Origin of the sequence: Mucilaginibacter pankratovii, from assembly GCF_014773265.1 — a bacterium.
GTDB lineage: Bacteria > Bacteroidota > Bacteroidia > Sphingobacteriales > Sphingobacteriaceae > Mucilaginibacter > Mucilaginibacter pankratovii.
In genome coordinates, this window is sequence record NZ_JACWMY010000017.1 from 57,672 (window position 1) to 109,811 (window position 52,140).

Annotated in this window: 29 protein-coding genes (1 of these 29 cut by a window edge); 24 read left to right on the plus strand and 5 right to left on the minus strand. The window is 43.8% G+C overall.

Features of this window, described 5'->3' with window-relative positions:
* The 6 genes from IDJ77_RS25605 to IDJ77_RS25630 all read left to right on the plus strand — a co-directional run.
* A protein-coding gene (locus IDJ77_RS25605; RefSeq protein WP_191191847.1) for an SGNH/GDSL hydrolase family protein crosses the window boundary here: on the plus strand, positions 1-208 show its 3' end. 455 nt of this gene lie to the left of the window's left edge; the window shows 208 of its 663 coding nt (coding positions 456-663); the start codon falls outside the window, past its left edge; the stop codon is at positions 206-208.
* A gap of 118 nt (positions 209-326) precedes the next feature.
* A complete protein-coding gene (locus IDJ77_RS25610; RefSeq protein ID WP_191191848.1) occupies positions 327-2,609 on the plus strand; it encodes a GH92 family glycosyl hydrolase in 2,283 nt (760 codons plus the stop codon).
* A gap of 102 nt (positions 2,610-2,711) precedes the next feature.
* Positions 2,712-3,941 (plus strand): sugar MFS transporter, encoded by a 1,230-nt coding sequence (locus IDJ77_RS25615; protein WP_191191849.1) that lies wholly within the window; start codon positions 2,712-2,714, stop codon positions 3,939-3,941.
* A gap of 128 nt (positions 3,942-4,069) precedes the next feature.
* Positions 4,070-5,086, plus strand: coding sequence for a substrate-binding domain-containing protein (locus IDJ77_RS25620; protein WP_191191850.1), 1,017 nt, complete (start codon positions 4,070-4,072; stop codon positions 5,084-5,086).
* 145 nt (positions 5,087-5,231) lie between these two features.
* Positions 5,232-6,077: a phosphatidylinositol-specific phospholipase C/glycerophosphodiester phosphodiesterase family protein gene (locus tag IDJ77_RS25625; protein WP_191191851.1), complete on the plus strand. Its 846-nt coding sequence runs from the start codon at positions 5,232-5,234 to the stop codon at positions 6,075-6,077.
* 166 nt (positions 6,078-6,243) lie between these two features.
* Positions 6,244-7,878, plus strand: a complete 1,635-nt coding sequence (locus IDJ77_RS25630) for an alpha-amylase family protein (protein WP_191191852.1) — start codon at positions 6,244-6,246, stop codon at positions 7,876-7,878.
* Positions 7,879-8,095: 217 nt separating this feature from the next.
* Here IDJ77_RS25630 and IDJ77_RS25635 read toward each other — a convergent pair whose 3' ends face one another.
* The 4 genes from IDJ77_RS25635 to IDJ77_RS25650 all read right to left on the minus strand — a co-directional run bounded on the left by IDJ77_RS25635 (position 8,096) and on the right by IDJ77_RS25650 (position 13,946).
* The gene (locus IDJ77_RS25635; RefSeq protein ID WP_317174374.1) at positions 8,096-8,452 is read right to left on the minus strand and encodes a VOC family protein; all 357 of its coding nucleotides are present in this window, start codon (positions 8,450-8,452) and stop codon (positions 8,096-8,098) included.
* A 45-nt stretch (positions 8,453-8,497) separates the two neighbouring features.
* The gene (locus IDJ77_RS25640; protein WP_191191853.1) at positions 8,498-8,989 is read right to left on the minus strand and encodes an SRPBCC family protein; all 492 of its coding nucleotides are present in this window, start codon (positions 8,987-8,989) and stop codon (positions 8,498-8,500) included.
* 41 nt (positions 8,990-9,030) lie between these two features.
* Positions 9,031-9,354 (minus strand): ArsR/SmtB family transcription factor, encoded by a 324-nt coding sequence (locus IDJ77_RS25645; protein WP_191191854.1) that lies wholly within the window; start codon positions 9,352-9,354, stop codon positions 9,031-9,033.
* Positions 9,355-9,794: 440 nt separating this feature from the next.
* The gene (locus IDJ77_RS25650) at positions 9,795-13,946 is read right to left on the minus strand and encodes a hybrid sensor histidine kinase/response regulator transcription factor (protein WP_191191855.1); all 4,152 of its coding nucleotides are present in this window, start codon (positions 13,944-13,946) and stop codon (positions 9,795-9,797) included.
* Positions 13,947-14,961: 1,015 nt separating this feature from the next.
* On the opposite strand from IDJ77_RS25650, the gene IDJ77_RS25655 reads away from it, so the two are divergent.
* The 17 genes from IDJ77_RS25655 (at position 14,962) to IDJ77_RS25735 (ending at position 49,807) form a co-directional block, all read left to right on the plus strand.
* Complete coding sequence (locus tag IDJ77_RS25655; RefSeq protein WP_191191856.1) at positions 14,962-18,084, plus strand: SusC/RagA family TonB-linked outer membrane protein; 3,123 nt, start codon at positions 14,962-14,964, stop codon at positions 18,082-18,084.
* Between the two features lie 18 nt (positions 18,085-18,102).
* Positions 18,103-19,926 (plus strand): RagB/SusD family nutrient uptake outer membrane protein, encoded by a 1,824-nt coding sequence (locus tag IDJ77_RS25660; RefSeq protein ID WP_191191857.1) that lies wholly within the window; start codon positions 18,103-18,105, stop codon positions 19,924-19,926.
* 281 nt (positions 19,927-20,207) lie between these two features.
* Entirely contained in the window at positions 20,208-24,320 is a 4,113-nt protein-coding gene (locus tag IDJ77_RS25665) for a hybrid sensor histidine kinase/response regulator transcription factor (protein ID WP_191191858.1), read from the plus strand.
* A gap of 572 nt (positions 24,321-24,892) precedes the next feature.
* Entirely contained in the window at positions 24,893-28,084 is a 3,192-nt protein-coding gene (locus IDJ77_RS25670; RefSeq protein WP_191191859.1) for a SusC/RagA family TonB-linked outer membrane protein, read from the plus strand.
* A 31-nt stretch (positions 28,085-28,115) separates the two neighbouring features.
* Complete coding sequence (locus IDJ77_RS25675) at positions 28,116-29,705, plus strand: RagB/SusD family nutrient uptake outer membrane protein (protein WP_191191860.1); 1,590 nt, start codon at positions 28,116-28,118, stop codon at positions 29,703-29,705.
* Between the two features lie 25 nt (positions 29,706-29,730).
* The gene (locus IDJ77_RS25680; protein WP_191191861.1) at positions 29,731-31,227 is read left to right on the plus strand and encodes a glycan-binding surface protein; all 1,497 of its coding nucleotides are present in this window, start codon (positions 29,731-29,733) and stop codon (positions 31,225-31,227) included.
* A gap of 63 nt (positions 31,228-31,290) precedes the next feature.
* Positions 31,291-32,763 carry a cellulase family glycosylhydrolase gene (locus IDJ77_RS25685; RefSeq protein WP_191191862.1) on the plus strand — a complete coding sequence of 491 codons (1,473 nt, stop codon included), beginning with the start codon at positions 31,291-31,293 and terminating at the stop codon, positions 32,761-32,763.
* A gap of 169 nt (positions 32,764-32,932) precedes the next feature.
* Positions 32,933-34,468: a glycoside hydrolase family 43 protein gene (locus IDJ77_RS25690; protein ID WP_191191863.1), complete on the plus strand. Its 1,536-nt coding sequence runs from the start codon at positions 32,933-32,935 to the stop codon at positions 34,466-34,468.
* Positions 34,469-34,690: 222 nt separating this feature from the next.
* Positions 34,691-34,921 carry a hypothetical protein gene (locus tag IDJ77_RS25695; RefSeq protein ID WP_191191864.1) on the plus strand — a complete coding sequence of 77 codons (231 nt, stop codon included), beginning with the start codon at positions 34,691-34,693 and terminating at the stop codon, positions 34,919-34,921.
* A 324-nt stretch (positions 34,922-35,245) separates the two neighbouring features.
* Positions 35,246-37,357 (plus strand): alpha-L-arabinofuranosidase C-terminal domain-containing protein, encoded by a 2,112-nt coding sequence (locus IDJ77_RS25700; RefSeq protein ID WP_191191865.1) that lies wholly within the window; start codon positions 35,246-35,248, stop codon positions 37,355-37,357.
* A 42-nt stretch (positions 37,358-37,399) separates the two neighbouring features.
* Complete coding sequence (locus IDJ77_RS25705) at positions 37,400-37,780, plus strand: family 43 glycosylhydrolase (RefSeq protein ID WP_191191866.1); 381 nt, start codon at positions 37,400-37,402, stop codon at positions 37,778-37,780.
* A gap of 285 nt (positions 37,781-38,065) precedes the next feature.
* Positions 38,066-38,992, plus strand: a complete 927-nt coding sequence (locus IDJ77_RS25710; RefSeq protein ID WP_191191867.1) for a hydroxypyruvate isomerase family protein — start codon at positions 38,066-38,068, stop codon at positions 38,990-38,992.
* Positions 38,993-39,054: 62 nt separating this feature from the next.
* Positions 39,055-42,180 (plus strand): PVC-type heme-binding CxxCH protein, encoded by a 3,126-nt coding sequence (locus tag IDJ77_RS25715; protein WP_191191868.1) that lies wholly within the window; start codon positions 39,055-39,057, stop codon positions 42,178-42,180.
* 723 nt (positions 42,181-42,903) lie between these two features.
* Entirely contained in the window at positions 42,904-43,518 is a 615-nt protein-coding gene (locus tag IDJ77_RS25720) for an RNA polymerase sigma factor (RefSeq protein ID WP_191191869.1), read from the plus strand.
* A gap of 78 nt (positions 43,519-43,596) precedes the next feature.
* Positions 43,597-44,571 (plus strand): FecR family protein, encoded by a 975-nt coding sequence (locus IDJ77_RS25725; RefSeq protein ID WP_191191870.1) that lies wholly within the window; start codon positions 43,597-43,599, stop codon positions 44,569-44,571.
* Positions 44,572-44,883: 312 nt separating this feature from the next.
* On the plus strand, positions 44,884-48,165 hold the full coding sequence (locus IDJ77_RS25730) for a SusC/RagA family TonB-linked outer membrane protein (protein WP_191191871.1): 3,282 nt from the start codon (positions 44,884-44,886) through the stop codon (positions 48,163-48,165).
* 37 nt (positions 48,166-48,202) lie between these two features.
* The gene (locus IDJ77_RS25735; RefSeq protein ID WP_191191872.1) at positions 48,203-49,807 is read left to right on the plus strand and encodes a RagB/SusD family nutrient uptake outer membrane protein; all 1,605 of its coding nucleotides are present in this window, start codon (positions 48,203-48,205) and stop codon (positions 49,805-49,807) included.
* 70 nt (positions 49,808-49,877) lie between these two features.
* On the opposite strand, the gene IDJ77_RS27740 is transcribed toward IDJ77_RS25735, so the two are convergent.
* Entirely contained in the window at positions 49,878-50,132 is a 255-nt protein-coding gene (locus IDJ77_RS27740) for a hypothetical protein (protein ID WP_224751237.1), read from the minus strand.
* Between the two features lie 16 nt (positions 50,133-50,148).
* Here IDJ77_RS27740 and IDJ77_RS25740 point away from each other — a divergent pair.
* Positions 50,149-52,140, plus strand: a 1,992-nt coding sequence (locus tag IDJ77_RS25740; protein ID WP_224751238.1) for a CRTAC1 family protein, incomplete at its 3' end; no start/stop codon positions are given.

Consider the following 52,140-nt stretch of genomic DNA (forward strand, 5'->3'; position numbering starts at 1 on the left):
CCTGAACAAATACTCGCAGATCATCCGCGATATAGCCGCGCAAAACAATTGCGGATTGATAGATTTCCGTAAGATCTTCCACGAATACGGTTTAAAGAACAACCCGGAGAATAAAGATAGGGGAATCCTTACCGGCGACGGTGTGCACCTGAATGCAGAGGGTAATAAACAAGTGGCCGATATCATGTATCAAACGCTGATTAAATAGTATTTTTTGGTTTATATTTTGGTTTGAAAGGGGGCGGTGACGCCTCCTTTTTTTAGACCCTTTGCTAAAACGATTTCGGTAGCTAATTCGATAGGTCATCGATAAATTACATTTACAAATGAAGAGAGCTTTACATATCTGCGCAATTTTAATGCTAATGGCGAATATACTCTCGGCACAGGAAGCCAATTTGGTGAAGTACGTAAACACCCGCCAGGGTACCAATACCAAATACGAGTTTTCGTACGGTAATACTTACCCGGCAACCTCGCTGCCTTTTGGCATGAACACCTGGACGCCCCAAACCGGCAAAAACGGCGACGGCTGGAAATACCAGTACTTTGAGAAAAAGATCCGTGGCTTTCAGCAATCGCACCAATGCAGCTCCTGGGTGAACGATTATGCGGTGTTTTCGCTGATGCCTGTAACCGGCGATTTGATAGTGAACGAGGATAAACGCGCTGCAAACTTTAGCCACGCTAACGAAATTGCCCAGCCCAGCTATTACAAAGTAAAGCTGGATAACAATATCACCACCGAGATGACGCCTACCGAGCGTGGCGCGCACCTGCGTTTTACGTTCCCGAAAGGTGCAGGTTCATACCTCGTGCTGGATGGCTACACCAAAATGAGCATGGTAAGCATCAACCCAAAAACAAAAACCATCACCGGCTATGTGAACAACTGCCGCTGGGCACCGCAGGGTTTTAAAAACTACTTCATCATTACTTTTGATAAATCTTTTACCGCTTTTGGTACCTGGGAGAATAAAAAGAACACCACTAAAGCCGGCGATAAAACCGCAGAAGGCGATGGCGTTGGTGCTTATATCAAATTTAAGGATGGCGAAACCGTGCAGGCTAAAGTGGCTTCATCCTATATCAACCCTGAGCAGGCAGCGCTTACTTTAAAAACAGAACTGGGCGGCTACAAATCATTTAACGATACCCGCAAAGCGGCAGATAAAGTTTGGAACACACTGCTCGGCCGTATGGCGGTAGAGGGCGGTACGGAAGAAGAAAAGGCAACTTTTTATTCTTGTTTGTACCATGCCAACCTGTTTTCGCACCAGTTTTTTGAGTATGGTAAGGATGGTAAACCATATTACTATAGTCCTTACGATGGCAAGGTACACGATGGCTATATGTATACCGATAACGGTTTTTGGGATACCTTCCGTGCCCAGTTTCCGCTGAATACGGTGTTGCATCCAAAAATGGAAGGGCAGTTGGTCCAAGCCCTTCTGGATGCACAAAAACAATGCGGCTGGCTGCCGTCATGGTCCTTCCCCGGCGAAACAGGGGGGATGCTGGGTAACCATTCTATATCCTTGCTTGCCGATGCCTGGATGAAGGGGATTCGCAGTTTCGACCCAAAACAAGCTCTTGAGGCTTATTACCACGAGGCCACCAACAAAGGCCCATGGGGTAGTGCAAACGGTCGCCCCGGATGGAAGGAATATTATGCAAATGGCTTTGTGCCCTACACTAAGCAAACCGAAGGCGCTACTGCCTGGACGCTTGAATTTGCTTACGATGATTTTTGCGCCTATCAACTGGCAAAGGCAACCGGTAATAAATTTTATGAAGATGTGTTTGCCCGCCAGATGTATAATTATAAAAACCTCTTCGACCCGAAAACGCGCTTTATGCGTGCAAAAGACGCCAAGGGGGATTGGATAGAACCCTTCGACCCGATGGATTGGGGCGGCCCGTATACGGAGGGTAACGCCTGGCACTGGACCTGGTCGGTTTTTCATGATACGCAGGGGTTGATTAACCTGATGGGCGGCGATAAAAATTTCACTGCGAAGATCGACTCGGTATTCAGCGAGCCGGGTACCATCAAAGTTGGCGGCTACGGGCAGGTTATCCACGAGATGACGGAGATGGCCGAATTTAAAATGGGCCAGTTTGCACAGGGGAACGAACCCATCCACCACATGCTGTACATGTACAACTATGCCGGCCAACCCTGGAAAGCCCAGCAGCACCTGCGCGAGGTGATGGACAAAATGTACAACGCAACGGAAAATGGTTATCCGGGCGACGAGGATGAGGGACAAATGTCGAGCTGGTTTGTACTGAGCGCGGCGGGCTTTTACAGCGTTTGCCCGGGAACGGATCAGTATGTTATTAGTAGCCCGCTGTTTAAGAAAATGACCATCGCGTTGGAGAACGGCAATAAATTCACCATTGAGGCCAATAATAATAACAAAACTAACGTGTATATCCAGTCCGCAACGCTAAATGGCAAGCCATACACCCATAATTTTATCACGCAAAGCGATATTATGAATGGCGGTGTGCTGCATTTGGAGATGGGCGCTCAACCGAATTTAACCCGGGGGCTGGCAGCGGAGGACAGGCCTTTCTCGCTATCAAAAGCGGATAAGCCGTAGAATTAAAATTGGCTTCCGCAGTAAAAATTAAGCGGCTGTTGGTACTTGCAAAACATTTGAGTTAATTTACAGCACCAATATAACCCAATTTAACTTTGCCGGATGGACGCCAAACCCAAGTTTACCGAACGGAAATACCTGTTAGTGCTGCTATTTGTTACCTCCCTGTTTTTAATGTGGGGTATCTCCATGACGCTGGGCGACGTGCTGAACCGCCATTTTCAAAACGTACTGCACGTGAGTAAGGCCCGGTCGGCCTATGTGCAGTTCTCCATTTTCGGGGCATACTTTGTAATGGGCATCCCTGCGGGGCTGTTCATGAAACGGTTTGGATATAAGAACGGTGTTTTGTTAGGGCTGCTGCTTTACTCTGTAGGGGCTTTCCTTTTCATCCCGGCAGCCGATGCCGAATCATTCACATTCTTCAGGATAGCATTGTTTATTTTAGCTTGCGGAATGGCTACTTTAGAAGCCGTAGCGCATCCCTTTGTCGCGTCGTTGGGCGACCAGCGTACCAGCGATCAGCGCATTAACTTTGCCCAGGCATTTAATGGGGTGGGTGGCATTATCGGCCCTATTATCGGCAGCTCGGTTATCTTCGCCGGCGAGCAGGACCTGGTTTCGGTAAAGCATCTTTACATCACTATAGGCGCGGTAATTGCTGCTATAGCCATCGCTTTTGCGTTTATCAAAGTTCCGCCATTAACAGATCCGCATACTGTTTCAACCGATTCCTATTCAACAGCCGAAGTGGCCCATGCCGATAAAAAACTGTTTCAGCATAAGCATTTTGTTTTTGCGGTGATAGCGCAGTTGTTCAACGTGGCCGCGCAGGGTGGTACCTGGGCCTATTTTATCAATTACGGCCACGAGGTAATGCATTTTAGCGATGGTAAGGCCAGCTATTTCTTTTCGCTGAGCATGGTAATGATGATGATAGGCCGCTTTGCCGGCACTTTCCTGATGCGCTTTATTGCCCCTTACAAATTGTTAGCTGCTTTTGCACTGGGTAATATTTTGATGTGCCTTATTGTAGCGCAGGGCTTTGGATGGGTATCGTTTGTGGCGCTTTTGTTCATCAATTTCTTCTTCAGCATTATGTTCCCAACCATATTTAGCCTTGGGCTGAAAAACATGGGCAAGCAAACCCAGCAGGCCTCATCGTTTATTGTAATGGGCGTTGTAGGCGGTGGTTTATTTCCGCTGCTGATGGGTTTGGTGGCCAACCATAACGTGGCGCAGGCTTATTATCTGCCTATTATTTGTTATGCGGTTATCTTTCTTTTTGGCTTTAACTACCGGCGCCTAAATAAAAACACGGCGGCCGTATAATTTTATGTCAAAATAGTATTAGGATGATTGAATTTTATTGGAAATCTTTACAATAAATCGATTTATCAGGCATTTCGTACCCTGCTTGTTTGTGATATTAATTATATTTGAATTTATTAAAATAGCACGTGAAAAAACTCTCGATAGTTGATATTGCCAACCACCTAAACGTTTCTAAAACTACCATCTCTTTTATCCTGAACGGGCGTGCGCAGGAGAAGCGAATTGGCAAAGAGTTGGTAGAGCGTGTAGAAAAATTTGTGGCCGAAGTAGGGTATAAGCCAAACTCGCTCGCCAAGAGTTTGCGCACCGGCAAATCAAATATCATTGGCCTGATGGTGGAAGATATCTCCAACCCTTTCTTCGCCGCTATTGCCAGGCTGATAGAAGACCGCGCTTACAAAAACGGCTACAAAATTATTTATTGCAGTACCGATAACGATACCTCTAAAACCAAGGACCTCATCAACATGTTTCGCGACAGGCATGTGGATGGCTATATCATTGCCCCACCCGAAGGCATAGAGGAAGACATCAGTTCGCTGATAAAGGACGGGATGCCGGTGGTATTGTTTGACAGGCACCTGCCAAATGTAAGTACCGATTATGTGGAGATAGATAACCTGTTCAGCACCTACAACGCAACCATGCATTTGGTGCAGCAGGGGTATAAAAATATAGCTTTTATCACCTTCGCATCGCATCAAACGCAAATGCAGGCGCGTTTGCAGGGATATAAAGACGCTATCAAAGCCAGCGGATTAAAACCCGTAGTGCAGGAGATCGTGTTCGATCAGAACGAGGAACTCATCATGGGGCCGATAAGTACCTTCCTCAAAAAAAATAAAAATCTCGATGCCGTGTTCTTTGGAACCAACCACGTGGGTACCTGTGGGTTAAAAGTGATCAATAACCTTGGCCTAAAAGTGCCGGACGACCTGGCCCTGATATCTTTTGATGATTATGATGTATTTAAACTGTTCTCGCCACCCGTTAGCGCAATTGCGCAGCCTATAGAAGCTATTGCTGATAGCGTAATAACGGTTTTGCTGAATAAATTGAACACTTCATCGCAGCATATCAGTTCGCAATCTATCGTACTGAAAACTGATTTTAACATCAGGGGATCGTCTAAAGCTAAATAAACAACGCTTGTGCTCCCGGCAAAATTCCAATTAAAGCGCTTTTCTCCCGAAGAAAAAAAATTAACAAAATTTAACGCAGAATTGTCATAGAATTATCATTTGGTATTGATTTATCTCCCTATATTAGGGCAAACCAAAATGACATATGCCAAGAGGAAACCAGCACCTGCGCTTTGTTAAATTATTTTTACCGTTATTGCTTTTAACAGCAAGTTTCAATGGTTTCGCTCAATCTATCCCTTTGGCAAATGCCTTTGCCCATAACGATTACTGGCACAAACGGCCGTTGTTTGATGCGCTTGATAACGGATTTACCCATGTGGAAGCTGATATTTACCTGCGCAACGGCAAACTGATAGTGGCCCATATTTTGCCGATGCTGGAAAAAAATCGCACATTGGAAAGCCTTTACCTGGCACCTTTGATGGAGTGTATCAGCGGTAAAAGCATGCAGGCGGCCCGCCCTGTGGCCCCCATCACCCTGATGATCGATATTAAATCAAACGCTAATAAAACTTATGCGGCATTAGAAGTACTGCTGAATAAATACAGATCAATAATCTCAGGGTATGAAAATGGTACTTACGTACAGCGCCAGATAAACGTAGTAATAACCGGCAACAAGCCCTTTAAAATGCTAAAGGCAGAGAAAAACCGCCTTGCCTTTATTGATGAGGACCTGCTGAAAACCTACCACGATACGCTTGCTGCCAACGTATACCAAACCGCCAGCTGCAAATACGGTAAAATACTTAAATGGAGCGGCAAAGGCGAAATGCCGGCCGCCCAAAAGCAACGCTTAACGGCGTTTGTAAACATGGCCCATAAATACGGTAAAAAGGTAAGGCTATGGGCATCACCCGAAAAGGAGGTGGTTTGGACGCAATTGCTAAACTGCGGCGTCGACCTGATAAACACCGATAAACTGGAAGAATTGAAAGGCTTTTTATTGGCAAGGCAGGGCACGTATGCAAATGCAAACCTGCCTTAAAGGATAATTTAACGCATAAAAGCCCGGTAAACGCTACGTATACCGGGCTTTTTTTTATTTTCGGCTATAGGTAAGTAAAGGCTCAATAAAGCGCAACGGGTCTTAAAAACACAAGGTATATGAAGTACCAGTTTATCAACTGAACGAAAGCATTACAAACTAAACTATGTTAAGACGTAATTTTATCAAACTATCGGCCGCCGGCTTTGCAGCGGTTATGTACAGCAGGTTAACCTATGCTGCCGGCAACGGTTCCTCGCTGATCAATCACCCGGATGAAGCCTGGGCACAGGTAGGCGACCAATGGATAAAACTGACAAGTAAAGGTGGCGCTGTTTTTACACACCAGGATATTAAGGTAGAAGTTAAAACAAACGGAAACGCGCGGGCCGTGTATGTGCAATCGCCCCTGGCAGAACTGCAAACGGTAAAATTTAAATGGAAATATCAAACTGCGGGAAACGCAAAGGTTTTGGGCGACCACTGGGAGCGTACCTACGGCGACCTTGCATGGAAAGCACCCGATGCCAATACCCGTAACCCATGGTATGTACTATTACATGATGATAAACAAACCGCGTGCTTCGGCGTAAAAACCGGTGGTAATACAATTTGCTGGTGGGAAGTTAAGCCTGATGTTGTAGAACTTTATTTGGATACTCATTCGGGTGGCGTAGGTGTAAAGCTTGGCCAGCGCGCCCTGCACGCAGCCGATATTGTAACGGGTATGAGTAAAGCGGGGCAAACGCCCTATGCAACCCATACCAATTTTTGCAAAGTAATGTGCGCTAAACCGCGTTTACCCAAACAGCCCGTTTACGGCATTAACGATTGGTACGTGGTTTACGGCAAAAACTCCTATCAAACCATCAAAGATCAAACCACGGCCATGGCCGAATTGGTTACTGATACCAGTAACCGGCCTTTTTCGGTAATTGATGACGGGTGGCAGCAGGCCGACGATTTTTCTATTGTGAACGATAAGTTTAAGGATATGCATAAAATGGCCAACGAGATAAAAAGCCATGGTATGCGGCCCGGCTTGTGGACACGCCCCTTAATTGCCCGTAAAGACGATAGTAAAACTTTACTAGCGCCCAAAATAGCCGGGCGCAGCCAGGAAGATGAACTGATACTCGACCCAACCATCCCCGAAAACTTAGCGCGGGTTAAGCGCAACATTGCCCTGTATAAACAATGGGGGTACCATATGGTAAAGCACGATTACAGCACCTGGGATATTTTTGGCAGGTGGGGCATGCAAATGAAGAATAGCTTCACGGCCCCGGGCTGGAAGTTTCAGGATCAAACCAAAACAAATGCCGAGATCATTAATAACCTGTATGGCACCATAAGGCGAGCGGCGGGGGATATGTATATCATAGGATGTAATACCTTAAGCCATTTATCCGCAGGTGTTTTCGAGCTTAACCGTATTGGTGATGATACCAGTGGAAAGGAGTGGGCACGAACCAAAAAGATGGGGGTGAATACATTAGGTTTCCGCCTGCCGCAAAACAATACTTTTTACGCAGCCGATGGCGATTGCGTTGGCCTTACCAAGGATGTTCCATGGGGTAAAAATAAGCAGTGGATGCAGTTACTGGCCGAAAGTGGTTCGCCGCTGTTTATATCGGCCGAGCTGGATATATTGGACGGCGAGAAAAAGGCTGCCATTAAACAAGCCTTTGCCAATGCCGCCAAAGTGCAGCCAAACGGCGAACCGCTTGATTGGCTCACCAACCCTTTCCCCGAAAAATGGAAACTGAATAATAAGGAAGTTACCTTTAACTGGGATTGATCTTTTGTAAGTGTATGGGTGTCCGTAGGATTTAAAGAAAAAGAGGCTGATCATGATTTATGATACAGCCTCTTTGAATAGTTTGATATATTCTTTGCGGAGTGGAAGGGATTCCAATCGAACACCTGATACCGTTTTCCTAAATTCAATAATTTGGGTCAAATTCCACTATCCATTCAATACCATATTTGTCTCTAAACATGCCGGCGTAGGTACCCTAGGGGCTGTCTCCAATGGGCCCTTCAATATCTCCACCTGCCGATAGGCCGTTAAATATCTGGTCTGCCTCTTCCTTACTTTCGGCACTAACTGCTATTTTAGACCGGTTTTCGGCTTCGTTTACCCGGCCCATAAATTCGGGAACGTCATTAGCTATTAACACATTGTTTTTGCCAATAGGTAAAGCAATGTGCATTACTTTGTTGGCTTCATTTTCCGGCACCTGAAATTCAGCGCTTGCCAGGTCTCTAAAGCGGACGACCTTTGCGAACTCGCCGCCAAAAACTGATTTGTAGAAAGTGAACGCTTCTTCGGCATTTCCGTTGAAGTTGATCCAGGGGTTAATTGTTCTCATAATTTTTATTTTTTAAATTGATTGTAAATTTTCTTTTTATGTTCTCTATGATAAAGAGGCTAACAGCTCTTCCAGGTTTTTCAAGGTGATGGTGAAGCCTATTTTGAAGCCCTCTAATAATTTCTCCAAGCGCTCAAACGACTCATTAAAAATGACGATGTTCACTTTGGTTATACCATTTTGTTCACTGAAATTGTAATCCCATTCAGAACCCGGCAGTTCACGATTTTCATCTTTATCTGCAAACGCGTTGTACATCTTAAAATTGGTTTTAGGGGTAATGGATGTAAATTCCTGCACTGCCCAACGCTCCTGCCCATCGGGGCTTATCATCGCGTAAAATCGCCGCCCGCCAACTTCAAAATTCATATACTTGGTTTTGGCGCGCATAGGTGCAGGTGCCCCCCATTGGTCCAGCAGTTCGGCTTTGGTAAAGGCATCCCATACTAAAGATTGCCCGGCATTAAATTCCCTGGTTATATAAACCGTTTTCGCTGTTTTGTCAACGTTAAAATCAAATAGCAAATCGTTGTTCATTATTTATTGATGATTAGTTAATAATTCTATTGGTATCAATGCTACTTCGTGGTCTGTGTTTTAATTGTTGTTAATAAATGGTCGAGCTGGTTAAATTGAGTTTCCCAGTTTTGCCTGAATTGGGCTAACCAATGGTCAAACTCCTGCATTTTTTTTGCGTTAAAGTGATAGTAAATTTCCCGGCCGCTTTGCTCAGGTTTAATCAATTCGCATTCGTGTAAAACTTTAATATGTTTTGATACTGCCTGCCGGGTCATATCAAATTTTTCGGCCATTACATTTGGCGTCAAAGCCTGGATGGCGAGTAAGGTTAAAATAGCCCTGCGTGTAGGGTCGGCAATGGCCTGGAATATATCTTGTTTCATTTTGCAATATCTAAATAAGCAACCTTCAGGTTGCAAATATATATGCAACTTTTGAGTTGCGCAAATATATCTGCATTTTTTTTGGCTGGTATAATGATGGGATGTTTAGTGGTAATTGTGGTATTCGATGCAATAACAAACCAAACCGCGTCTTACTTTACACGACGGGGATTAAGCTATTAAATCTTAGGCGGCGCAGACGACCACCGACGAAGGCGATCCGCTGTGCATGACCACGTTCGGCGAATCGGCACCGGCCGAAGATATGTTCAAGCACTTCGGTATTACAGTAGATAATGCAGTTAAAAAGGCGAAAGCGCTTTTGTAGATGTGAGATAAGAGATTTGAGATAAAAAGGCCGCTTCGGTCTCAAATCTAAAGCAATGAGTTTATTGTTGCGTAAATAAATAGCACCGTTATTTAATAATGGTACTTGATACCTAAAATTTGGAATTTGAGATTCTTTTATTACTTAAATATTCCGATGGTAGTAAGCCATATTTAGTTTTAAACGTTTTTGAGAAATAGCTTGGGGTGCCAAAGCCCGTGATATAAGCTATTTGGGCTACGTTATAGTCACTCGTTTCTAACAGTGCTGCTGCTTTTTCCAACTTCACCAAGCGGATATATTCAACAGGCGTATGCCCTGATAGTTCAAGCAATTTGTAGTACAGCGATCCCCGGCTCATGCCCACATATTTACTTAGTTTTTCAACAGATAGCTCAGGATCGTTTAAGCCGTTCTCTATACACTCCATTATTTTGTTCATCAATTTAACATCAGCCGATTCCGTTTCAATTTGACTGACCTGGAATTGAATATGTTTTGAGTACGTTTCTTTTAGGCTATTGCTCATAATAAGCAAATTGCAAATTTTTGTATATAAAATTTGAAAATTGAACGGCTTGGTGAGATAGTCGTTTGCTCCTGAGCGCAGGCCTTTAAGTTGCTCCTCCTCCTTTGCCATAGCCGTAAGCAAGATAACCGGAATGTGGCAAGTGCGCTTGTCCGATTTTATTTTTTTACTTAATTCTATGCCATTAACCAAAGGCATGCCCACATCGCTTACTATTAAATCGGGATGGGCGCTTAATGCTTTTTGCCAGCCCTGTTTGCCATCTGCAGCTTCCAAAATCTGGAAATATTGTTTCAAGTGATTAGCGAGATAATATCGGAATTCGTCGTTATCCTCTACTAATAACACAGTAGCTATATTTGAAGCGCTTTCTGTGAAGTCGTCTAATGGAAGTGCCGCAATAGTTTCATAGGCGGGGTTGTTATATTGTGCTAAATCTATTTCTGGTTCTTCTGCAAAAGCAATCGCAGGGAGCAATGGTAATGTTATAATGAAGTCGCTCCCTCTATCGCAGGCACTTTTAACGCATATACTACCTCCGTGTAGTTCTACAAATTCTTTAGTGATAGAAAGCCCGATCCCGGTTCCCTGGTTCATTATCGAACTTTTTTGCCCTGATTGATAAAACCGATCGAAGATTTTAACAAGGTCATTTTCAGCTACCCCTATTCCCGTATCCGAAATAGTTAAATATAAGGTAGGCTGCAACTCGTTGGCATTACAAATATTTATTTTGATGGTTACACAACCACCCCTGGGAGTAAACTTAAACGCGTTGGATAATAAATTAAGTATCACCCTTTCCATCTTGTCACTATCGAACTGCGTTGTCCAAACCTTTTGCGTACTTTCTATATTGAATGTAATTTGCTTGTTATCTGCTATATCGCGAAAAGATTCGGAGCACTCGATGATGAAACGGACGATATCTCCCGGCGCAAGATTTAGTTTTAGCTCCCGCTCCTCCATTTTGCGAAAATCTAACAACTCATTAACTAAATTAAGTAGTCGTTTTGCGTTTCTGTTGATCATTTTCAGCTGACCAAAGTCTTCGCCTTCAAAACCGCGGTTCATCAATCTATCAACGGGAGCAAGGATCAGCGAAATTGGTGTTCTGAATTCATGACTTAAATCGGTCAGTATTTTAATTTTTACCTGGTCGAGTTCATGTAACCGCTCCGCTTCGAGGCGTTCGCGTTCTATCAATTGTTTAGCCTGTAATTTTTCCTGGGTTGCTTCAAATTCGTTTCGCAATTTTCTAATGCCCTGCCTACGTATCAGTAATAAAATGGATACCGCAGCCAGCAGATATAAGGCGTAAGCGTAGGCTGTGCGCCAAAACGGGGGCAACACAATCACCTTTATTTGGCTTGGGGCGTTGTTCCAGCTATTTTCGCTTTTGCTGCACATTACCTGGAAAACATAGCTGCCCGGGTCAAGGTTGGTATAATTCGCGGTTCGGGCTTTATTAACAAAGTTCCACCCTTTATCAAACCCCGAAAGTTTATAGGCATAAAGGTTTTGCTTGGGGGAGGTGTAATCAACGGCCACATAGTTGATCGAGAAGTTTTCGCCATACGCAAGCGTAATCTCTTTGGCGTTGCCAATTTGCTCGGCAATGGCTGAGGTTGATGCCGGTATTACAGGCAAATTATTTACTTTGAGCCCGCTAAATATAACTTTTCCGGGTGTAGACGAAGGCGGTAATTTTTCGGGGGTGAAGTAGTTAAATCCATCTTGCCCTCCAAAAAACAACTCGCCGCGCGAGGTTTTAAGAACGGCCCCGGGTAAAAACGACCCTTGTTGAACACCATTCTCTGCTGTGAAGTTCCTGAAATTCTTTTTTGCCCGGTCAAAAGAGCCAATCCCCCGGTCGGTACTAAACCAAAGTAAGCCGGTATCATCTTCAACTATACTTTTAATAAAGCCGTTTGTCAGTCCTTCCGATTCTTTGAATGAAAAGAAGCGATTTGTTTTAGGGTCTAAATAACTTATACCATCATTTGTACCTACCCAAAGTGTACCATCTTTAGTAATTAATAAAGTAGAAACTACATCATTGGCCAACCCGCTATTTGCTTTGGTATAATGGCTTATACTTCCGTCCGACGGTTTATAAAGTGCAATTCCTGTCCCTGAAGAACCGATCCAAACGTTGCCGGTTTCAGCACAGGTTACCATGCAGGCAATAAAATCATTTAGTGGCAAATTGCCTTTGAAGCCAACGCTCGCTTTACGGCTTAATCTCGAAGATACACGCTTCTGAGGGTCATAAATATCAATGCCGTATCCCAGTGTGCCAAACCACATCCTTCCCTGCTTATCTTCGGTAATGGATGTGATATCATTTCTGCCGGGGCCTTTCGATGTTCCATCGTTTGTAAGCTGTCCGAGCGCTTTGCTCTGAGGATCAACATAAAAAACGCCATGATGGTAGGTGCCTGCCCATAATAACCCGTTCCGGTCTATATGGGTTGACAAAATTGTAGCTGCTGCAGTGCCGTCAAGTTTACTGATCAGCTTGTACGGTGTAAATAAGCCTGTTTTACTATTAAATAACTCGAGGCCGCCGCCATCTGTACCAACAAAGATGTTCCCGTTCTTGTACTCCGCAAACGAAGTTACAAAGGGCGCTTTAAGCCCATTCGGGTCAAATGGGTTGCTTTGTTTCAGGTTAAAAAGTGGTAAATGCTTATCGTATTTACTTACCCCGCCGCCAAACGTGCCAACCCAATAAATTCCTTCAGGATCTAAAAAGAAACTCCGGATCGATTTGCTTTTAAGGCTGAAGATGTTGCGGGGGTCGGGTGTTAATTGCTTAAATCGCGCGGTTGACACATCATATATGCTCACTCCGTCTTCTGTACCTATCCAAACGCTGCCGTCCTTGCCGGCTGTAACAGAAAACACGGCATTATTGCGTATGGAGTTTTTTATGCCCGGAGAATATTTGTAAACTATAAATTTACCGGGCGAAACCTGTTTGTTAATACCATCGAAAGTGCCAAACCAAATGTTTCCCTCAGAGTCTTCAGCGATCGACTTGATGATGTTATTACTCAGACTTGTTGGGTCAGCAGGATCATGAACAAATCTTGTGAACTTACGTTGCTTACTGTTATAAAGGTAGGCGCCATTATTGGTTCCAACCCATATGCTATGGCGGCTATCTTCTAATAGAGAGATTGCTACAAAGGTTCCTGCGTCGGTAATTTTAGGAAAGTTCATCGGCAGGCGGGTTGAACGGCCTGTTTTAAGATCAAACATTCTCAGATCCCCATAAGTTCCAACCCATAAGTTTCCGTCATGATCTTCCATTATGGCTCTGGCGGATATGGTGGACAGCTCCTTCCAGGCACCGTCGCCTTTGTATCGTTGAAATCTGTCGAGTTTTTGGTCATAATAACAAAGGCCGCCTGCTGCTGTGCCAACCCATAGTTTTCCGGAATGATCTACAAATAAAGTTAAAACTTCGTTAGAAGGAAGGCTGTTATTGTCGCCCTGGTGATGCCTGTAAATAGTAAAATTGCTACCATCATATTTGCTTAACCCGTTGGTAGTACCAAACCACATTAATCCGTTATGGTCTTTAATAATAGCGTTAACTGTATTTGACGATAATCCTTCTTTTACGGTGATAGATGTAAGATTGAGGTTGTCTTGACCAACACTTATCAATGGTGAAATATGTAATGTTAAGCATATTGCCAGGCTGCATTTAATTAATTTCCACATACAATGTTTTTGGCCCAAGTAAGTCGTATCCATTTAACAACAGATACAATAACAGTGGTGGTTAGTAAGAGAATAATTGGTTATAGTAACAAATATATTATTCTGACTTTAAAATTCTAAGAAAAGCATATAATAAAGTGCAAATATTACAATCGATTGTAACATCGTGCAACTGAATACCCTTTAGTTATCATTTTCCAAACTATAATCGCCACTGAATCGTCTCAGACAAAAAAGGACAGCCTCGCGCTGTCCTTAACCAATTTAACTAACCAAATGAAGGCAGAAGCCTAAAGAGGGAAGAAGTATTTTAAACAAAATTGTCAATTTTGAAAGTACCGGAGTAGCTGGTTTTACCATTTTTATATAACGTATGTCCGTTATAGGTTGAATAGCGAATGACCTTTAAGGCCATTGCTTTAACATTTCAATCACCCCGTAGCTTATTATATTATAATAATAGAAAGTGCGGGTGCCTGGTGGCATTTATGATACATGAAAGTTGTATGTAGTAGTAGTAAACGCTTGTTTGTTATAAAAATTCCTTCGCCACCCTGTAAATGCTGTGGAAAGCTGGCGATTGTACATTTGTAAGATGATTTTGACGATATGTGATATTAGAAACATATCAAACAGTGGAACTTAGCCGAAGCCAAGGTTGTAAAACCGCCGCAGTAACCAAATTATAAATCAATATCCAACTTTTTATTACAAACAGAGATCTATAGACTCTGCTCACGACTCATAATGCAATCGATTGTATTTAAATAGAACATCATTCTTTGTATTAGTGTAACAACCTGTAAACAACTAAACTGAAAAAATTATGAAGGTAACATAGGGGGATTTGAGGGCCGATCGTCGAGGACAGCCAGGCTCAGTTAAGCAACTAACCAATCAATATGAAAGATTAAACTTTATGATAGAAATAACAAAATGACGATTGTAAATGCGGAAAGTAAATGCGCTATCCACCATTTATCGGTTTAGTTATTTAATCCATAGTAAATAAATTATGAAAAAATCAATACTAAATATTTATAGCAAAGCGGCGCTCTTAGTGCTATTTAGCATTTTGATTTGCGCTACAGCTTTGGCGCAGAGCAAAAAAATTACCGGTATTGTGTTTGATGAAAACAATCAACCACTACCAGGGGCGACTATTAGGGCCCAATCCGGCAAAATAACCACCTCTACTAATGTAAACGGTAAGTTTACGATTGATGTACCTGATAGCGAGCGATCACTAATTGTACACTTCGTAGGATACGTAGATGAAGAGGTTGCAATTGGCAGCCTAACCAACTTTACTGTTCGCCTAACCCCAAGTTCCAAAAACCTGAATGAAGTTATCGTGGTTGGGTACGGAACTCAGCGTAAAAAAGATGTAACCGGTGCGGTTGCGTCAGTTTCCGGCAAAACGTTAAGCGAAGTTCCCGCGCCGAACTTAATAGACCAACTAAAAGGCCGTACAGCGGGGGTTGATGTAGTGAGTAATGGGTCTACACCCGGAAGCGGCGGCCAGATCCGTATAAGGGGTAACCGTACAATTACAACGGGTAATAACGACGGGCAGGACGGGCCGTTGGTGGTTTTAGATGGTATTCCTTATCCCGGCAGTATTAACGATTTTGCTCCCGAAGATATAGCATCCATTGATATATTAAAGGATGCATCCGCTACAGCTATATACGGGTCTCGCGGTGCTGGGGGCGTTATCCTGGTTACAACTAAAAGAGGGCGTACAGGCAAAACGGTTATTTCTTATGACGCGTATTATGCAAATGCCAGCGTATTGGGCAAATATGCCGTTTATGATGGTGCGGGCTACGCGCAATTAAAGCTTGATGCCGCTACTTATAATACAGCATCTCCGGGTACCACCGCTTATCCTATAACTCCGGCTGAGCAAGCGGCGCTGACAGCCGGCACGTCAACCGACTGGCAAAGCCTTATTTACCGTAACGCACCTACTCAAAGCCATCAGTTAAGCGTATCGGGCGGTAGCGATGCCACTCAATTTAATATTGCCGCAGGCTTTTACCGCCAGGACGGTATCATAGTAAACCAACACTTCGATCGTGCGGAGTTGCGTACAACAATTGATCATCGTATTAGCAGCCGTGTTAAGATAGGCTTAAACAGTATAAATACATTGCGTTACACCGCCCTGCCCGGTGGTGGCGGCGTACCCGGCGGCCTGGTGAGGACTACCCCGCTTGCGCCTCTTAAAAATGACGATGGCACTGTAAATCTTTTCCCGCAGATTGGAAGTATCGATGCAGCAGCAGTAAGCCCTTACACGCTTATTACCAAGGCAAGTTCTATTTATGATCGTACCCGCCGTTATTCTACATTCAATAGCTTATATGGCGAGGTGAATATTTTCGAGGGCCTTAGGTACCGTTTAAATGTTGGTTTGAATTTTATACAGGAGAACGGTAACTCTTACAATGGCACCCTTACCTATGTAAACGGCAACTCATCTTTAAATAACGCGGCCCTTAATAACAACGAGCAATGGAATTACAATATTCAGAATTTGCTGTACTATAACAAAACGTTTAACAAGCACAGAATTGATTTTACTGCACTTTATGAGATAACTAAAGATCATAATAAGAACAGCAATTTCAACACTACCGGTGTGCCCGCTGATTATATCCTAAACTCTAACTTTAACCTCGCAAGCGGAACCATAAGCAGCGGTGGTAGTTTTAGCGAGCAAGGCCTGCTCTCGTATATGGCACGCTTAGCTTACAGCTACGATGACCGTTACCTCTTAACCATTACCGGGAGGCGCGACGGGGCATCTTCTTTAGCACCAGGCCATCAGTGGTTTACTTACCCCGCCATAGGTTTGGGTTGGAATATCAGCAATGAGGCTTTTATGAAAAACGCTACCCTCATCAATAATTTGAAACTAAGGGGCGGTTTCGGTATATCCGGTAACCGAAATGTAGGTGCTTACGCCACATTAGGCGGTTTAACCTCAACTGCTTACAATTTCGGCAGCGCGGGGCAACTGGCTTATACAGTTACCAGTTTGCCGAACCCTAATTTAGGGTGGCAGTCAACAGCACAAGCAGATATTGGATTAGATATCACCTTTTTGAATAACCGCATAACGGCCAATATTGACGTTTATCAGCAAAAAACCAAGGATATCCTTTTACAGGTTAGCCTGCCACCAAGCACAGGTACCGGTAATACTTTCCAAAACCTTGGTAAAACCGAAAGCAAAGGTATAGAGATCAACTTATCTACTATTAACATTCAAACAAAAGGCGGCTTCACCTGGAGCACCGATTTTAGTTTTGCGGTTAACAGGGAAAAAATTACGCAATTGACAAATCCGGGGCAATTGAGCGATCCGGGAAATGGGTGGTTTGTGGGCCAACCGCTGAACGTTATATATGACGTAAAGAAAATTGGTATTTGGCAAACTGCCGATAAAACCAGTGGAACATTGGCAAAACAAACATCCCCTGTGCAGTTCCCGGGACAAATTAGGGTGGAGGATGTGAATAACGATGGTGTAATTAATTCAAATGACCGGCAGATACTTGGTAATTTCCAACCGAAATGGGTTGGAGGCTTTACTACCCGCTTCGCTTACAAATCGTTCGATCTTTCTGCCATTTTTTATGCACGTATGGGTATGAAGGTGCTACTGCCTTATTTTACTGCTGATGGCGGTGCGGCGGGCTTTCCCTTCTTTAACCAGGGCCGTGTTAACCAAATCAAAACAAATTATTGGACCACAACAAACCCAACTAATGATTTCCCTGCGCCCGATGCCAGTACAGATCGTTTGCTGTTTGGTTCAACGCTGGGCTATTACGATGGATCATTTATTAAATGCCGTAGTATTAACCTCGGCTATGTATTACCTACCAACTTAATCAAGAAAATAGGTTTAAGCAGTTTACGTGTTTACGCTAATGCAACCAATCCATTTATAGTTTATTCGCCAATAGTGAGAGACCATTTAGCGCTCGATCCGGAAGGCAATGGGTATGGCGGTTCGGTAAATAACAACGGCGGTAATGCAGCTGTAAATAACCGTGCTGTAAGCGTTAATCTTAACAACCCTTCTTACAGGCAATTTACTGTAGGTGTAAATGCTAAATTTTAAAATTAAAGAGATACTGATATGAAAACAAATAAAAAATTTGCGTGTGCTTTTTTAATTTTTACGGCACTTTTAGGCAATGGCTGCAAGAAAATATTGGAGGAACATCCGCAGTCGAGTATAGTTCCATCGTTTTTTAATACACCTTCGGGAGTTTTAGGCGGAATTGCAGGGGGGTATGCTGCTATACGTGAGGCTACCTATGGCACCGAAGGTTTCACCGCCGAAATGGACGCCGGTACCGATGATCATTTAGCCGGCGGTAGCGCCAGCGGGATCCAGCTATATACCTATAATGGTATTAACTCAAGTGTTGGTGGCGCTGGCTTTGCCGATGCTTACAGGGCCATTAATACCATGAATGGCGTATTGCAATATGGTCAAAGCATTGATCTGGATGCTGCAACACGTAAACAATACCTTGCCCAGGCTAAATTTATAAGGGCATTCTGGTATTTTTTATTGGTACAAAAACATGGCGATGTGCCATTGCATACCGAATTTATAACGGTGCCTACAAAAGCTGATACAAGGGCACCAGTAGCGGATGTTTACAAAGTAATTATCAAGGACTTAACAGAAGCAGCAGCAGATCTACCGAATGTTCCCACCGCTCCGTTTACGGGTAAAGCAGCTTGTAAACCGGTTGCTCAATTTTTGCTGGCACGTGTGTACCTTACAAGAGGATGGTTAACCAATACCCCGGCAGATTTTCAACAGGCATACAGCCTTTTTACCGATCTCATTGCCAATAAAGGCAGTTATGGCTGGGATTTGTGGCAAGATTATGGCGATGCTTTTAATCCTGCGAATGATAATGGGAAAGAAACCATTTTTGTGAGCGACCATAACATCGATACTAAATATGGCATTTATCCGCTTGGGCAAGCACAAGGTGGAGGGCCATACAACCTTTTGCCTTGGTTCACCAATTTTAACTACCCAAATCTAAGTGGCATAAATTCATATGAAAGCACCTCCGGCAGTTTGGTTACTACGGGGGCAGGAGCCATGATACGCGATGTTCAGTACGGCCGTCCATACACCAGGACAAGGCCAAATTCGGACCCTGTTAAAACTGGTGTTAACGCCGGAAAACGCTACATATTAGACCAGGCCTTTGTTAAGCGTGATGTTGATTCGCGCTACGAGAACACATTCTACACCGCATGGATCTCTAACGTAGCCACAGCCAACACTGCTGCTGCCGCAAATAACAAACGCGGAATATCTTACACAATGGTACCCGGGGTAGATACCGGCATCTACATGCCGCCTTTTGATGTTGCCGGTGCGCCGCAATTTGTGGGTGCCCGCCCTTTTAAAGGTATTGTAATACCACCTAAGTACTGGAATAACAATATATTCCCATCTGTAAAGAAATTTATGGACCCGAGCCGGGCCGCCGCCAATTTTAACGACCCGTCGACCAGGCCGGTTGTCATATGGCGTTTCTCGGATGTTTACTTGCTGGCTGGCGAGGCTGCCTTTAAACTTGGAGATTTAGCTAATGCGGCTAAGTGGATAAACGTGGTTAGGCAACGTGCGGCGTACCGTAAAACAAATACTGCTGCTCAGAATTTGGCAGCGGTTGCCGACATGACTATTCAACCATCTGATGTTACACTCGACTTTATTTTGGACGAACGAAGCCGCGAGTTTTTTGCTGAATGCCAAAGGTGGCTCGATCTGGTGCGTACACGTACCTTAACTGCAAGGGTAAAAGCCTGGAACAACGAAGCAGCGGCTTATGTAAAGGATGAGTTTATGCTGAGGGCAATCCCGCAATCGGAAATTGATTTGGTAACGGAAGGGCCTAAGATGCCGCAAAACCCTGGTTATTAATCTTGGTTGTGTAATTTTATTGCCTATGTGAATCATTAAGAGGCCGTTCCGTTACGAACGGCCTCTTTTTTTGCATAATACGATTGGTGTTGCGATGATAGCGGCGATTTAACACAACCACTGAACATTTGGTAGAGGGAGGTTATTTATATTCTGGTGATTAGCTAAGGAGTTGGCACTTTTATCTCGTTAATTACGAATTAATCTTACTTTTATCTATCTTAGTATACCGGCTTGCTAAGGGCCAGGTTCCTGATTTCGAAGATCTCAACTAAATTTTAATGCGTGTAAAACTTTATATTGTCGTTTCAGCATTGTTTTTTGCTTACACCAACAATTTTGCGCAAAACAGCCAATACCAATTTTCACGGCTCAATGTAAGCAATGGACTATCTCACAACCAGGTTACTTGCATATTTAAAGATCCCAAAGGCTTCATGTGGTTCGGCACGGCTTCGGGCCTTAACCGTTATGACGGTTATACTTTTAAAGTATTCAAGCACGACGTAAATAATAAAAACTCCATTAAGGAGGATTTTATAACTAATATTTGCGAAGGGCCTGACAAAAAGTTATGGGTAACAACCCCAAGCGGATATTCCTATTACGACCCCGAAACGGAGCAGTTTAATAATGACGTACCGTCAATGGGTAATTCTTTCAAACTTCCGGAGTATCCGCTCGTTTCCAAGATACTTCACAACGGCAAAGGCGACTTTTGGTTTTTGCGTCCTGATTCGGGCCTTTACAGGTATAATGAGCTGAAAAAAACTGCCACGCATTATTATCATCACCATAGTTCCAACCCATCATTATATTCAAATTCTGTTACAGACATTGAGCAGGATGCAAGCGGCAACATATGGATTGCTTATAACGACGGCGTAGTAGAGCTATTTGATGTAAAACGCAATGCAATTACGTACCATACCGATATTTTTAAAAAAGCTGCTAATAATAGGGGCAGGAACTATTCGATAACTATTGACAGTGAAGGCGATCTCTGGGTGTTTAACCCCAACATGGATTCCGGCGTTTATTATTACAGCCGCCGTACGGGACGGTTCCGCTACATCACAAAAGAATCGGCAGAGACACCGCTTACGTCGAACATCATCATTAATATTATTCAGGCCGACGACGGGCTTATGTGGATCTCCACTGATCATGGTGGCGTAAACTTATTAGATAAAAAAAGCGGGAAAATTACTTATCTACTAAATAGGGAAGATGATCCGAAATCATTGGGACAGAACACTGTATTGCTTTACAAAGACAACACAGGCATTATGTGGGCCGGTACTCTTAAAGAGGGGGTAAGTTATTATCATAAAAATATTATCAGGTTCCCGTTATACAGGCATTTTGCCTCAGATCCCGGGAGTATTAAGTTTGAAGACGTTAATAAATTTGTTGAAGATAAAAAGGGTAACTTATGGATCGGGACAAACGGGGGCGGTTTAATTTATTTTGATCGCAAAACGGGCAGGTTTACCCAGTATAAACACGATCCCGGAAACCCGAATAGCCTCAGCAGTGATATTATTGTAAGCTTATGTATCGACCATGATCAGCAACTATGGATAGGCACCTATTTTGGAGGGCTGGATCATTTTGACGGAAGAAAATTTAGTCACTACAAACATAATGATAAGGTGCCCACGAGCATTGCTGATGACCGGGTATGGAATATCCTGGAAGATTCATCGAACCGGTTATGGATAGGCACTTTTGCGGCGGGATTGCAAATATTTGACAGGGACAAAAAAATATTTTTCGCTCCATTTAAGCAAACGGCTATCAAGTCGCCTTATATATCCGCTCTTTTTGAGGACACCAAAGGTAATTTCTGGGTAGGAGGATATTTTGGGATAAGTAAAATATTAAAAAATGGGCGTGGCGTTATATATTATAATAACAAGAAAAACGACCCTAACAGTTTGATCAATGATGACATCCATAGTATCACGCAGGACAGCCGCGGCCTGATGTGGATAGCGACAAGGGGCGGACTAAGCATATTGAACCCCGAAACTAATCGTTTTATATCGCTGACGAAAAAGGACGGGTTGCCCGACAACCAGGTTTCGAAAGTATTGGAAGATAGTAGGGGAGCCATGTGGTTAAGTACATCAAACGGGCTGAGCCGGATAACGTTGACACCCGGCAACGGCACCTATAAATTTCAATTTGAAAATTTTGATGAAACTGATGGCCTGCAGGGCAGAGAGTTTAGTGTATATGCAGCCTTAAAAACCAATAAAGGGGAATTGATATTTGGCGGCTCTCACGGCTTTAATATTTTCGACCCACTGAGTATACACCCGAATATCGGGAAGCCTAAATTAATTTTCACCGGTTTTCAGCTATTTAACAAAAGTATAGCAGCCAATGAAGAAATTGACGGCCATGTTGTATTAACTAAAGCAATTTCGGCCACACAGGAGATAACGCTAAATCACAGCGAAAATGTGTTTACCATTGAATTTGCCGCCTTAAATTTCTTTAACCCCAATAAAATAACGCATCAATATATGCTGGAGGGTTTTGATAAAGAGTGGCTTACCGCAGACAATGCTACCCGGAAAGCTACCTACACCAACCTTGATGGAGGCAATTATACCTTTAAGGTAAGGGCTATTGGCCAGGAGGGAAAATGGAAACCCAGCTATATAAAATTAAAAATAAAGGTATTACCCCCGTTCTGGAAATCGCCAATCGCCTATGTTATATATGTTTTCTCTATCATCGCGGTATTGTATTACATCCGCAAACAAGGCATTAAAAAAATAGAAACCCGGTTTGAGATAGAGCGCGTGCGAAAGGAAGCACAGGATAAGCACGAACTGGATATAATGAAAATAGATTTTTTTACCAACGTTAGTCACGAATTCCGAACGCCAATCGCCCTAATTATGGCACCAGTTGAAAAGTTGTTAAAACAGGCTGATGATAATTATAGTCGGCGAAAGCTTCAAATGATCCACGAAAATTCTAAGCGGCTGCTTAATATGATTAACCAGCTATTGGATTTTAGTAAAATGACAGTAAAAAAACTTCAGCTTGACCTGCGTGAAGCTGATATCATTAAAATTATTAAAGAAGCATGCGGTCTGTTTACCGATCTGGCGGATAAAAAATATATCAGCTTTTCATTTAAGTGTGATACTGATTCGGGATTTGCTTTTTTTGATCAGGATAAAGTTGAAAGAATACTTTTTAACCTGCTTTCAAATGCATTTAAGTTTACCCCCGATTTTGGTAGTGTAGCAGTTGAAGCAAAGTTGTTGGAATCCAACAGCGTGGAAATGACCTTGCTTGAAATTAAGGTAATAGATTCGGGTGTCGGTATTCCGGCTGAAAAACACAATAAAATATTTGAGCGGTTTTTTCAGAATGATATGCCCGCTTCGTTAATTAACCAGGGAAGTGGTATTGGTTTATCAATTACAAAAGAGTTTGTTGATCTGATGGGTGGCGCCATTTCTGTTGAAAGTGAACATGGAAAAGGGAGTTGTTTTATTGTGCGGCTGCCATTAACGATAACCCAGAAAAATAATTTTACCGGTATTGAAAATACCCCCGAAGAAGTGGAAGCTCCTAAACCCGACAGGCCAAATCAGGAAAAACGGAATAAAAATATTACCATTTTAATTGTGGAGGACAACCCCGATTTCAGGGCTTGTCTAAAAGATGATCTTAAGCATTTATATGCTATTGCTGAAGCCGCAAACGGTAAAGACGGCTGGCAAAAGGCACTGGCTTTACATCCCGATCTGATCATCAGCGATATTAACATGGCCGAAGTTGATGGTATTGATTTTTGCAAAAAGATCCGTAGCGATAAACGCACCGAACACACACCGTTTATATTAATTACCGCTTTTACCGGCGACGAAAAGCAACTGGCCGGTTTGGAGACAGGGGCGAACGACTACCTTTCCAAGCCTTTTAATTTTGACATATTACGCTTTAAGGTTCATAATTTGCTTAAAAATCAGCAGGTAGTAAAAGAAACATATCGAAGGCAAATTGAAGCGAAACCGGGCGATCTGGAAATCGAAACTCCCGATACGAAATTTATGAAAAAGTTATTGGCTGTAATTGAAGAGAATATTCCGAATGCCAACTTTTCAGTTGAATTGCTAAGCAGTAAGATGAATATGAGCCGTACAACGTTATATAATAAAGTATTTAATCTTTCTGGCAAAACTCCGGTTGAGTTTATTAGGTCGGTAAGGTTAAAAAGAGCAGCACAATTCCTACTCACAAAACAATTCACCATAGCCGTAACTGCCTATGAGGTAGGTTTCAACGACGCGAAATATTTTTCTAAAGTATTTAAAGAAGAATTTTTGATGACACCTTCCGAGTACCTGGACAGTAAAGATTGATTTTCTCACGTCAATCCCACCGATTCAAATAGTTTATAGTTGTAAAAAAAACTGCCTTTTGCAAAGGCCGGTATAACATTATTTCCCCTCTTTATTATGCTAATTATCTTATTATCAGTAATTTGATTTTTAAGAAGATTAACATTTTTCATACCAATCACCCACATTAGCACACTCGGCTATCTGGGCTTACAGGGTACATTTACCTTAATATAATACGACCAACTTATTATATGTAAACCCTGATTTATAAACCAACAAGTTAGATTATTCCTAAAAACCGCATTTACGTGTTTTTGGCTTTTTTGATTTTTTCACCCTGCAGGAATCTTTTTATTGGAGAGTTTCCCGCTTTAGGGTAACCTCAAAATAAAGCCTTTTTGATATGAGCGGATAATCGGATCGCTTAGTTTTTTGGCGGCACACCTGATTGATGCATTAAATAATATTGAGCAATAAATTTCAAACCCAATAAAGACCACCTTACTAGATTATGAAGAAAAACCAAGATTGAAAACCAACCAACCAACCAACAATGAACCAATTAAAAAACCTTAAAATCCCTTTATAAGATGGATAAAAATTTACAAAAGAGAGTGAAATACCGAATTTCATTAATTATTATGGGCATGTTCCTTTTTTTTGCAGCCCATGCACAAACCTTAAATATCACCGGAAAAGTAACAAGTGCCGGGAGTGGCGAGTCCATGCCGGGAGTAAACGTTAGGCTTAAAGGGACAACTATCGGATCCGTAACGGGTATAGATGGTAACTATTCCATAACAGCTGCCCCGGGAAACATACTTGTTTTTAGCTTTTTAGGTTTCTCCACCCAGGAGGTGAGTGTTAAACAGGCAGGTGCAATAAATGTTAAGCTAAGTTCTACTTCCAGTAATTTAAACGAAGTGGTTGTAACCGGTTACGCCCGCACAAAACGAAAAGATGTTACCGGTGCAATAAGTTCAATATCGGGGAACGACCTGCGCCAAACCCAACCCACTACTTTCGACCAGGCCCTGCAGGGCAAGGTTGCCGGCGTTGTGGTCCAGCAGGTATCGGGCCAGCCCGGTGGCGGCGTATCTATCCAAATACGTGGCGTGTCGTCAATAAGCGGCTCCAATTCGCCATTGTACGTAATAGATGGTATTATTATTCCACCGGTAGGTGATCCCGGCCGTGGTTCCAATCCATTAAATAGCATCAACCCTGCCGAAATTGAATCGATAGATGTATTGAAAGATGCTTCGGCAACAGCCATATACGGTTCGCAGGCAACCAATGGCGTGGTTGTTATCACTACAAAGAGGGGTAAAGCCGGGGCACCGCAGATAACTTATGATGTCTACTCGGGCTACCAGGAAATAATGAAGCGGCTCCCTACCGTAAACTTGCAACAGTTTGCTACTATAATTAACGCCAGGGCCGCTGCCTGGGGCTTTGATGCCAGGCCCCAATTTGCCAACCCTCAATACCTGGGCCCCGGCACCGACTGGCAAAAAGAATTATTCCGGAAGGCTCCGATGATGAATCACACACTTACGGTAAGCGGCGGGGATGCCCGGACCCAATATTTGCTGTCAACCTCGTATTTTAACCAGCAGGGGATAGCCCTTGGGTCTGATTTTAAAAGATACTCGGTACGGCTGAACCTGGACAATAAAACCACCAATTGGCTAAAAATAGGTACGAGCCTTCAATTGGCGCACGTTGATGAAAATGTAAGTGCGACCGGCAATAGTGTAATTGGCACCGCGCTAAGCATTACCCCTGATGTCCCGGTAACCAACTCTGACGGCTCCTTTGGCGGTGTTACCGACCCCGCCGGCTATGTAGAGCCAGTTGCCAACCCGGTGGCATTGGCGAAAATTATCAAAGACCAAAAAAAGAGGAACCAGGTATTTGGCAACCTGTATGCCGAAATACAATTTACTAACGACCTATCGCTGCGGAACGAGGTATCCGGTAATTTCGATTTTAATACAGCAGACAGGTTTTCGCCAGTCTATTCTTTTGGCAAAGGCACTCCCAGCCCTAACAGCGGTTCCTCTTCCGCCGGCCAAAATTTTTATATCGTAATACGTAACTTCCTGAATTATAACCATAATTTCGATAAACTTCATTTCAATGCATTAGCAGGGCACGAAGCACAGGAGAGCACTTTCCAAAATGTTGGCGCCGCGCGAAGGAATTTTGCTTCAGACAATGTACAGGCGATTAATGCCGGCGACGCTACCACAGCCACAAACTCGGGCGATAATTCACAATCGAACCCCACAGGCGGCAGTGCGCAGGAATCTTATTTCGGCCGCGCCAATTTCTCCTGGGACGATAAGTACCTGCTCACCGGCAATATACGTGCCGATGGTTCTTCCAATTTCCCGGGCGGCAGCCGTTGGGTTACTACCTATTCGGGCGGGTTTGCCTGGAAAATTAATAACGAGTCGTTTTTGAAAGGTGTGAAGAGTATAGACGAACTGAAGCTGAGGGTTGGCTATGGGCTAACCAACAACCAGGGCATACCGGGCAATACCTTTGTAACCCAGCTTGCAACGGTTTCAAATGGCTTATCAGGCACAGCGCAGTTCCAGAACAATTTGGCAAACCCTGACGTGAAGTGGGAAAAAACAAATTATTACAGCGCAGGGCTTGACGGGACGTTCTATAACGGCCGGTTAAGTTTCTCCTTAGACGTTTACGACCGCGAAACACACGGCCTTTTACTGCAGGTGCCGCTTCCGGCATACTCCGGTACTGTAGGGGGCTGGGGCCCGGGATCCATGCAAGCGCCTTATGCCAATGTGGGCTCGCTGAGCAACAAAGGGGTTGACTTCCAAATAAATGCCACCAATATTAGTTCTAAAAATTTCACCTGGAAAACCGGTTTTACTATATCGCGGAATATTAACAAAGTGACCAGTTTAGGCGCAGGCGGAGACCAGGCCAACTTAAGCCAGAAATCTTATGTAATTAACGATATAATTGAAAAAACAGTGGTGGGCCAGCCCATTGGCGAGTTTTATGGCTATGTATTTGATGGGATATTTGCAACGCCAAGTGATTTGCAAAACCATGCCCGGCCTGCCGGTGCAAACGGCGATCCTTACCCGGTTTCTGCAGCGGGCGGTGGTATCTGGTACGGCGACCGTATGTTCAAGGACTTGAATGGCGATGGCGTTATCGACTCCAGGGACCAGACCTTTTTGGGTTCCCCGATCCCCAAATTCCAGTACGGCATCAATAATACATTCAACTACAAAAACTTCGACCTGAATATTTTCTTCAGCGGCAGTTATGGCAACAAAGTGTTCAATCAAATGGCTATACAGCAATCTGATCCGGGAAATCATGCCACTTTTTTCACCTCGGTACTAAACTATGCGCAACTGGCTCTGGTAGATCCTGCCGGCTCTGCAACCGATGTTGCCAATGTATATGTTATTAACCCAAATACAACGGTTGTAGGAGTGAGGAATGATAATACCAACAGCAATAACCGTCCTAATAGCTTGATGATCGAGGATGGTTCATTCCTGCGGTGCAAAAATATCACCTTCGGTTACCGCTTGCCAGAAAGCCTTTTGTCAAAAATATCTGTGCGTTCTTTTAGGGTATATGCCAATGTATCCAATGCATTTATAATTACAAAATATAAAGGCATGGATCCTGAAATAGGTTCGTGGAACCCGCTCCAGGCAGGTTGGGACAGCGGTTATTATCCGCAGCCAAGAGTATTTACCATTGGTGCAAACATAACCTTGAAATAATAAAACGATCACCGATTAAAAATATATGTTTATGAAATCAATTCACAAAATTTTCATCATCCTGCTATGCACGGCAGCAGTGGCGGGATGTAAAAAGAGTTTTTTGGACCGCCCGTCCAATTCGCAGATAAGTTCTACTAATTTCTACAAAACCAGGTCCGATTTACGGTTGGCTACGGCAAGCCTTTACGGCGGTGCGCTGTGGTTTCAATGGAGCAATGGCGCCCTGATACCGCTTGGCGACGTATTGAGCGGCACCGGCAGCTTTCAGTATAGTAACGATTTGGTACAGCTTTTTACACGCACCATTACCGCGCAAAATGGCCTTGTAACAAATGGCTGGGTTGGGCTGTACAATGTTATAGGGCAATGTAATGGCGTTATCAATGCCATAGAGAAACAGGCGGACCCATCCATTTCTACAGCAGACAAAAATGAGGCCATAGGCGAGGCAAAATTTATCCGTGCCATAGCTTATTACCATTTGGCGGTATATTGGGGCGCAGTGCCAATTATAGAAGACAACAGCAAACTGATCAAAGATCCGCTGCTTCCGCGTAATATTATTACAGACGTTTATAAATTCGCTGTCAACGACCTTACATACGCATCGCAATACCTTCCCAAAACAGATGAAAAAGGCCGGGTAACTACCTGGTCGGCGCAGGGGATGCTGGGCAAAGTATATTTAACAATGGCGGGCGTAGGCAAAAGCGGCAGCCGCGACCAGGCTTTGCTCGACAGTGCTAAAAAGTATGCGGGCAACGTGTGCAAAAATAGCGGGTTGTCGTTGCTCCCTAACTATGCCGATCTTTTTAAGGCGCAAAACAACGATAACCAGGAATCATTATTTTCCATTCAATGGGCCGCGGGCGTAGGTTATGGAAATGGCAATACTATACAAACTTATTTTTCGCCATCAAGCGCTATCCTCCCTCAAAAACAAGGCGGATGGCAAGCCTTGCAGCCAACATATGATCTATACCGGATGTATTCGGCTAAGGATACGGTAAGGCGCAAAGCCACTATTATGCTCAACGGGGATCTTTACCCCGAATTGGACCAGGCCAACGGTGGTTTTAAGGCGACAGGTTCGGGCCTGAAAAAACATATTATTGGTAACGAAAAAGACAACAATTCGCCAACAATGGATATATGGTCATCCATCGAGCATAATGCAATTCTTAGATTGTCTGATGTGTATTTGGTATATGCCGAAGCTATTTTGGGCAATAATTCGAGTACGAGCGATGGCGAAGCGCTGCTTTATTTTAATAAAGTGCGGGCAAGGGCCGGTGTGGATATTGCGACTGCGATAACCCCCGCTTCGATGCGTACGGAGAGAAGGGTTGAACTTGCTTTTGAAGGGCAATACTGGATAGACCTGGTTAGGTATTCTTATTACGACCCGAGCAATGCGGTGAAGTTCCTTAATGACCAGGATGCCACGCATGGCCGGATTTCGTTTACTTATGACCCGGCAACTAAAATAGCTACAAGGGATACTATTGCCCCGCCATCTACGCTTCCGGCAACTATCAATTCATTTACGTTGCCGATCCCTGCATCTGAGATTACCAGCGACCCTAAGTTGGCTCAGCCACCGGTACCATATTATTAATCAAAAAAAACTTAAATATATTGTTATGAAAAATAAATCATATTTACAATTATGTTATTTGCCGCTTCTCCTGCTGCTGGTGGCTTTCCTGCCGGCTTGTAAAAAAGATGCTGCAACCAACAGCGCCCCGCCTGCTATTGCAAGCATCAAAAGCTATGTAGCCTCGCCAAACGACACGGTTTTAAATAGTGCTGTGGCAAAAGGCCAATGGGTGGTAATAACCGGGCAGAATTTGCAAAATGCAACTAAAATAAATTTTGATGGGGTACCGGCCTCGTTCAATTCCGCATTATTTGCGCCTAACAGCGCCGTGGTGCAAATCCCTAACATAGACTTTGCAAAAATTGATACCGCCAAACTTTATACAGTAGAATATGCTACGGCAGCAGGCACAACAACGTTCGCGTTTAAATTAGGCCCGGCGGCACCAACTCTTAGTGCCATATCCGATGTGTTTGCTGCGCCCGGCGATTCGGTTTACCTGTATGGTAGCAATTTAGTACTGGTTCAACAGTTGTCATACGGCGGAACCAAAATTCCAAAATTCAACTCGAATGCCAATGGTACCGCTCTTGGTTTCCTGATGCCGGCAACAACATCCGACAAGTTTATCGTAGTGACTACTAAAGGTGGTACTGCCCGGGATACCATAAATGCAAAGCCGATCATTGCCGCCATTTCCAACGGTAATCCCGACGTTGGTGATTCGGTTTATGTTTATGGTGCTTACCTTAAAACGGTCCAGTCAATTTCTTTTGGCGGTGCTACTATTACAAATTTCACAGAAGGCCCACGTGGCGCTTATGTTAAGTTTCTGGCTCCAGGTAAGTACAGCTACGCTAGTGGACCAGTGGCCATTGTTACCAGTTATGGAACGATTTCTACTGCTTACAAAGTAAATACTCAAAATGGCGTTACTGACGGTCTTTTAGCAAATTTTGAGTGGGGTGATAATTTTGGTTATGCCTGGTATGGAGATGAAAAATTTGCTTTCGGCCCTATGGCCGATTTTAATGGTTCGATGGGAACAAATAATACGATGTATATCTATTTTGATTCTCCAGCTTTAGCTGGCGGTGCAAGTGCGTACGCCCCATTGGGTAATTCTAATACGGGTAATCACTGGGTACCTGCGGCAAATATTACAGATCCTCCTTCACAATGGGCCCTTCAATTTGAAATAAGTGTGGCCCGCCCATGGAATGGAGGTACGCTTTATATCAGAACTGAATTTGCAGGTGATAGTTATGTTGCGCGTTATGAGCCATGGAAAATTCCTGGTACAAATAATACCAAAGCTTTTATAACGAAAGGTTGGCAAACCGTAACTATTCCTTTATCTGAGTTCAGATCAAAAGTTAACGAATTAGGGGATGGTGAATCAGTTACTAAATTAAACCAATTATTAGGGCCTACTGGTGCGAATAGTTATAATATGACCCTTAAAAATTTTGGTAGTTCGCCAACTGCAACTGGTTGTTATGCCGCTATTGACAATATTAGGTGTGTGAAAATCAAATAGCCTACAGCCCCGCGGCAGCATATCGTTGCGGGGCTTTTTTAACTCATTAAAAATTAAGACAAAATGAACATCAAGTATTCTTTTAAAATATTGATACCTCTTATTACAGTTATATTTTTTCTCTCCTGTAAAAAGACAAAAAACGCAGCCCCGGAACTAACGGTTACCCAATCTGCCATCGCATTTACGCCCGAAGGCGGAACACAAGATTTATCTTTTACCTGCAGTAGCGATTGGACCATCAGCAACCCTGTTTATTCGTGGTTGCAATTAAGCACAGCATCAGGTAACAGCGGCAGCGCTGTTATTCAAGTAACAACCTTGTCAGAAAACACTACCGGGGCAACCCGTTCCGGTACTTTATACATAAGTGCGTCCAACGGCCAGGCCCGGAGGGTGAAGGTTACCCAGGCCCCAACCATATACAAAAGTTATAATACATCGCCTATAGCGCCGGATATGACCGGAATGGCCAGTAATGCCGTGCAACTGGCGGCAAAAATGCGTACGGGGATGGGAATAAATATTGGCAATACCATGGAATCGCCAAACGAAGCCGACTGGGTGAATAGCAAAGTTACCGAATCGTATATAAAATTTATAAAAAGTTTAGGTTTCAATTCCGTACGGCTTCCTTGTAACTGGGTTTGGAGCCATTTAAGCAACCGTAGCAAGGCAACAATTGACCCTGCATGGCTTGCACGGGTGAAACAAGTGGTTGGATGGTGTGTGGCTAATGATGTGTATGTAATACTGAATGCCCATGGTGATAGTGGCTGGCTGGAAAATAACGTCAATGCCATAAAGCAAGATTCCGTTAACGCAATGCAAAAAGCAATTTGGGAGCAAATTGCTACAACCATGCGCGATTTTGATGAGCACCTTTTATTTGCCGGTGCGAATGAACCTGCAGTTAATAATGCCGCGGAGATGGCCATACTTAATGGTTATCACGAAACATTCATCAAGGCGGTTCGCTCTACCGGTGGCAGGAACAGTAACCGGGTGCTGGTTGTGCAGGGGCCCAGCACTGATAGCTATAAAACATCTGACCTGATGACTACTCTTCCTCATGACCCGGTACCTAACCGTATGATGCTTGAGGTACATAGCTACTCGCCTTCTACATTTAATCTTTTAATCGATGGAGACGCAACTTGGGGCAGGATGGCTTTTTACTGGGGGAAAGGGAATCATTCTACTATTGAGCCGGATCGCAACGCCACCTTTGGAGAAGAGGATGCACTGATTGCTGAATACGGAAAGATGAAAAAGTTTGTTGATCAAGGTATCCCTGTAATACTGGGTGAATATGCATCCTGGAGGCGGACTGCCGCCAACGTCGGCAAGCCTCTTCCTTTGGATCTGGCTATGCACAACAAGTCTGTAGATTACTGGGCAACGTTTGCCACCAAAACTATGAGAGCGAATGGCCTTATGCCATTCTGGTGGGAGATAGGTTTTACTTTAGACAGAAAAAATAATGTGATAAAGGATCAGGCTTTGTATGATGCCATTAAGGAAGGATATAAGTAAAAAGTATAGTGTGAATTATTGCGTAAGGTTATTTTCCTTCCCTGAGATTGGTTAAGCGTTCGCCAGTTCCCGGGGAAGGTTAACCTCTTGTTACTTAGCTTAAAGCATAATTAATCAATTGAAATTAACCCTTAACGAGTATTCGTTTTTTAGGTAAAGTAAAAAAAGCATGTTCAGAAAAAAAGTGTTGTTAAGCACGGTCCTTGCTATCTCTTTTTTGGGATATAAAAAAGATGTAGAAGCTCAGACTAATGCGGATAACCTGAAAGTGGTTAATGAAAAGCTGGAAGAAAAATTTGCAAAAGTTTCGCCGAAACTTCTTACCAATAATGCGAATCCTTTATTAGATTTTATGTTTACTGCCGACCCGACGGCTGTAGAATACAATGGAAGAGTTTATGTGTATGCCACCAATGATCATGAACAGTATGAGCATGTAGGAAAGGATGGGAAAAATTCATACGAGCGTATCCGTTCACTGGTCATGATGTCTTCCGATGATATGGTCAACTGGACTTATCATGGCCTCATAAATACAGCAAGGCTGGCTCCATGGAGTCAGAATTCCTGGGCACCTTCCATTACAGCCAGACTGGAAGCAGACGGTAAGACGCGCTTTTATTTGTATTACTCCAATGGCGGTGGTGGCTCAGCCATGCTTACTTCCACTTCTCCCGTTGGCCCCTGGAAAGACCCATTGGGAAAGAACATAGTGGACCGTACTGTCCCCGGTGTGGATGTCGATGCTCCATTTGATCCCGGAGTTGTGATTGACGACCAGGGTACAGGCTGGCTGAGTTTTGGAGCCGGAACGCCTAAAACAAAATATATGCCGGATAATGCCCTAATCGTCAAATTAGGAGCAGATATGATCAGTTTAGCCAGCAACATTTCTAAGATACCTGCTCCTTATTTTAATGAGGCCAGCGACCTTAACTTTATTAATGGAACCTGGGTTTATAGCTATTGTACGAATTGGGATGAACGCACTGTATGGCCCTACAGCAATATTGCTAAACCAACCGTATGCAACATATCTTATATGACGAGTAAAACACCCTTAGATAAGGATAGTTGGAAATATCGCGATAATTACTTTAAGAATACCGGCGACGTTAACGTGGGGCCTTTTACAAACAATCACAGTCACTTTTTCAAGTTTAAAGGGGAATATTATCTTGCTTACCATGCCATGTATCTACAGGATTACTTTGGCACTAAGGGTGGTTTTCGTAATGTGGGTATCGAGCCAATGCAGGTGGATGAAGCAAATGATGTGACTATCCCCATGGTCAATGCAACTTTTAAAGGCCCGTCACAAGTTAACCTATTAAATCCATTCGTTCTTCAGCAAGCAGAAACCACTGCAGGCACCTCGGGGCATGTTCAGTTCGAAGATGGTGGTAGCGTGGGTAATATGGTTGCCAAAGGAACGATAGATAAACAATGCCTCATGGTTCGGGGAGCTGATTTTAGCAAACAGATCCCTACAAAATTCGAAGCCCGGGTGAAAGGAAAGGGTAGAATTGATGTTTATGTAAATAATCTTAAAGGCCCGGCTCTTGTTTCCCTTATATGTGATGTGAAGGACTGGACTACACTCTCAAAGCAAATAGCACTGAACATACCTAAAGGAGTAGGGAATATCTATTTTGTATTTAATGGAGAGGGGTTTTTGTTTGATGAATGGAAATTCATTTATTAATTCCGGCTGCCGGTTTATTGATGCCGTTTATAAGTAGATGTTCGATCAAAACGGGCAGGCTTTATAAATACCCTGAGTTTTACGACAAAAAGATCAGAAGGTTGAAAATTAAATAAGAGGGAGTTTTAGTTGAATATAAGTGGATGCCAGGGGCCTTTACCGAGAGGGCCGGGCATTTTTTTTAACTGTAACGGCAAATGATACCTGGTTAAAAAAAAGAATATGGAAAATCAAATTATTTCAAAAGAGCCGGAATTAGACGAGACCGAAATTAAAGGATTGATAGAGGATTTTGAAACGATTGGTGTTTTACTTGAGGGGCATCTCACCGTCTTTAGTAGCCCTGTATTGACGCCAAAATCCAAAAAAATGTGTGATGAGGGCTTGGTCCTTATTAAGGATTTCACTCAAAAATGTTTAAAGCACTACGGGTTAAGTCACTTTTCAAAATAGGGTAAATTAAAATTGGTGGGTAAACCATTACTCAAGGCCAATATCCGGGCGAGTGTCAATACCGGTCCGGGCTTAATCCAGTTAGTTTATCCGGCATTGGCATATACTGGGTATAAAGGTTGAGGATTTGGCTTTTTATGACGAGAAAAAAAGCGTGGAAAGTTGAAGCCGGTGAATTTGTGCTGCAATTAGGTAATTCATCACGCAGTATTTCAAAAAAGTAAAAATCTTGATTAAATAAACCCAGGAATGATCTTCAATGGGCCACCCCCGTTGGCCCTGTAAATAAGTGTAAAAAAACAATTAATAAGATAAACGTTCACGATGAAAAAAATATTACCCATTTCAAGTTTGTTCCTGTTCCTGTTCACTGCAACAAGCCTGAAAGCGCAAAACCCTAAGCTTACGCTCGATCTAACTAAACCCGGCGCAAATGTAAGTCCGCAACTATATGGGTTGATGACCGAAGAGATCAACCATTCGTACGATGGGGGTTTATATGCCGAGCTGATCAGAAACAGGATATTTAAGGACAACCCAAATACGCCGGAAGCATGGAGCGTAATTAAGGAAGGTGGCGCGAAGGCCGCAATCCAATTAGTTGCCGCAAACCCCAACCATGTACCGGCAGATGAGCGGCGCCACGCAATTAATGGCGCGTTAAGCACCTGTTTAAGATTACTGGTTGATACCGGCGGTGTTAGGGCCGGTATTGCAAATGACGGTTATTGGGGCATACCTGTTTTACCTAATACAACTTATAAGGCCTCCTTTTATATTAAGGGTGCTGAAAGCAAGCCATTGACCGAGCAATGGGCCCCCGCGCCTACAACTCCTGTTCCGGTAATTGCTGATAACACGGCCGGGCCCATAACCGTAAGTATAGAAAGTAATGACGGTAAAACGGTATATGCTTCGGGGACCATTAATTTGGTAAAAAGCACCTTTTGGAAAAAATATGAACTTAAATTAACAACAGGCGCTGGCGTTAAACCAACATCTGACGCCCGTTTTGTTATTTCGACAAACCGTACCGGGGTTTATTATTTTAACCTCGTCTCGTTATTCCCGCCAACTTACCATAACCGCCCGAATGGCAACCGGATAGATATTATGAAGTTATTGGCTGATATGAAACCCCGTTTTTTGCGTTTTCCCGGTGGTAATTTCCTGGAGGGGCCAAAATTGAACGATGCATTCCCGTGGAAGACCACTTTGGGTCCGCTTGAGGGACGTCCCGGCCATACCGGCTCATGGGGTTACCGCCCCACCGACGGAATGGGCTTACTTGAATTTTTAGAATGGTGCGAAGACCTGAAAATGGAACCGTTGCTTGCCGTTTATGCCGGCTATTCACTGGATGGCGACCATGTGGACGCCGGCCCGCTTTTAAAACCATATGTAGAGGATGCGCTGAATGAAATTGAATATGTTACGGGCGACGTACACACGTACTGGGGCGCTAAGCGCGCGGCAGACGGGCACCCGGCACCCTTTAAACTCAGCTATGTGGAGATTGGCAACGAGGACGGGTTTGACGCGTCTGGCAGTTACGACGGACGTTATGCCCAGTTTTATGATGGCATTAAAGCCAAATACCCAAACCTTCACTGTATTGCAAGCATCGGCGGTAAGGACTGGCTTGGGACCAGGGGTAAATTAACCATTCGCAAGCCCGAAATTGTAGATGAACATTATTACCGCAATGCCTGGGAAATGGAAGAGGATGCGGCACATTACGATAACTACGACCGCAAAGGATATAAAGTGTTTGTAGGTGAGTGGGCAACGCGTGAAGGCGCGCCAACCACCAATTTAAATGCGGCCCTGGGCGATGCCGCCTGGATGACGGGCATGGAACGAAATTCAGACGTGGTCATTTTGTCGTGCTATGCGCCATTATTTGTAAATATAAATAAAGCCACAGCAACTGCGCCAAAGGCCTGGCAATGGGACTCGGACCTGATAGGTTACGATGCTTTAAAAAGCTTTGGTTCACCATCGTATTACGTACAGAAGGTGTTTAACAGCTATATCGGCAATAAAGTGGTGCCTGTAGCAGGTGCCAATATCCCTACCCAAACCAGGCCTGCCACCAAGCAGGACAGCGCGGCGAACAAAATGCCCAAACCTATACCAGCCATGTTTTATGTAGCCACAAAGGACACCAAAACAGGAAAACTGTTTCTTAAAGTAGTAAATGCAACAGGGAAGCCGCAGCAGGTTGATATTGACTTAAATGGTGCCGGAAAATTATCACCAGAAGGTACACTGGTAGTAATAAAAGGCGATAAGCCAGAGGACACAAATACGATCAGCGACCCCAAAAAAATAGTTCCGGTAACCAGCAAGGTAAGCGGAATCAGTAAAAAATTCACAAGAATATTCGATCCATATTCAGTAAGCGTGCTTCAAATAAATACATTAACTAAATAATTAAAACCGGGTAAGAGTACCAGAAAAAAAACAATTGTGAATATGAGCATTGCGATTTACAGGTTATGGCTGACGGCCTCAATTATCACGCTAACAGTGCCGTATTTATATGCACAAAAAGCCACTAATCCCATTATTTATGCAGATGTACCGGATATATCAATAGTACGTGTAGGCAATAGCTATTACATGAGCAGCACAACGATGCACATGAGCCCCGGTGTACCGATCATGAAGTCGGACGACCTGGTGACCTGGAAGACGGTGGGTTATGCCTATGATACATTGGCAAATATTGACCCAGCAAACCTCGCAAATGGCAAAAACATGTATGGGGAGGGGTCGTGGGCAAGCTCAATCCGTTTAACGAACGCAAAAAATAAAAAAAATGGGAGATATATCTTACTATTATTATGCGAATAGGTGAATAATATAACTATTTAGCTGAAAATAAAAGCTTGCAATTATTTGATTTGCAGGATTTTAGCCTGTTTGGCATTGAGCTTGGGGAGAGGGAGGGATAGAATATTCTCCTGTATATTATTGATTATCAGTGATTTTTCAAAAATTTGCCACTACTCTGCGAATTGAGTGATCGGCGAATAACTCTAATTGTAAGCCTAAATAGGTATAATTTATTTAAAAACAAGCTTAATCCTTATAACTACTAATATATTTGATAACCAATATTAAACTATCAATTGAAATATGAAACGCAGAAACTTTGTTCAAAACTCTGTACTGGCAGGAGCATCAATATTAACAACTGGACTTTTAAAATCAAATTCGGCAAATGCCAGGACCACAAATGTTGATAACGGCAAACCTTTTAATTTAAATTATGGCATACATGATGGCATGTTTAAAAACCATGCGGGCGGCGATTTTATTGATCAAATTAAATTTGCTTACGAGCAGGGATTTCGCGGTATAGAAGATAATTGGATGGGTGGCCGACCTGTTGATCAGCAGAAAAAGATTGGAGATACACTTGCCAAGTTGGGCATGACCATGGGCGTTTTTGTACAACCTGGTTTAGGTAATGATACCAACCTGTTAGCATCAGGCAAGGCGGAATACATCGATAAGTTTATTGCCAGCTGTAAAGAAGCCGTGGAAGTGGCAAAACGGACCAATTGTAAACAGTATACCGTTGTTCCCGGAGATTTTGTGCGCAACCTGCCTATTGGTGTACAAACAGGCAATGTAATTGAAGCCATTAAAAGAGGAACAGCCATTATTGAGCCCCATGGCCTGATGATGGTGCTGGAACCCCTGAGTGATAACCCAGACCTGTTTTTACGTACACCCGATCAAGCTTATGCTATTTGTAAAGCAGTGGGCAGTCCATCTTGCAAAATCTTGTACGATATGTACCACATACAACGCAACCAGGGCAACATTATCCCTACACTTAATTGGGTTTATGATGAAATAGGTTATTACCAGGTTGGCGATAATCCTGGCCGCAACGAACCCGGTACCGGCGAGATTAATTACAAAAACATATTCAAACTTATTTATGACAAAGGATACAAAGGAGTGGTAGGCATGGAACACGGCAATGCGGGTGCCGGTAAAGCAGGCGAGCTTGCTTTGATCAAAGCATACCGCGAAGCTGATGGTTTCATTTAGGCAACAGGAGGAACTGAGTATTTTTATAATAAAAATGGACAACAATAAAAGAAAACATAGAAATGGACAACAATAAAAGAAAACGTTTTTTACTAATAAGTGGATCAGTGGCCGCGATTCCTTTGTTAGTAGTATTAGGGGCCTTTACCAATATTCCTGAAAAACACTCATCGTATAATTTGGCTGCGATTGATACGCCGCTCACTGAAGCACAAAAACATTTGGCTAAAAATGGCTTGAAGGAGCTCGACGTGGCGCCTGGTCTGCGTGTTGAAACTATGGCAACCGAACCTATGTTGATTAACCCTACCAATATCGACGTGGATGAAAAAGGAAGGGTTTGGGTAACGGAGGCCTATAATTACCGGTTTGAGATTAATCACAACAAACCCAGGGAGGCAGGCGACCGGATAGTAATTTTAGAAGATAAGGATGGAGACGGAAGTTTGGAAACAAGCACGGTGTTTTATCAGGGCCCCGAGGTTAATGCACCTTTAGGCGTGTGCGTATTAGGTAACCGGGTATTGGTATCGCAAAGCCCCTATGTTTGGGCCTTTTTTGATGACAATAATGATGGTAAAGCCGACCGAAAAGAAATACTATTCCAGGGGATAGGCGGTGAACAACATGATCATGGGATGCACAGTTTCGCATTTGGCCCGGATGGTAAACTATATTTCAATTTTGGGAATGCTGGTAAAACCCTCAGAGATAAAAATAATGAGGTAGTACTGGATCAGGATGGTGATGAAATAGGGCCTAAAAAATACAAAGAAGGAATGCTGTTCCGTTGCGACCCGGACGGTACGCATGTGGAATGCCTGGGCCATAATTTCAGAAACGAATACGAATCGGCCGTAGATAGTTATGGAAATATATGGCAAAGTGATAATGATGATGACGGGAATAAAGGAGTACGGATCAATTACGTAATGGAATATGGAAATTATGGCTACACGGATGAAGTAACCGGTGCGGGCTGGAGTGCAAAACGCATTAACATGGAAGATTCGATCCCGCTGCGTCACTGGCATCAAAATGATCCGGGTGTTATCCCCAATCTTTTACAAACAGGTTCCGGCTCCCCTACCGGGATGGTTATTTATGAAGGGACGCTGTTAACGCAGCAGTTTCAAAATGGGATGATCCATGCCGAACCGGGACATAATGTTGTTCGGGCCTATCCAGTTCAAAAAGCCGGCGCGGGATATACCGCCGGTATCATCAACATTCTTAATGGCGAACGGGACCAATGGTTTCGCCCGGCAGATATCTGTACAGCTCCGGATGGTTCTTTAATTGTAGCCGACTGGTATGATCCAGGCGTTGGCGGGCACCGGGTGGGGGATCTTCAGCGTGGTCGCATATACCGGGTTGTTCCGGAAAATATGAAAGCGACCTATAAAATACCTGAACAGGATTATACCACTCCGAAGGGAGCAGTCATTGCCTTGCAAAATCCAAATCTCGGCGTTCGCAGGCATGCTTTCATAGCATTAACCGGCATGGGAGAATCAGCAATAGCGGAGTTGGAAAAGTTATGGTCAACATCGCCTAATCCCCGTATGCGTGCCCGAGCGCTGTGGGTGCTTTCAAAATCAACAAAGGCCACAAAATATCTTTCCGAAGCCATTAACGATCCTAACCCTGATTTAAGGATAACCGGGCTGAGGGCGGCAAGAGAAGTAAATACCGATGTGGTTAAGTTTGCAGGAGCTTTAGCGAATGACGCAGACGCACAGGTAAGGCGCGAGTGTGCGATTGCGTTACGGCATCGGAATGAACCGGAAGCCGCGACGATATGGGCGGCACTTGCAGCGAAACATGATGGCAACGACAAGTGGTATTTAGAGGCACTGGGTATCGGGGCCGACAAGCAATGGGACCAATTCTTTGCAGCCTACCTGAAAGTAGTACCGGATCCTTTATCAACAGCCGGAGGCAGAGATATAGTTTGGCGGGCCCGAACAAATACCGCGCTTCCATACTTGGTAAAGCTGGCTAAAGATGCAAGTGTTCCATTAAAATACCGTTTGAGATATCTGAGAGCTTTTGACTTTTATCCACAGCCCGATAAATCCAAAGCTTTGGTGAAATTATTAGAAGAAAACAATGGTAAAGATTTGCAATTAAGCGCAATGCTATTGAAGTCCTTAAACCCTCAGGATATATCAGATTCGCCTGCATCCAGAGAGCAGGTTCAACTGGTTTTAAATTCGTACACGGGAACACAGGATTTTGTTGATATGGTAAAACAGTATAATATTACTACAGAAGCCGATAGATTGATGGATCTGGTAAAATCCAATGGTATTCAGAGTAACGGAGGATATCAAAGCGGAGGAATCGGGGTCGATGCGGCCCGGCTATTACTTAAAGCCAATGAAGACCTTCGCTTCCTAAATGTAATTAAAGGTAAAGATGAAAAAGAGGCGTCCAACGTTTTATCAGTGCTCGGTGCAATAGGCAACGATGAATCGATAGCTATCCTGTCAAAGGTGATTTTATCAGGTCAGTACAGCATGCCCACACGTCAAAAGGCGGTACAAATGCTGGGTAAAAGCCAAAACGGCGAAGACCGCGTTCTGGAAATGCTTCAGGGAAAAAAATTACCTCAAAGTTTAATTACACCAGCTGTTGCAGGCTTGAGCGGAACACTCAGAAAAAGCACATTGGACAAAGCAAAAGCTTTTTTACCCAAAACCGATGGTGTCAAAATTGCTAAAACCAGGACGCCTTCTGCTAATCTTACTGCCATACTTGCTTTAAAAGGAAATGCACTGAAAGGAAATGCCGTTTTCCTCAGAACCTGTTCCGTATGTCATAAAGCTAATAAAGCTGGTTTTGAATTTGGGCCTAATTTATCAGAAATAGGCGCGAAGTTACCAAAGGAGGGATTATTTGATGCTATTGTTAACCCATCTGCAGGGATTAATTTTGGATATGAGACCTCACAGCTTATTATGAAAGATGGATCGACCCTGATGGGGATCATTTCGAGCCGGACAGAGACAGATATCGAATTGAAATACCCCGGAGGCGCTGTTCAGAAAATTAAAACAAGTGATGTTAAGCAAATAAAAAAAGTGTCGGCCTCTATGATGCCGGCCGGCCTAAATCAAACAATGTCAAAACAAGAATTCGCGGATCTGCTTACGTTCCTTGGTTCTTTAAAGAAAAAAGAATAATAAAAATAAAGCAATAGCCTGCCTTTGGGGGGAAAGATAAGTCACAATTGTATAAAACATTCGTTTTTAGGCAATTGTGATAAGGTTTGCATGGATAAGTTTGATGTAAGTAAATTAATTTAGTAACATTTGACTATAAAAGAAAAGCCTGCAATCAAACGATTGCAGGCTTTTAGTCTGTTTTGATGCTGAATTCAGTGGAGCCGGAGGGAACAAATACTAATAATCCGTACGCTCTAAATCAATGCTTTATACATCAAGTTTTCGACAGGTCGCCTAATAGATCACCTCAAAAATTATTCAATTATCGCTAATGCTTATAATGTAAATATCAACGGTTTGTACAATAAAAATCAAGAATCGGAATTTACACTAACCTTGATTTTACATGTGTCAACGATAATGAACCGACTATTAAAAGGTCGTGACTGCCTCTGGATATATCTGATCCTGGTTATCCCCTTTTCTCGATGGCGTATTATACTTAAGGCCCCAAAGCATGATCGAAAGCAAAAGCGGGTTCGTGCGAATGTGCTCATTTGAGAATGAGTGTGTTTTATACAATTAATTTTTAATTTTGGCTTGTATTTAAAAAAAACCTTTTAGATTAGTGTATTAAAACCAACACGGCTCACCGTGCAATTATAAACTTTGCTTTCCTGATGTTAAATGACTGTTGCATAAAGACGCATTTATAAACTATTTAAGGATTTTTTTAACTAAATGATCAGCCTTATTACCCCCAGCATCCCAAAAGCTACGTCGGCACCGCAACCCGATGACGCATTTTTATTGCGACAGGTAGGCAACGGTTGTGAGCGATCTTTTAATGCCCTTTTTACGAAATATTGGGAAAAAGCTTACTCAGACGCTTTTAAACGAATAAAGGATACCGACCTTGCGAAGGACATTGTTCAGGAAGTGTTTATGCATATCTGGGTAAAACGCGAAACGCTCCATATCCTGAATTTACCCGCCTACCTCAATGTTGCTGTGAGAAACAAGGTATTCAAACAGGTGGAGAAGCAAACATTGCACAACTCTTTTTTTGACGTGCTGGACAATATTCCGTCTGAGCATTCCAACGCCGACGAAAACCTGCTTTGGAAAGAGTTTTTTGATTCTTACGAGGTGTTGGTAAAAAGTCTCCCGGCCAGTCGGCAAACCATTTTTCGCCTGCATTATCAGGAAGATTTAAGCACAAAAGCTATCGCGGCAGAGTTGGGTATTTCCAGGAAAACCGTTCAAAATCAGTTGGGGAAGGTAATGAAAAAGTTGAAAATATCTTTGCTGCCTTTGCTGCCGCTGCTCCTGTTTTTTCTTAAAACGGAATACTGAAAAATAAATTTAAAAGAGCGATGGGACATTGTTGCTTTTTTGGGTCATGTATACAACCGATTGCTCAAGCTTTTTTAAATGGAAAAAATATATTTTCTCGAATTGTTGGCGAAGCACCGCAAAGGCTTAGCTACCGCAGAGGAAAAACAGTTTTTAATAAAATTCTATGATGCTTTTGCGTCCGAAATGGATGTAATAGAATTGATGGGTACTGACGAGAAGCAAAAGCTAAAGCAGGATATTCAAAACGCCATATGGGGGGGGATTCAGCAGCAACAGAAAAAAAATGCGGTGGTATTAAAATTCCGGTATTTGCGCAAGGTTGCGGCAGCGGTATTTGTAATGGTTTGCGCTACCTGCGTATGGTATCTTACCTATAACCGGCATCCGCAAAATAGCGTTTCAGAGCCAGCAAAAATACAGCAATCGTCCAACGTTTTTGTTGTATTACCGGACGGCAGCAGGGTGATTTTGAGCCATGGCAGCAAACTTAATTACGAACCAGGCTTTGCTAAACGCGAAGTATTCCTTTCCGGGCAAGCTTATTTTGATATTAAACACGATTCGGCCCGGCCATTCATAGTACATACAGGCAATGTTTTTACCACTGTTTTGGGTACTGCTTTTAATATTAAAGCACTTCCCGGCGACAAAGTTATTACAGTGACCGTAACAAGGGGCAAGGTAAAAGTAAGTGATGAACGTAAACTGATAGGTGTAATTATACCAAACCAGCAAATTATCTACAATAAGAGTGTAGCAAGTGCAACCAAAACCCATATAAAAGCGGCTGTTTTTACCGGCTGGACAACCGAAAACGACCTTTATTTAGAGGACGTTACCGTTGCCGAAGCCGCCAGGTTGTTTGAAGAGCGGTTTAAAGTGAAGATTGTATTTGGTGACGATAGTATTAAAAATAAGCACTTTACTACTTCTTTTGATAGTGCCGCCAGCCTCGATCAGGCTCTTGGAAGCACCTGTGCTTTTAACGATGCGGTATACAGCTATAATAAAGAACGGACACTTATAACCATTAATGCAAAAACCAATTAAACCCTCAAGTATGAAGAAAATTTATCTAAAACGATCCGACCAGTTTTATTCCGAAGAGTGCCTCAAAAACTCGTTCGCATAAAAAACCCGCAGAATATTTCCTAGGGGAAGTGTACTCCGCGGGCCTGTTTGGCTGTCGACTGCAATCGATTGCCTTACATGTGTTTTAAATTTTTAAACTCAATCGAAGACATTAATCACTTAAAACGATCTAAAATTATGAATATTTCTACGATTTATGCGCACCTGCGGCATTTTGTCAAGTTTGTGCTCAGGTTGTGCTTGCCACCCAATCCCAATTTTAAATTAATTATGAGAACAGGGATAGTTTCCATATTTGTGTTCATCACCTCAATTCCTGTTTTCTCAGCTACCACAGCTAAGAGCCAGGATATTGATAAGGTGGAAGTTAACATCTCCCTCAAAAATGAATCGCTTGTGAAGGCCTTCCGAAAAATAGAAGCGCAAAGCCCGTTTCATTTTATGTACCGCAATGGCGATGTAAAAGACATTCGCAATTTAGAGATACCTGCGGAAAACCAGTCGGTTGCAGCATTGCTGACAGCTGTACTTGCAAATACTTCGCTTGTTTTTCAGCAAATAGACAACCAGATTTTAATTACGCGCGCCGGCACCGAGAATGCCAGGGGCAAAAACCTGCCCGGCGGCATTGCAGGAGGATTTAAGCAGGTAGCAACCGGCGTTATCAAGGGGATCGTCACCGATCTGAAAGGCAACACATTGCCCGGTGTAACCGTAAGCCTGACCGGAGCGGCTGCACTGGCAAAAGTTACCGATATTTCCGGTGCTTACAGTTTTTCTAACCTGCCTGCTGGTACCTATAACATCAGCTTTACGTTTGTGGGCTTCACTACCCTGTCCAAACCGGTTACGGTATCTGATGGAGAGGTGGAAACTGTAAATGCAGTGCTTTCCGAAAGTACCAATAGCCTTGATGAGGTAGTTGTGGTAGGTTACGGTACACAAAAGAAAAGAGAGGTAACCAGTGCCATTACCACAGTAAATGCCGAACAGTTCAACAAAGGTAATATCAGCGATGTTGCTCAGTTGCTGCAGGGTAAAGTTCCCGGTTTGTCCATTTCCCGCCCGGGTGGCGATCCAAATGGTGGTTTTGCTATTCGCCTAAGGGGTTTATCAACCCTTGGTGCAAACACACAGCCGCTGATTGTGTTAGATGGCCAGGTAGGTGCCGATATCAATACCGTTGACCCTAACGACATCAAGAGCATTGATGTGCTGAAAGACGGTTCTGCTGCGGCGATTTACGGAACGCGCGGTTCTGCAGGTGTAATCATCATTACCACCAAGTCGGGCAAAAAAGGTGCTTCTAAATTCACCTACAACGTGTCCGGAACCAGTGAAACACCTGCAAGGTTCACCAAGCATATGAACGCTGCAGAATTTAAGGAACTTGGTAAAGGAACCGATTTTGGCTCAAATACCGACTGGAATAAAGAGATTACCCGTACGGCCTATTCGCAGGTGCATAACCTGGGTTTCTCTGGCGGAGATGAACGCACTACGTACAATGCTTCTTTTAACTATCGTAATAACCAGGGTGTTGCAATCACCACGGGTTTCCAACAGCTTAACGGGCGTTTAAATATAAGCCACAAAGCACTGGATGATAAATTGGTATTCAATTTAAACATCAACACAACAAGCCGCAACTCGCAGTTTGGTTTCTCCGATGCGTTTAAATATGCCACCATTTTTAACCCAACAGCACCTGTTTATTCAAAGGATCCGCTTTACGACCTTACCGGTGGCGGCTACTTCGAATCGAACTTTGTTGATTATTCTAACCCGGTTGCTATGCTGAAACAGAACACCAACGAAGCAACCAATAAGAAATTTAATATTGGGGGAACGGTAAGCTATGAAATATTGAAGAACCTTAAATTTTCTACACAGTTTTACAAGCAAACCACCAGTAACTACCGCTCCATGTATTCGCCAACTGATGCCTTTATTTCAAGGGGATTCCCGTTGGGCAGCGGCTTTGGCCGGTCGGGTATTTCAGCCAAGTATGACGATGAGGCGGAGAATATTTTGTACGAGAATACCTTATCCTACGAAAAAGCGATTAGAAAATTCGAGCTTTCGGCTATCGCCGGATATTCTTACCAGGACTTCAAGTACACCGGTTTTGATGCCCAGGGCGGTAACTTTGTAACCGATGCTTCGGGTCAGAATTTTGCTGCGGCCCTCGATTTTAAGAACGGTATCGGTGTGGTAGAAAGCTACAAAAACGGAAACAGGCTGATCTCTTTCTTTGGCCGTGTAAAAGTGAATTATGACAACATTGCGTTCCTCTCTGCCAGTTTAAGGCGCGATGGTTCTACCGAGTTTGGTGAGAACAACAAATGGGGCCTGTTCCCGGCGGTAAGTGCCGGTTTGGATATCAGTAAGATTTTTGATATATCTTTTGTTACCAACTTAAAATTAAGAGGTAGCTATGGTGTTACCGGTGCCTTGCCACCGTTCCCTTACCTTTCATTAACCACGCTAAGCAACAGCGGCGGTACTTATTACGCGGGCGGCGGGGTTTACTCAAGTACCTATAGCGGCGTGCGTAACCCCAACCCTAACCTGAAATGGGAGAAGAAAGCTGAAACTGATATAGGTTTGGATTTCACCTTGTTCGATAGCAGGCTAACAGGTTCGATAGATTACTTCAACCGTAAAACAAACGATTTGATCTTTAACGTAACCGTACCATCTCCGCCGGCTTTGTTTAACAACACCTGGTTAAACATTGGCGAACTAAGCAACTCCGGTATCGAAGTGGCCTTAAGTTATGAAGCCATTCGCGGGAAAAACTTCACATGGACAACCGGCGGAAACATTTCAAGCTACCACGTAGTGCTTACAAAACTAATCGACGCGCTGAAAGGATCGTACGTGGGTGCAACCAACCTGGGTACACCGGGCCAGGAAGCTACACAGCTAACCCGCGCGGTTGCAGGCGAACCCATTGGTTTATTGTACGGGCCTAAATATGTTGGTGTAGATGCAAGTGGAGTGTACCAATATGACGACGGTAAAGGCGGCACGATCGGCCTGGCCAATGCTCCGCGCCAGATCATTGGTAACGGTTTACCTAAGTACGAATTTGGTATCACTAACAACTTTAAATACAAACAATTCGATCTTAGTTTCTTTCTGCGCTCTTCCATCGGGCACCAGCTGATCAACACGTACCGCGCGTTTTATGAAAACCCTAACGTGGCAACCAGTTACAACATTGTAAACACCAAATACTTTAATCCTAATGTAACAGACGGTGCAGCTTACAGCAGCTATGATGTAGAGAAGGCTTCTTTCCTCAAACTGGATAACGCTACGTTTGGTTATACATTCCGAATTGGAAAATCAAATAAACCGGGGATGATAAGCAGTTTAAGAGCTTTCGTTTCGGGCCAAAACCTGTTTACAATTACCAACTACACTGGTGTTGATCCGGAGGTACGGTATTCCGATTCCGGCAACGTACTGGCACCGGGTATTGATAGGAGAGAGACCTGGGTTTACACAAGATCGTTCACCCTCGGCGTAAACATTGGCTTTTAATAATATTAAGGTTTTTAATTAAAAATATTAGCGAATTATGAAACATACATCATTAACCAAATATTCGGTTCTTGCGGTTTTGTTTGTTGCCGCATCGTGCACCAAACTTGATGAGAACTCTCTGCTTTACGACCAGGTTACCGAATCGAATTTTTACAAAACTGATAAGCAACTGGCTTCTGCAGTAGGAGCGGCATATTCTTCCATATACGGCTACAATGGCGCATTTTTTAACCTAAATGAGGTTACTACCGATGAGGTAGTGGTACCTACACGCGGTGCCGACTGGGGCGACGGCGGCCACTGGGTACGTTTAAAAACACACACAACCAACAGCAGCGACTCACAGCCTGCCAACGGCTGGAACCTCGGCTTTGGCGGTGTAACCACCTGTAACAAGTTACTGGCTGCACTTGCGGTAAGCGACTCGCCAACGGCGGTTACCTACGTGGCCGAGTTAAAAGCACTGCGCGCCATTTACTATTACTGGCTGCTCGACCTTTTTGGTAATGTGCCTATCACTACCGATTTTTCTGAAACCGCTCCGCCGGCCACTAAGCCCCGTGCAGAAGTGTATGCTTTTATTGAAAAAGAATTGCTTGAGAATGTAGATAAATTACCAAAGGTTGGTACCGGCGATGGCCCGTATTATGGCCGTGTTACCTACTACGTTGTACAGGCTACCCTTGCTAAATTGTATCTGAACGCGCAAACTTACACAGGCACGCCTCAGTACGACAAAGCTTTAGCGGCTTGCGACATCATCATCAACTCTGGTAAGTTCCAGCTGATGAACAATTACGCGGACATCTTCTCCCGCAATAACATAGGGTCTACCGAATCTATCTGGGCTATCCCCTTTGATGGTGTAAAAGCAAAAGGTTTTAATATGAACATGGAAACCCTGCACCTGCAAAGCCAGAACACCTACCAGATGAACAATCAGCCCTGGAATGGTTTCGCCTCTGTACAGGAATTCTATCAGTCTTATATCGACCCTGCACAAAACCCGGGCCCGCAGGGTACTGTTGTGGGTTTAGATCCAAAGGGAACGCCAACAACCGGTACACTGGATAAAAGGATGCTGAACAACTTTATTGTTGGCCCGCAGTTTCAGGCCGACGGTGTTACGCCGTTAACAGATGGTGGTGCTGATAAAACCGATCCGGATGGCCAGCCTATTACATTGACACCCTATGTGAACGAGCTACAGCCCAACGCCTGGAGGCAAGCAGGTGCCCGCATTGGTAAATGGCAGTTTTACAAAGGTATGTTAACCGATTTGGATAACGATTTGGCTATTTATCGTTATGCCGATATCCTGCTGATGAAAGCCGAACTGCTTGCCCGTAAAAACAGCAATTGGAGCGACCCCGTTGCGCTGGCGCTGGTAAACCAGATACGTACCATACATGGCGGGGTTTCGCCATTGCCGGGCTTAACTGCAGAAACATTCCTGGCCGAACGTGGGCGCGAAATGTTTGCCGAAAGCTATCGCAGGCAGGATATGCTGCGCTTTGGAACATACAATAGCAAATACCGTTTCCATGATGCAGACGCAAACACAAATGTTAATATTTTCCCGATACCGGAGCCGCAGATAAATGCAAATCCAAACCTGAAACAAAATCCTGGTTATTAAAGTGATAGTATAGTTAATTGGTAATTGGTTCTACGGAAAGCAGATGATTTATTATTTGCTTTCCGTTTTTTTACAAACCGTTTTGTGCTACGTATGGCAGTGTTTGCCGGTGGTAGCTGCCTTTATAGGTATTAAGAAGATAACACAGCATTGCTGGGGGAATAGGATACATGATAAACGGTGTTTTAAGATATTGTTCGAGGTACGTTTCCCTTTTGCTGCTGAGGTTGCTTTCACGCCGTAGTGAACGCACAGGCATTGCGGCGATCTTACTTTCAGCAATATGTTTAATAGGTTGTAATAATACACCGCCGGCAACGGCCATTAAATTGTTTTCTGCGTTGCCCGCAACGGGCACCGGCATTGTGTTTGCCAACAATGTAACCTACACCGAACAGCTGAATGTTTATACTTACCGCAATTTTTATAATGGCGGCGGCGTGGCCATTGGCGATATGAATAACGATGGATTGCCCGATGTTTTTTTCTGCGGCAACCAGCAATCTAACAGGCTGTACATAAACGGCGGTAATTTTAAATTTACCGATGTAACTATTAAAGCCGGTCTCTCTTCGGCGGGGGTATGGTCTACCGGCGTTACCCTGGCCGATGTTAACGGTGATGGATGGCTGGATATTTATGTTTGTAAATCCGGAGATTTTTCCGGTAAAAATCGCAGCAATCAGCTGTTTATCAATAATGGTAACCTAACCTTTACCGAAAAAGCTGCCGAATATGGCCTTAATAACAAAGGATTGTGTACGCACGCTGTTTTCTTTGATTATGATAAAGATGGCGATCTGGACTGCTATCTGCTTAACAATTCCTTCCGCTCGGTAGGGAACTACGATTTGATAAAGGATCAGCGCAACATTCCCGATCCGCTTGGCGGCAACAAATTGTACCGTAACGATAACGGGCATTTTATCGATATTACCCAACAAGCCGGTATTTACAGCAGTAAAATTGGGTTTGGCCTGGGGGTAACTATTGCCGATGTAAATAACGACGGCTGGGAAGATATCTACGTATCTAACGATTTTTTCGAACGCGATTATTTATATATTAATAACAAAAACGGGACTTTTAAAGAATGCCTGCCCGATGCGATCAGGGAATTAAGTCTCAACTCCATGGGGGCCGATATTGCCGATATCAACAACGATGGTCTTCCGGATATTTACGTTACCGATATGCTGCCTGAGCCCGAACGCAGATTGAAGACAAAAACCGCGTTTGAGAACTGGGATAAATACCAGTCCGACCTGGATAACGGTTACTACCAGCAATTTTTGCGTAATGTATTGCAACTGAACCGGGGAACTGCGCCGGGCAGTACAACCCACCAGGTAAACTTCAGCGAGATTGGGCGCCTTGCGGGCGTGCAGGCTACCGATTGGAGCTGGGGAGCACTAATTACCGATTTAGATAATGATGGGTTTAAAGATATTTTTGTGAGCAACGGCATTTTTAAGGACCTTACTGATCAGGATTATATCCAGTTTATGGCCAACCCGGTAGAGGTGCGCCGGATGATGGGCCGCGAAAAAGAGGCGATTAAAAAGCTGATAGACCTGATGCCCTCAGAGGCAGTGCCGAACTATGCTTACCATAACAACGGCGACTTGACGTTCAGCAACAAGGCGGGGGAGTGGGGGCTTGGGGACGCAGGGTTCTCCAACGGCTCGGCTTATGGCGATCTGGACAACGACGGAGCGCTCGATCTGGTTGTGAATAACGTGAACATGCCTGCCTTTGTGTACCGCAACAATAGCCGTAAGCTCCACCCGGAGAACAAATACCTCAAGGTAGTACTTCAGGGCGAGGGCAATAACCGTTTTGGCACCGGCAGCCGTGTAACGGTTTATTATAACCATACGCTAAGCTACCAGGAGCAAATGCCCGCACGCGGGTTCGAATCCAGCGTTGATAACCGGCTCAACTTCGGGCTTGGGAAAACCAGCCTGATCGATTCGGTAGTGGTGCAATGGCCCGACGGAAAGCAAAAGCTGCTGAAAGCGGTGCAACCCAACCAAACGATCACCGTAAAGCAAAGCGAATCGGCCCGTCCGTTAAAAACGCCGGCAGCACCGGCGCCAAAAACCATGTTTGTGCAAAGCGCAGACAATTATGGCATCGGTTTTAAACATACGGAGAACGAGTACGCAGACTTTGACCAGGAGAAGCTTATCTTCCAGATGCACTCTACCGATGGGCCCCGGATGGCGGCAGGCGACGTGAACGGCGATAAACTGGAGGATTTTTACATCTGCGGAGCAAAGGATCAGCCCGGAGCGCTGTACATCCAAACCGCCGGGGGGCGGTTCAAAAAG

Coding starts and splice junctions, on each gene's coding strand:
- IDJ77_RS27740 (WP_224751237.1), bottom strand. CDS start 50,132: ATGGCCGTTGCCGGCGGTGTATTATTACAACCTATTAAACATATTGCT.
- IDJ77_RS25725 (WP_191191870.1), top strand. CDS start 43,597: ATGGAAAAAATATATTTTCTCGAATTGTTGGCGAAGCACCGCAAAGGC.
- IDJ77_RS25610 (WP_191191848.1), top strand. CDS start 327: ATGAAGAGAGCTTTACATATCTGCGCAATTTTAATGCTAATGGCGAAT.
- IDJ77_RS25730 (WP_191191871.1), top strand. CDS start 44,884: ATGAGAACAGGGATAGTTTCCATATTTGTGTTCATCACCTCAATTCCT.
- IDJ77_RS25640 (WP_191191853.1), bottom strand. CDS start 8,989: ATGAACAACGATTTGCTATTTGATTTTAACGTTGACAAAACAGCGAAA.
- IDJ77_RS25615 (WP_191191849.1), top strand. CDS start 2,712: ATGGACGCCAAACCCAAGTTTACCGAACGGAAATACCTGTTAGTGCTG.
- IDJ77_RS25660 (WP_191191857.1), top strand. CDS start 18,103: ATGAAAACAAATAAAAAATTTGCGTGTGCTTTTTTAATTTTTACGGCA.
- IDJ77_RS25625 (WP_191191851.1), top strand. CDS start 5,232: ATGCCAAGAGGAAACCAGCACCTGCGCTTTGTTAAATTATTTTTACCG.
- IDJ77_RS25630 (WP_191191852.1), top strand. CDS start 6,244: ATGTTAAGACGTAATTTTATCAAACTATCGGCCGCCGGCTTTGCAGCG.
- IDJ77_RS25675 (WP_191191860.1), top strand. CDS start 28,116: ATGAAATCAATTCACAAAATTTTCATCATCCTGCTATGCACGGCAGCA.
- IDJ77_RS25715 (WP_191191868.1), top strand. CDS start 39,055: ATGGACAACAATAAAAGAAAACGTTTTTTACTAATAAGTGGATCAGTG.
- IDJ77_RS25685 (WP_191191862.1), top strand. CDS start 31,291: ATGAACATCAAGTATTCTTTTAAAATATTGATACCTCTTATTACAGTT.
- IDJ77_RS25700 (WP_191191865.1), top strand. CDS start 35,246: ATGAAAAAAATATTACCCATTTCAAGTTTGTTCCTGTTCCTGTTCACT.
- IDJ77_RS25650 (WP_191191855.1), bottom strand. CDS start 13,946: ATGTGGAAATTAATTAAATGCAGCCTGGCAATATGCTTAACATTACAT.
- IDJ77_RS25720 (WP_191191869.1), top strand. CDS start 42,904: ATGATCAGCCTTATTACCCCCAGCATCCCAAAAGCTACGTCGGCACCG.
- IDJ77_RS25710 (WP_191191867.1), top strand. CDS start 38,066: ATGAAACGCAGAAACTTTGTTCAAAACTCTGTACTGGCAGGAGCATCA.
- IDJ77_RS25655 (WP_191191856.1), top strand. CDS start 14,962: ATGAAAAAATCAATACTAAATATTTATAGCAAAGCGGCGCTCTTAGTG.
- IDJ77_RS25735 (WP_191191872.1), top strand. CDS start 48,203: ATGAAACATACATCATTAACCAAATATTCGGTTCTTGCGGTTTTGTTT.
- IDJ77_RS25680 (WP_191191861.1), top strand. CDS start 29,731: ATGAAAAATAAATCATATTTACAATTATGTTATTTGCCGCTTCTCCTG.
- IDJ77_RS25665 (WP_191191858.1), top strand. CDS start 20,208: ATGCGTGTAAAACTTTATATTGTCGTTTCAGCATTGTTTTTTGCTTAC.
- IDJ77_RS25705 (WP_191191866.1), top strand. CDS start 37,400: ATGAGCATTGCGATTTACAGGTTATGGCTGACGGCCTCAATTATCACG.
- IDJ77_RS25645 (WP_191191854.1), bottom strand. CDS start 9,354: ATGAAACAAGATATATTCCAGGCCATTGCCGACCCTACACGCAGGGCT.
- IDJ77_RS25690 (WP_191191863.1), top strand. CDS start 32,933: ATGTTCAGAAAAAAAGTGTTGTTAAGCACGGTCCTTGCTATCTCTTTT.
- IDJ77_RS25635 (WP_317174374.1), bottom strand. CDS start 8,452: ATGAGAACAATTAACCCCTGGATCAACTTCAACGGAAATGCCGAAGAA.
- IDJ77_RS25670 (WP_191191859.1), top strand. CDS start 24,893: ATGGATAAAAATTTACAAAAGAGAGTGAAATACCGAATTTCATTAATT.
- IDJ77_RS25695 (WP_191191864.1), top strand. CDS start 34,691: ATGGAAAATCAAATTATTTCAAAAGAGCCGGAATTAGACGAGACCGAA.